This window comes from Clostridium sp. UBA3061 (assembly GCF_002367465.1).
Classification (GTDB): domain Bacteria; phylum Bacillota; class Clostridia; order Clostridiales; family Clostridiaceae; genus Clostridium_J; species Clostridium_J sulfidigenes.
In genome coordinates, this window is sequence record NZ_DFCF01000020.1 from 1 (window position 1) to 57,671 (window position 57,671).

The window sequence follows — 57,671 nt, forward strand, 5'->3', positions numbered from 1 at the left end:
AAATGAAGCTATATAAAATAAATAAAAATTATTTTATATAGCTTCATTTTATATTAATATATACTAACTAATTACTTCATGGATTAGTGGTATGTCATTTTTATAGCCTTCAACTATTTCATAGTTTTTTAAGATACCCTCATTAGCTTTTTCAATAAGGCTTTCATTATTACTATGAATATATGCTATGGTGTCACCCTTTTCTACTTTATCACCACGTTTTTTATTTAAAACTATTCCCACTGCTAAATCTATTTTACTTTCTTTAGTGGCCCTTCCTGCTCCAAGTTCCATTGCAACTATTCCTAAGTTTTCAGCATGGATTTTTTTAACCACTCCACTATTTTCTACAATTACCGGTACTACATACTTAGCTTTAGGTAATAAATTTGTATTATCGATACAGTCTATATCTCCACCTTGAGCTTTAACAAACTCTTTGAGTTTTTCTATAGCTGCTCCTGAAGTTATAGTCTCTTTTAACATAGCTTCAGCTTCCTCCGCAGTACTTGCTTTTCCTGCTAACATTACCATACGACTTCCTAAAACTAAAGAAAGTTGTAATAAGTCCTCGGGACCATTTCCCTTTAATGTATTTATGGCTTCTTCTACTTCTAAAGCATTACCTATAGCTAAACCTAATGGTTGGTCCATATCAGAAATTACTGCCATAGTATTACGCCCAATATGTTTTCCTATAGAAACCATTTCTGTAGCCAATTCCTTAGCAGATTCTGTATTTTTCATGAAAGCTCCATCTCCAACCTTAACATCTAAAACTATAGCATCAGCTCCTGAAGCTATTTTTTTGCTCATAATGCTAGATGCAATTAAAGAAACATTATCAACGGTTGCTGTAACATCTCTTAAGGCATATAACTTCTTATCAGCTGGTGCTAAGTCTCCAGTCTGTCCTCCCACAGCAATTTTAATAGTGTTAACATTATTAATGAATTTTTCTGTTGGCATCTCCACTGAAAAACCTTTGAAAGCTTCTAACTTATCTATGGTTCCTCCAGTATGCCCTAGGCCTCTCCCTGACATCTTAGCTACTGGTATCCCCAATGCTGCTACCATAGGTGTAAGCACTAAAGTCGTAGTATCTCCTACTCCACCTGTACTGTGCTTATCTACCTTAACGCCTTGAATTTCACTTAAATCTAACATATCTCCAGAATGTACCATTGCCATTGTTAAGTCTGAAGTTTCTCTCTTATTCATCTTTTGAAAATATATAGCCATCAAAAGAGCTGATACTTGATAATCTGGAATTTCTCCCTTTGTATAGCTCTCTACAAAATAATTTATTTCCTCTGTAGAAAGCTCTCCACCATTTCTCTTTTTTAGAATCAAATCATACATTCTCATAAATCACACCCCGCTCTATACCTTTATATTTAATTTTGTTTGTAATGGCCCACTATTATAATTCTCTAACTATTCCTTTCACTAAAGAAACAAATTTTGATTTTACTTTAGCAGAAGTTTCTATTACTTCTTCATGATTTAATGGTTGGTCTAAGATTCCAGCTGCCATGTTAGTTATGCATGAAATTCCTAGTATTCTAAGACCACAATGATTAGCTGCAAGAACTTCAGGAACCGTTGACATTCCAACTGCATCAGCACCTAGTATTCTTGCCATTCTTACCTCTGCTGGAGTTTCATATACTGGACCTGTAAACATCATATAAACCCCTTCTTTTAATTCTATATTAAGAGATGCTCCAACTTCTTTTGCTAGTTTTAAATATTCTCTATCATAAGCTGTAGACATATCTGGGAATCTTGCTCCTATTTCTTCTTCATTTTTACCTATAAGTGGATTTGTACCTGCAAAGTTTATATGATCTGTAATCATCATTAAATCACCTGGTACAAAGCTAGTATTAACACCACCACAAGCATTAGTTACTATCAAGGACTTAACACCCAAATATTTCATGATATGGATTGGAAGTGCTAATACGCTCATAGGATGGCCTTCGTAATAATGAAATCTACCTTGCATCATGATAACCTTTTTACCTTCTAAAGTTCCGCATACAAATTGTCCTGCATGACCTTGTACTGTAGATACCGGAAGATTAGGTACTTCTGAATACTTTACTACCACCCTATCTTCAACCTTGTCAGCCATATCACCAAGACCAGAGCCTAAGATAATACCTATTTCTGGTTGGAAGCTTAACTTAGCCTTTATGTATTCTACACTCTCATTAATTAATTTAATATCCATTATAATTTCTCCTCTTCTTCACAGTTATATAATTTTATTTAGTTATACTCTATATTATCAGCTTATTAATTTATCTTAATGTTATTTGTTTGACTAGTTAGTTAAATAAATAATATTAACAACAAATTACAATATATTATTACCTTTAAGGAATTTATATATTGTAATTTGTGTATTAAAATTTTTATTATTCTTATTGTCTTTATATTTTTATACTATCTAAAACTCTTTTAAACCTAGATTACTAGCTATACAATTAAATCTTTGAAGCTTTTTCCTACTAAATCATTTTCAATATCAAGTAAATCTAATACAGTTTTACCTATATCGCAGAATCCATTTCTAGTTCCAAGATTTATATCTTCCTTAAGATTTCTTCCATATACAAGTACAGGCACATATTCTCTGGAATGATCTGTACCTTCTGTAGTTGGATCACATCCATGATCTGCAGTAATGATTAATACATCATTATCTCCTAAAGCTTCTTTAATTTCTGGTAATCTATCATCAAATTCTTCTAAAGCCTTAGCATATCCTTCTACATCATTTCTATGTCCAAATTTCATATCAAAATCTACTAAGTTTGTAAATATGAATCCATTAGAATGAGACTTCATCATTTGTAAAGTTTTATCAACCCCATCCATATTGTCCTTTATAGATACTGATTCTGTAACACCTTTTCCTGTAAATATATCTTTAATCTTACCTACAGCTGCCATAGGTAAGCCAGCTTCACTGACATACTCAAGAGCAGTCTTATTAAAAGGCTCTAGTGCATAATCATGTCTATTAGCTGTTCTTACAAACTCACCTTTTTTCATACCTTTAAATGGTCTGGCAATTACTCTACCTACCATCTTATCTCCAACTAACATTTCTCTTGCAATTTTGCACATATTATATAATTCTTCTAAAGGTATTACATCTTCGTTAGCTGCAATTTGGAATACACTATCTGCAGAAGTGTAGATTATAGGGTATCCAGTTCTTATATGTTCTTCCCCTAATTCCTCAATGATGGCTGTACCAGAAGCAACTACATTTCCTAAAGTCTTTCTTCCTATCTTAGCTTCAAATTCATCCATAATTTCTCTTGGAAAACCATTAGGATAAGTTTGAAGAGGTGTTTCTAAAATTACTCCTGCCATTTCCCAATGTCCTGTAATAGTATCCTTTCCTTTTGAAAGTTCACTACATCTTCCATAAATTCCTTCTGGATTTTCGCACTTAATAAGGTTTTCCACACCTTCTATGGAACCAATTCCTAAAGCTTCTAAGTTTGGAATAGAAAAACCTTTAACATGTTTTGCTATATTACCTAAAGTATTACTACCTTTATCTCCATAAAGCTCTGCATCTGGAAGTTCTCCAATACCAACACTATCAAGCACAACTAAAACTACTTTTCTATCCATGATATACTTCCTTTCTTCTTAGTCACTGATATATTATATTTTACCACAGTTGTTTCAAAATATATAACTAAATAAAATAAATTATGTGTCACTGCTAAACTTCCATCTTTTTTAGCAATGGCACATAATATAATAGTACATTATTATTGAAATATGTCAATTTATTAGTTGAATTTATTTATCTATATTATTCCTTTATCTCAATATGGAATTAAATATATGAATATAATTATATAATATTTCTAAAGGTTTTATTAGTTCATTGCCAACTAAAATACTATTTTCATAAATTCCAGGTTTATAAAAATAATTCAGTACATAATCTAATATATTAGGCAGTACTCCCCCCATGACAAATATAATTATAAAGCACTCTGCGTATATAATTAAGAACTTTTTAATGTCATCTTTCATACTTTTATGCCCCTAACCCCTTTAGTGCAAAATTTATAAGTATAGGCGTTATAAAAGACTCAAATAAAAATCCAATGAACATAACTCCTGTGACAATTAAAAACATCATAGTATAATTTTTTACTGAACCAGTATTAGGTGAATATTTCTTTGTAAATTTTTCTTTTACTATACCTATAGAAAATTCAATAGATAATACTGATAAAAATATTAAACATGGTATATATATAAGGTTTTGTGGTAAAACACCTAAAAGTGATAAGAGTAATCCTTTTTCTTTTAATCCATATATAAAAAAACTAAAAGTAAATCCTAAAGAAAATCCTTTGTAAATATTAATCAAAATAATTATTGGAAGTCCTACCACTGTTAATCCCAAGAACCAAAATCCAATTATAATGGGTATATTATTTTTTAAAGTACCCATTAATATTTCTTTATTAGATAATCCATCTAAGGTCGATGATGATCCAAAAGCAGTTATATAGTTAATTAAGGTACTCTTGTCCACATCCCCCATATATTTAACACAATAGAGACCTAGAATTATCCCAGTGGCAATAAATAATATTGTTAATAAATACATCCAAATATTTTCATAAAAATGTTTATTAAAACTATCTATTATGCTTCTTAATGTCATACATATTCCCCCTTAGTTTATTTAAGAATTAATTTATATTTATGCCTAACCCAAGGGTAATATTCCATTTTGTTTAATTTTTACAAGTATGCTAAAGCTGCAATGGTCTTTCCGTCTATAACTTCTCCACTTTTAACCATTTCTTTAATTTTATCTATACTATATAATTTTACATTTATAAATTCATCATCATCTCTATTAACTTTCCCTTTATATAACTCAGTAGCCTTATATAAATATATATATTCATCTGAAAATCCAGGTGCTGTAGCTATTTTACCTAAGAACTGAAATTTTTTAGCCCTATATCCAGTTTCTTCTTCCAATTCTCTAATGCCACATAGTTTAATATCTTCTCCCTTTTCTATTTTTCCAGCTGGTATTTCTAAAATTGCTCTATCTAATGCTTTTCTAAACTGTTCCACAATAAGTATAGTATCTGAATTCAAATAAGCTACTATACCAACTGCTCCTGGATGTTCTACAAGTTCTCTTTTTCCCACTTTTCCATTAGGAAGTTCCACTTGTTGCACTTTTAAATTTATTACTGTTCCTTTAAACTTATATTCTTCACTAATAGTTTTCTCAAAAAGTTTCATCATCACCACTCCTCACAATATATAATAACCTATCATACATAAAATAGACACCTTCAATTTTTTCAAATTAAAAGATGTCTATAATTTTTAATTATATATTGTTGGTGTAAAAACAATTTGTTGCCTTAGCTTTAATAATTAATCGACTTAAATTTTACTATAAACCTAATAATATTAAACTTCTAGCATACTTTATTTTTAAGTCTTAGCTTGTCTGCTACCATTGCAATGAACTCTGAATTTGTTGGTTTACCCTTTTCATTATGAATAGTGTATCCAAATAACTTATTAATAGTATCAACCTGTCCTCTACCCCATGCAACTTCTATAGCATGTCTTATAGCTCTTTCTACTCTACTTGCAGTAGTATTGTATTTCTTAGCTATTGCTGGATATAGTTCTTTAGTTACTGCTGACAATAATTCTATGTCATTTACCACTAAAGTTATGGCTTCCCTTAAATACATATACCCTTTAATATGAGCTGGTACACCAATTTCATGAATAATATTAGTAATTTCTGATTCTAAATCCATAGATCCACTATTTGATTTGGGTTTAGCATCCATCATTAATGATGAAGAACTAGTTGTATTAGTAACTGGTGTTTTTCTAACTGTATCACTTGAAATTGAATTATTAAACATATCTCTAATTCTATTAGATAATACGTCCATATCAAAAGGCTTAACTACATAATAATCAGCTCCTAAAGATATAGCTCTTTGAGTTATTTTGTCTTGACCTACTGCTGATAATATAATTATTCTAGGCATTGGATTTAAATTCATTGTATTTAATCTCTCAAGAACTCCTAATCCATCTAAATGAGGCATTATAATGTCTAGAACTACTAAATCAGGGTTAGTTTGTTCAATAAGTTCTAAAACCTCTACTCCATCTTTTGCTACACCAACTACGTTGATGTCCTTTTGACTTAAAAAATAATCACTTAAAATATTGCAAAACTCCTTATTATCATCTGCAATTAGCACATTAATGCTTCTTTGCTCCATTCCACAACTCCCCTTTTTGTAATTTTTACCATATCATAGATATATAATTTCGACAAAAGTAATAAAACTCCTTCTACTACCTAAAAAAAAATAAATTTTTTTAAAATTCAACCTTTTCTTATATTATAACATCATTTTGAGTCAAATAAAAACAACCTATTGTAATTTTATATAAATAGATTGTTTTTATTTAATTATTTATGATTATTATATAGCCTTTTGTATTTTTTAAGTGTAATTGATAATATTTATTTATTTCCTAATGTCTGCTTCATTTATCATCCAATCCATATATATTCCATATCCTGTATCAGGCTTATTGACAAGAACATGGGTTACTGCACCTACTATTTTGTTATTTTGAATTATTGGACTTCCACTCATACCTTGAATAATCCCACCTGTTTTCTCTATGCACAATGGATCTGTAACTTTTATTATCATACTTTTACCATTTGGTTCTTGTTGATTTAATAATTTTTCTATTACTATGTCAAATAATTGAGGCTCTTCTCCATCTATAGTTGTAAGAATTTGTGCTTTTCCTACCTTAACTTCATCTTTAAATCCTACCTTCATAGGCTTATTATAATTATTGCATATTAAATTATCATTACCTTCTCCAAATACTCCAACAGGGGTATTTAATCTAATTATTCCTAAGGTCTTATTACTATCTGTAAAAATCCCCCTAAGTTCACCTGGACTACCTTTAGCTCCTTTCCTAACTGACACTATATTAGAATCTACAATTTCACCTTTCCCAACACTCATAATAGTATTGGTATCCATATCTGTTATAGGATGTCCTAGTGCTCCAAACTTCCCACTTTCTTTATGATAAAATGTTAAAGTTCCCACACCTGCCACAGAATCCCTAACCCATAATCCAATTTTATAGTTTTCATCCTTCTTACTGACCACTGGATTAACTACAAAATTCATTTCTTCGCCTTTTCTATTTACTGTAATTTTAACCTGCCCTCCCTTTGCTCTATTTACATAAGTAGCTATATCTTCGGCACTTTTTATTGTTTCATTGTTAATTTTTGTAATACTATCTCCTATAGCTATTCCAGAAATAGCAGCTGGGCTTTGAACCTTATTACCATCTACCTCAATATCTGACAAAGCAATAACAAGGGCTCCTTTTGTATTAATTTTAATTCCTAAAGGTTTTCCTCCTGGGTAAACCATTATGTCGGAGGTTTTAGCATAATTAACCTTTTTTAGACTAGTAGCTTCTGAAAAATTTAATTTATAGTCCATAGCACTTGAATAATTATTTATTGAAGGCACTGCTTCATTAAAATATCTATTAATTATATCAGTATAGCAATTTATAGATATTAGTATGAAGGTTGTAGTAAATATCAAGAATAAAATATTACTAAATTTTTTCATAATGCTTTACCTCCTGTAAAGAATGTTTAACTTTAATTTTCCCCTATGAGAAATTTTTATGTTAGAGTTCTTTTTCTTTTAAACCCAAAAAGATTTCCTAATTGAATTTTTTAGAACATGAAAATAAAACACTATAAACTAAAGTTATACTTAGTTTATAGTGTTAAACATTTTTATAGTATATATTCACATTTTAATTTTTATTTTTTAAAATTTATAATAAAATCTAAGAACTCTGTTTATTGTCTTAAATCACTTTTTATTTCTTTTGCTTTTGAAATCATCTCTCTTGCATTTTCAATAGTTATAGCCGTAACTTCGCTACCACCAATTATTCTAGCTACTTCTTGTTCCACTTCATCATCCTTCAGCTTCTTAACTTTTGTAAACGTATTTACTTCATCGCTGTTTTTTTCAATTAAATAATTCACATCTGCTAGTGCTGCAATTTGAGGTAAATGAGTTATACAAAATACTTGATGAGCTTCAGAAATAAGCACCATTTTTTCTCCTACTCTTTGAGCTATCCTACCACTTATTCCAGTATCTACCTCGTCAAATATTACAGATGGAATTTGGTCTTTATCTACAAACACAGTTTTAAGTGCTAGCATAATCCTTGATAATTCTCCACCCGAAACCACTTCTTCTAAAGGCTGTAATGGCTGTCCAGGGTTAGTGGAAATGTTGAACTGTATCTTGTCTCTACCTTTATAATTAAGATTATCTGTATATGCTACCTCTATTTTAAATCTACTTTTTTCAAGACCTACATAATCTAATTCTTTTTTTATTTCTTTTTCTAGTACTTCACTTATTTCTAATCTTAAATTATGTAATTCCTGTGCTATTCCTTCTAATTTTTCATATAACTTTTTCTTTTGTTTTAATAATTCTTCTATAATCTCTCCACTGTTTATTAATTCGAAATATTGTTCTTCTATATTATTTTTATACACTAGCACATCTTCTAAAGTAGGTCCATATTTCTTTTTACAAGCAGATAATTGATACATTCTAGAATTTATAAATTCCAATTCACCTATATCATAGTCTGTATTATCCTTTAAGTCACTAAGAGTTCTAGTATTATCCTCTAACAAGTAATATGATTCCTCCAGAGAATCTACTATGGATTTAACTTCTTCATGATGAGCTTCAATAGACTTAAGTTCTCTAATAACATACATTAAGGAATCTATAATAGAAATCCTACTTTCATCATTCTCTTTAAGTAGCATATAACTTTTTTCTAACGCCTTTTTGATTTTTTCTCCATTAGATAACATATTAAATTTTTTTGATAACTCTTCATCTTCACCTATTTTAGGTTTTATGCTATTAATTTCATCTATTTGAAACTTTAGAAAATCTATTTTTTTCTCTCTTTCTCCATCGTTTCCTTGAAGTCTATTTATTTTTTCTTCAACTTCACCATATTTTAAATAAAATTTATCGTATTCTTCAAGCTTATTCACCAATAAATCTTGGCCAAATGAGTCTACATAATTTATGTGCTTTGAACTATCTAATAAATTTTGGTTTTCATGTTGACCATGAATATCAATTAAAGTTTCACTAACCTGCTTTATTTTAGATAGCAATAAGGTTTTATTATTTACTTTTGCTATGGTTTTACCTGAGTGAAAGCTTTCCCTACTGAGTATTACTATTCCCTCATCAATAATATCTAATTCTTCTAAAATAGCCTTAGTTCTTTGATTTTCAATAGAAAAAACTGCTTCTACTACAGTTTTATCTTCTCCTACCCTTATTAAATTCTTATTAAATTTACCTCCAAGAACAAAGCTAATAGCATCAATTAATATAGATTTACCTGCTCCTGTTTCTCCTGATAAAACATTAAATCCCTTAGAAAAATCTATGGATAGTTTTTCTATAAGAGCAAAGTTCATAATATTAAGTTGTAAAAGCATTTATACCATTCCTCATTTACTTTATTAATTTTTCTATTTCTAATTTAAGTTCCTCGGCTTTTTCGTCAGTCCTTACCAAGATAAAAATAGTATTATCTCCAGCTATCGTTCCTGCAATTCCTTCTAATTTAAAAGAGTCAATTGCTTCAGCTGCAACTTGAGCTGATGCTGTAATTGTTCTAACAACCAAAATTTTATCTACTTTTTCAACAGATATAGCTGTATTTGAAAATATGTATGCCAATGCACTAATAGTTGAGTTGTTATTTGAATTTACTTGTGCATACTTGTATCTTCCTGTATGAGATAAGGTTTTAATTAAGTTTAATTCCTTTATATCTCTAGATACAGTTGCCTGAGTTACATTTATATTTTTAGCTCTTAATCTATCAGCTAAATCTTCTTGAGTTTCAATATCTTCATTTTTTATTATATCCAATATTATACTATGGCGATTTTCTTTCATATATTTTCTCCTCACAATCCATAGATCTTGAAATTATTTTCGTTCTTAATATTTTAAAATAATCATAATCCTTAAATTGAACAATCTTACACTTATCTTCAATTGTTTCAATTATCATCTCATTGTATTTATCTGATTCTAATTCTAAATGCCCATCACAGGTTAAGAATACGTTATCTTCATTAGTATTTAATATTATTTTTATCTTGTTATGAGGATCTAAAATAATCGTCTTTACTCCATTAGATATAGGACAAATAGGAGTTAAACTTATTAGCTCCATAGTTGGATAGATTATTGGCCCCCCCGCTGATAAAGAATAGGCTGTAGAGCCTGTAGGGGTAGATACTATTAACCCATCAGCTTTATAGCTACTATAAAAGCTTCCATCTACAAATATATTATAAGTCAACATTCTGCTTAGAATCCCTTTGGTTATAACTATATCATTTAAAGCTACATGGACATTTTCACTATCTTTTTTAGGAATAGTAACCTTTATCATCATTCTTTCCATGATTTTAAATTCATTATTTTTAAGTTTTTTAATAGCTTCACTAACTTCTGTTAGTTCTACACTAGTTAAAAAACCTAAATGGCCTATATTAACTCCAAGAATTGGTACTCCATATTTATATATCTTTCTTGCTGCTCTTAAGATAGTTCCATCCCCACCTAAGGTAACGAGTAAATCTAATTTTTTGTTTTCTTCTAGCTCCAATCCCTCAGCATCTTTAAATATGTGTAATTCACTTTCAGGAAATTCTTCCTTTATTAGATCATGAACATAGTTTAGTATTGTATTCTTCTTATCTTTAGATGAATTTATGTTAATACCTATACTCTTCATATATCCTCCACAGTAAGTTTTTCATGAGCATTTTTTACAATGTTTCCTATACTATTGCTGTTAAAATTTCCAATTCTATTAAAATCTTTAGTAAAATTAATCAGATATTCTATATTTCCATTAGGACCCTTAATGCCTGAATAAGTTAAATTTAATATATTAATGTGACTCTCCTTCAAAAAAGTTACTACATTTAAAATAACCTCTTCATGGATTTTACTATCCCTTACTACCCCTTTTTTAGAAACTTTTCCTCTACCAGCTTCAAACTGAGGTTTTATAAGTGCTACCACTTCTCCCGCGTCCTTCAAAAGTGGAATAACATGAGGTATTACTTTATCTAATGAAATAAAAGATACATCTATAGATGCAAAATCACAGGATTCACCAATTTGTTCTATTGTAAGATTTCTTACATTTGTGCTTTCCATAGAAACAACTCTTTTATCCCCTTTAAGTTTGTCTGCCAATTGATCTTTACCTACATCTATTGCATATACCTTAATGACTCCACTAGTAAGCATACATTCTGTAAATCCTCCAGTAGATGCTCCTATATCTAAGCATTTAAGCCCTTTAAGATTTATATTAAAATCTTTAAGGGCTTTTTCTAATTTAAGTCCACCTCTACTTACATAGGGAATTACTTCCCCACACATTTCAACTTCAGCAGTTTCTTCAACTTTTAGCCCGCATTTTCTTTCTTCTTTTCCATTGACATATATTTTTCCAGATAAAATATATTCTCTAGCTTTTTCACGAGAAATTGCTAATTGCTTTTTTACTACTAATAAATCTAATCTAACTCTTTCCTTTAACATGCTTACTCCTTAGTTAAAAATTCCTCTACACTACTACAAATTCCTTCTGGGTCTAATTTGTTAAAAATTCCTCTACACTACTACAAATTCCTTCTGGGTCTAATTTGTTAAGATTATATAATATATTAACATCTCCATGCTGTATAAATTTATCCTTAAATCCTAATGTTAAAATATTATTCTTAAGTAACCCTTCCCTATTTAAATACTCTAATATCTCACTTCCAAGACCACCAGATATCATATTATCTTCTACAGTAACTAAATCATATCCTGACTGTACTAGTTCTTTTATCAATTCAGTGTCTATAGGTTTTACAAAACAGCTATTTACTATTGTACAATCTATATTTTTCTCCTTTAACATTTCTTTAGCAATAATTACATTCTGAACCATTTTACCTACTGCTATTATTGCCACTTTTCCAGATTTATTACCTAAAACTTCCCACTTACCTTTTCTAAAGAAAGTCATAGGTGAAAGTTTAATATTAGATAAGTCTCCACCCCTTGGATATCTTATAGCTATAGGATAGTTTTGTGTAACTGCAAACTGTAGCATATACCTTAACTCTTCAGTACATTTAGGACTCATTATTGTCATATCTGGTATGTGTGTTAAGTAAGATAAATCAAATACCCCTTGGTGAGTTTCTCCATCTTGACCTACAATACCCGCTCTATCTATAGCAATTACCACTGGCAATTTTTGTATTGCTACATCATGAATAACTTGATCATAGGCTCTTTGAAGAAAAGTAGAATACACTGCAAATACAGGCTTTAATCCTTGTGATGCCATACCTGCTGCCATGGTTACCGCATGTTGCTCTGCTATACCTACGTCAAAAAATCTCTTTGGGAATTCCTTAGAAAATCCCTCAAGTCCTGTTCCCTCTGGCATAGCTGCAGTTATAGCTACTAATTTTCTGTTTTTTTCTGCTAACTTTACCATAGTATCACCAAAAATTTCTGAATAGGATTTGCTAGCCTTTGAAGGTTGCTGTCCATTTTCACAATTAAAAGGTCCTACTCCATGAAATTTATCTGGGAACTCCTCTGCATACTCATAACCTTTACCTTTTTTAGTTATTACATGAATAATTACTGGGCCTTCTACCTGTTGAGCTTTTTTTAGTACCTTACTCATCTCTTTAATATCATGGCCATCTATTGGTCCATAATATTTTAAACCCATATTTTCAAAAAGCATTCCAGGAACCATAAGTTGCTTTACAGAATCCTTCATCTTATTTATAGAATTAATCATACTTTTTCCTACCTTTGGTATCTTCTCCAAAGTAGCATTTACATCACTTTTAACTCTATTATAAGCATTTCCCATCCTTAAATCATTTAGATATGTGGATATTCCTCCAACATTTGGTGAAATAGACATTTGATTATCATTTAATACTACTATCATCTTAGTTTTATTATATCCTATATCATTTAAAGCCTCCATAGCCATTCCGCCAGTAAGGGCTCCATCTCCAATTACAGCTACCACATCATGTTTCTCATTTTTTATGTCTCTAGCCCTTGCCATCCCTGCGGCTGCCGATATAGATGTACTACTATGTCCTGTATTGAACATATCATACTTACTTTCTTCTGTTTTAGGAAATCCACTAAGACCTTTATATTGTCTAAGGGTATCAAATTTTTCTTTACGTCCTGTTAATATTTTATGAACATAAGATTGATGTCCTACATCCCAAATTATCTTATCCTTGTTAAAATCAAATACGTTAAATAAACTCATAGTCAATTCAACTACACCTAAATTAGATGATAAGTGTCCTCCCGTCTTGGAGACTTGAGTAATCAGAAATTGACGTATTTCTTCTGCAAATTCTTCCAATTCATTTATTTTCATGTTTCTTATTTCATTAAAATCTTCATATCTATCTAAATACTTTGACATTTGCCTTAACCTCGTTTTATAAAATATATTACTTTTGCAACTGCATATAATATATTATTACTATTTGTAATTGCGAATTTTTTTCCTATTGCTTTTCCACCAACAGTAGCTCCTGCTATCATTGCACTAATACCAGATGCTATTAATATTTCAGAACCATAAGGGTAAAGTTGCAATATTTTTGCTACTATTACTACACCTACAGCTCCACTTATAATACCACACACATCTCCTACCACGTCGTTACAAAAGTTCGAAACCTTACTTGCATTTCTTATCATCTTCACTGCTATCTTTGCTTCTTTTATCTTCTTTGCAGCCATGGCATGAAATGGAATTTCATTTGCTGCCGTAACCGCTGTACCTATCACATCAAAAATTACGCCTAAAAAAATAATCAACACTAATATGGTAAACGCTAAGGAAGCATTAACCCTTGGAAGTGTAGATTCTGATAAAAGTGAAGCAGTTCCACTAATAATTATAGTATAAATTGTAATTTTAGTTATCCATAATGCTTCTTTTGTATTTTTTTTCTTACATTCTTTGTTTTTGGCTTTTTTATTCCGCCTACTACTATCGCTTTCCAATTTTACCCTCCAAAATAGATAAAGGTGGTAGCATACTAAGTAAAATTTGCGGCTTAGGTCTAGCAGGATTTCCCATAGAGTAATCAAGATGTCGCCATCTTGACGGTTTCCCTTTAATGCTCTATCTATAGTGTTTCCAACTACAGGGCTAGATTACCACTTAGTCCACACTGCAATCCTTAATATGCTTCACATGGAACAGTCTAGGAGATTTCCTCGACAGTTAGGTACTCTCTTATCCTCTTTTGCAACATGGGTTTTAGCAAGCAATAGCCCCATTACCCTGGCCGGGGTAACAAGATTTGTTCTCACCTCCACCCACCTCACTCAAGGCAGGCTACTCTGCACATAGCTCGTTTACCACAATGCAGGTTTAATCCAGTGCCGTACCGTGGGTATCTCTCCCAAAGCACAAACATTGGTCTCCACGATTGTAGGGTCGATGTCGCATGCCTTTGCGGTCGCCCCACAACCTTACTCCCAGCACAAGCCCACAACTGGGCGTTACAGGCCAGCACAAGGAACTTCATCGATGTGCCCTTCAACGGATTTTTAGCCCCGTCCTCAAAAGTACTTACCTGACTAGAATACTGCACCACCTCATTAAATTAATTATAGCATAACTATAATTAATTGACATTACTTTTTTTATTAACAGATTTCTTAGCTTCCTTGAAACTTACTAACAGAATTCTAAGTGTCAATTAATTTGATACTTAGAATTCGTTGTCCTTTAGGAGAAATCGTTATCCAGAGACGTACCAGCTCTTAACTCCCGATTTGAAAAAGATGGGAGTATTAGAGCTGGTAGTCATCGGATAAAGTTAAATGTGCTTAGAGTCATTTGTTTTAGTAGATTAGTATTCTCTCTCCAACAAAAACTTAGTTATATCTTCTAGTTCTTTTGTATCTCTTTCTATGCTATTTAAAAGCTCATAACATTCTTGAGTTAAATTGTTACAAAACTCTTTACACTTATTAATTCCATACATGGTAATAAAATTCGCTTTATCATTTTCTCCATCACTTTGAGTTTTACCTAGTAATTTCGAATCTCCTTCAACATCTAAAATATCATCTTTAATTTGGAATGCAAGACCTAGTTTTTCTCCAAAAGATTTAAGAGTTTCCAAATCTTTTTCTGGAGCCTCTCCCATTGTAGCCCCTGCAATAATAGAAGCTGATATTAGCTGACCTGTTTTATTCTTGTGCATCTCTAAAAGAATTTCTTCATTTATTTTTTGACCTTCACTTCTTATATCTATAATTTGACCCTTTATCATACCATCTATACCTGATGACTTTGAAATAATCGCTGCTGCTCTAATTTTTTTCAATTCCCCACTTAGACATTGTGAAAACATAACATTCATAGCCTCATTTAGTAAACTATCTCCAGCTAAAGTAGCCATAGCTTCTCCATACACCTTATGATTTGTTGGTTTACCTCTTCTTAAATCATCATCATCCATACATGGAAGATCATCGTGTATTAATGAATAGGTGTGTATCATCTCCATAGATGCAGCAAAAGGAAGGATTTCATCTATAATATTATTATACATATTATAAGTACAAATCATAAGAATAGGTCTTATTCTTTTACCCCCAACCTTTAAGCTATATATTATAGGTTCTAACATGGAACTATCACCAACATCTTTAGTTTTAAAATAGTTTTCCATCCAACTTTCTATTTTTTCCTTATAGATATTAATATTCATATTTAATCCCTCACAAAATACAATTAATCTTCCTGATGAAAATCTTCTTCACCTTTATCTGTCAATATCTTTATTTTTCCTTCTGCTTCTTGAAGAGTCTTATATAAATCACTATAAAGCTTCATTCCCTCTTCATATTTACAAATAGCCTCATCTAAAGTAACTTCTCTATTTTCCATTTCAAGCAATATTTCCTCTAACTTGAGGACCTTACTCTCATAAGTTTCTTTTTTCTTAGCCATGTTATTCCTCCACCTGTTCTATTTTAAATAGCCCATGACCATCTTTCATGGTAATCCTTACAACTCCATACTTTTTCAATTTTTCTAAAGATTCTATAGGCTGATTCTCTGGACTTTTTATAATGCTATACCCCTTTTCTAATATGTTTAATGGGTTATTTCCAATTAATCTATGGCTTATAACCTTTAATCTATTTCTTTCCTCTTGAAGCCTTAACTCCATAGTAAACACTAGTTTACTTTTTAGATTATCTAACTTATCATATTGATTTACCACATAATTCTCAGGGCTATATAACAATAATCTATTAAGCATATTATTAAGAATATTAAATTTATCATTAATATTTTTACTTATAGCATATTTTATTTCTTCTCTTAATCCATTTAATTTTTCCTTAAAACCCTCTAAGCTGTATACTGCAATTTCAGCAGCATGGGAAGGAGTGGCTGCCCTTAAATCAGCTGTAAAGTCAGCTATTGTAAAATCTGTTTCGTGTCCTACTCCTGTAATAATCGGAATTTTAGAGGCTTTAATAGCCCTCGCTACCTCTTCCTCGTTAAAGGCCCATAACTCTTCGATTGAGCCACCACCTCTAGCTAAAAGTATCACATCTACATCCTCAATATTATTAAGAGCTTTTATACCAGCAGCTATATCTCTACTGGCATTGATCCCTTGAACTAAGGATGGATATATTAAAATATCAATGTTTGGGTTTCGTCTAGTTGCTACTTTAATTATATCCCTTACTGCTGCACCAGTAGGTGAAGTAATTACTCCTATTCTTCTTGGCATGGATGGAATTGCCTTTTTTAAATTATTATCAAAAAGTCCTTCTTTCTCTAACTTTTCTTTTAATAAATTAAATGCAATAAAGAGTTCTCCTTCCCCTTCTACCTCCATAGTGTTACAGTAAAGTTGGTAGGTTCCTTCTTTCTCATAGATAGATATATTCCCAGACACTACTACATTCATTCCATCCTTAGGTATAAATGTTAAATTCATGGCTCTTGTCTTGAACATTACACATTTAAGCTTTGTAAAACTATCCTTTAATGAAAAGTATATATGACCACTGCTATGGATTTTTACATTAGATAGTTCTCCTTTGATATTAGAATTTTTAAGTATAAAATCATTATCTATTACTTTCTTTATATAGCTATTTACTGCTGTCACTGTTAAAATTTTACTGTACATTTTTTAACCATGCCTCACAGGTATTCTTCATAAGCATAGTTGTTGTCATAGCGCCTACCCCACCAGGTACTGGAGTTACTAAACTAGCCACTTCTAATACTTCTTCAAAGTTTACATCGCCTTTGACCTTACCTTCCACCATAGTAGTTCCTACATCTATAACTATGGCTCCCTCTTTAACAAAATCTTTAGTTACAAAGCCAGGTTTTCCTATGGCAGAAACTAAAATATCTGCTTTTTTACAAACACTTTCTATATCTATAGTTTTTGAATGACATATAGTAATAGTAGCATTTTCTTTAAGAAGTAAAAAAGCTGCTGGCTTTCCAACTATGTTGCTTCGTCCAATTATTACTGCTTCTTTTCCCTTTATATCTACTTGAGATTTAATAAGTTCAATAACACTCCTAGCTGTACAGGGCATGAAAGATTTTTTATCTTTATACATCTTTCCTAGATTAAAATCTGTAAGTCCATCTACATCCTTTTCTACATCAATAGCATCTAAAACTCTTTCTTCATTTAATGCTTTTGGAAGAGGTAATTGAATTATTATTCCATCAACATAATTATCTTCATTTAACTCTTTAATTTTATCAATAAGCTTATCTTCCGAAATATTTTCTGAAAACATTTTTGTTTCATACAATATTCCAAGCTCCTCACTTACCTTTTTTTGTCCTCGAGTATATGAAATAGATCCTCCATCTTCACCAACAATTATTGATACTAGCCTTGGAGGTCTTTTCCCTTTTATTACTCTGCTTGCAATTAATTCTTTAATTTCGCTTTTATGTTGAACTGCCAAGTCTTTTCCACTTAATTTTGTTCCCATAAATACACCTACTTTTTAATTAAATTATTTAACACCCCATTTATAAATGATGGTGCATTATCATCTCCATACCTCTTTGCAAGTTCTATAGCTTCATTAATAGTAACTTTGTTTGGAATATCTTCATCAAATAAGATTTCATAAGTTGCCATTTTCAGTATAGCTAAGTTCATCTTTGGTAATCTTTCTAATTTCCATTTTACTAGATACTTAGTAATAGTTTCATTAATTTGAGCTTCATTTTCAGATACTCCCTTTAATACTCTTATTACATATTCAAAGTCTATATCCTCTATTTTTTCCTCTGTATTTTCGCGAAAATTTTCAATAATGTCTACATAACTCTCCTTGTTAATTGACATTTCAAATATTAACCTAGTTGCTATCTCTCTACTTTTTCTTCTATTCATATATATACCTCCATAAAATATCTCTTGTTTGTTATTTATCCTAATAAGTTTTTTGTAACCTTTTATAAATGAATTATCTATATAAAACCACTTAAATGGGAGTTTCTTATGTATAAGCTCCTTATATCTTCTTATTAATATATTATGTTTTTAAAATTGAAATTAAACTCCACATCATGACATGGATAAGTTAATTTTACACATGGAAACACCCTCTTCACTAGAGGGTGTTTAAAATTACTCTATTTCCTCTTCTTTGTTCATCTTAGGAAATATAATATTCTGCACGTTAATATTAACTAATGATACATTTAAACCTGTCATAGTTTCAACAGTGTTCTTAACATTTTTCTGCACCTTTAAACACATATCCGGTATCTTTATACCATACTCCACGGACATATGTAAATCTATTACTGCAGAATCGTTATCCATAGTTACTTTAACGCCCTTTGATATATTCTTTTTACCAGTAAGCTTTTTACTTATATCTTCTACTAATCCAGCACTCATACCTGCAACACCTTCTATTTCTGATGCTGCAAGACTAGCTATTACACCAATAACTTCGTCAGATATTCTTACTATACCAACTTCTTCCTCTGTAGGAACTTCATTTAATATATTTTCTTCCATAATTCACTACCCCCTTACCAGTGTGATTAATAATATTCATATTATATCAGATAACAATTTCTTTTACAAATTTTATAATAGAAATACTCATTATTTTTATATTACCCACTTTTATAAATATTACCCTATAAACATATTAAAAACAGCAGATTTTTACTCTACTGTTTTTAAAACAAAATATGTTTAGTTATTCAGCTACTTTTATTTCTATATCTTTTATATCAGCTTTACTCATAACTACATCTTTAATTTGTCTAACTTGTTGGTCTGAAAGCTCTCCTTCATGTTTAACTACCACTGTAGCCTTTTCCTTATCTAAAGTACAAAGAGCTTCTTCAAATCCTTGAGCTTTAAGTGCTAATTCAATTTTAACTTCTTTATCAGATTGAAGTGCTAAATTCTTATATTCATCAGCAGCCTCTGCCTTTTGATCTTGTGGAGTATTTTCATCATCTAATAAAGCCTTTAAAGTTTGAAGAGTTTTAGTGGCATTGTTATCACGTTGTAATCTTGCTTCTGTAAAATAATTTGCATTAGTTGATGCACTAATTGTAGTTCCATCATTTCCCTTTGTATCATTTACATAAAGTGGTCCATTTACTTGAGTCGCTAAATAACCTGCAAATAAAATTAATACTACTAGTGAAGAAATAATTATAGTTTGTTTTTTATTCATTATAGTTCCCCCCGAATTTTTTATTTATATCACATTTATATGCTACTTTTTCATAGGATATACCTGTACTTTATTATCTGAAAGACCAAATAATTTAATTACTGCTTGGCGTATCCTTAATTCTGTCACTGAATTCCCTGCTCCTTCAGCTACTACACAAATACCTGTAATGGTTGGATTATAAGTTTTTGTTATAAAGGGTTGTTGCTGATTTTCCTTGTTTTCCATAACTACTGTACTCCCATCATTTTCTTGTGTTATCTCCCTTTGTCCCCCACCATTGTCCTTTTCACTAGTAACACTAGTTGAAGTTTCTTCATTAAATACTGGTACCTGTTCTTGTCCACTTTCAAAGTAAATCATAGAGTGGACTTTACCTACACCTTCTATTTTCTCTAATAAACTAATTAATTCTTGTTGCATCTTCTCCTTATAAGCCTTATCTACAGCTGAAGATGTAGTATCTGTATTCTTTTGTATTTCATCACCACCTATTGCCACTACATTAGCAGTTCCACTGTCACTTCCCTTTGGACTATTGTCCTTTGTAAACATACTTCCTACTATTAATAATAAAACTCCAACTAAAAATACTATGGCTAAATTTGTTAATAGATTAGAATTTATCACCTTGGGCTTTTTACCACTTTCTCCTATAGTAGTTTTAGAATCTTTATCTTGCTGTTTGTTCTCACCTCCTTTTCCCTTAAAAATATCTTCAAATATTTTTTTAAGATTATTTGACACTTTTATCCCCCCAAACTTCTATATAAAATTTATGTTTAATTATTATTAAGTTTGTATACATATATATTTTCCTCATCTATATCGTAAGTAGAGCTAATAAAATTTCTAACCTCCATTGATTTTTTATCTGTTGAAGAATCTTGATTGTCTACTTGAACTGACTCATCACCGATTTGTACCTTTTTTACCCTTTCCACTGAACCATCATTAATTCCTATCTCAATTCTTTCAATAAGAAAAATGCTGTTTTCATTGTCATAAGCTGCATTTACCTTTGCACTATACCGATCTCCCTTAAAATTTTTCTCTAAATCAGCTACACATTGTTTTTCTAAATTGTTTTTAAATCTTTCTAATGTACTATTTATGTTAGCCTGTCTATATTCTTCATAATTTCTCTCACCTCTATCATTGAATACTAAGTCTGCAGATTCTTCAATTATTTTGTTCACTTGTAGCTCTTCATTAAATATTTTTAAAATAGGACTTAATATAACTACAAAAACAATTAATCCAAGAACAAAATTACAATACTTTTTTAATGAATTATCTGGTAATATCATTTGTACTGCTGTAGAAAAAAATATTGCCACACATATGGTTATTATCCACTTTCCTAAAGCTTCTATCATTCCATCACCTACTTTTAACATAAATTAATCTAATATCTACATTAGAATAAATCCCTTACCTGTAGCAGCTATTATAGTAATCATTATAAAAAACATTACACTGACACATATAATGCAAGAACCAAGTAGCATCAAAGATCCTCCTGCAGCATCTATAATATTAGTTACCTTATTATCACTTACTGGTTGTAATAATGCAGAAGTTAGTTTATACATGAATCCCATAACAAAAATCTTTATTATAGGAAGTAAAATTATAGATATAAGAATTACCACACCTAATAGACTAACTGAGTTTTTCAAAAGTAAGGTGTAGCTGGCTACTGTTGCAAAGGCATCAGATAAAGTTTTACCTACTACAGGTATAAAACTGTCCATGGCAAATTTAGCTGTTTTTGTGGTCACAACATCAAAACTATTTCCTACAATTCCCCTAATTGTTATAATCCCAACGAAAATTGTTAGAAAAATACCTTGAACCCATAGAGCAAACTTTTTAAGTAAACTAGTTAAATTCTTAACGTTATATTCATTAGATATGTTATTTACAAAGTCTAGGACAAAACTCATACAAATTATAGGTATGATTATAGAAGAATAAAGCTTAGTTCCTAAGGTGCATACACCCATAATAATGGGGTCCATTACCACAGCTTGACTTACACTTCCTACACTTGCCAGTAACATTATAAGCACCGGCATTAGCGCTACCATAAAATCACTTATACTATTTATAACCTGTTGGGTTAATTCCACTCCTATATAAAATCCTCGAGCAATCAGTATAATCATCACAGAGAAGCAAGCAAAATATGCTACATTACACAACTTTTCATTGCTAAAGGCATTTTGAAGATTATTTAATAATGCACAAACTATAGCTATTATGATAAGTTGTCCTATTATTTTAAAAGATACTACTATTTCTTTAAATAAGTATCCCAAAGCCATCTTTAATATTTCTTTTCTTTCTAAGGAGCCTTGTCCATCTTTCATGTAACTTTGCACAAATTCCTTAGGCGACATATCCTTTAGTAATTCAGTTCCAGTATCCAGATTACTTATATAATCATATAGTCCATTTATTTTGCTCATTTGCTCATCATCTATATTTACTTCATCATTACCATAAGCTTTTATAGGAATTAAAAATATGATCATAACTATTAAAACAAATATACTTTTCTTCATATTTACACCTACATTATCTTTAATATTGTTTGCATTACAGCCATTAGTATTGGTATTGCAAGAGTAAGAATTAATATTTTACCAGCAAATTCAACCTTTGATGCAATACTACTCTCACCAGCATCCCTGCAAATTTCACTACAAAAGGATGATAAATATGCAATACCTAAAATTTTAAATACTGTATCCAAGTACACTATGTCTATATTAGCTTTATTAGATAAGGTTTGAAGGAAATTTACTATTATAGTTAGCTTGCTAACTAAAAACATAAATACTATTATGCCTGCTATTAAGCTAATTAAAAGTGCAATATCTGGTCTTTCCCTTTTTACCATTATCACAATAAGAAGAGTTATTAGTGCAAAGGATACTATTTTGATAATATCCATAGTTTCCTCCTAAAAGTAAAATAAAGTTTGTATTGCATTGAATAGCTTTGAAACCAAACTAATCACCAATATTAGTATTATTACTATTCCTGCTAAATTACTAATAACTGCATATTCCTTTTTCCCTCCACTATCTAAAACCTTATCTAAAACTATCATTACAATTCCAACTATACCAATTTTCACTATTATACTTATATCTAACAAAATCCACACGCCTCCTTACATTAAAATAATTCCTATCATGGCACCGAAGGAAAACCCTAGGTACCTATACATTTTCACGTTTTTATCAATGTTATATTCGGCATTCTTAATTGCTTTTCCCAAATTTTCTAGAGTTAGTGCAAACATATCATTATGTCCTTCTATATCCATCTCACCTAGGCTTTTAGTAAAATCTAAAAATATGCCTAGATCATCTTTAGTTAAGGATAATTTGTCCACTCTTTTATCTAGGCTATGAATAAAACAACTATTTACATCACATTCTTCGCTACTAATAATTAATTCTGACGCTTCCTTAAAAATTCCAGCTATGGGTTCTTCACATTTTTCATATACCTTATTAAGAGCCTCTGGAAGTAATGCATGGGTAAAATTTATTTCATTCTTTAATACATATACGCCTCGCTGAAATTCCTTTAACTCCCTAACTCTTTTTTTAAATTTTTCTCCATAAGAAAATCCTAAAATAGTAGATGAAACTACTATAAGAATAAACCCTATTACTTTTATCATTTATTACCACCCCCTTACTTTCTCACCTTTTGTAAAATCATATATATATTCTATGGTTGCAATGCCACACTTATTACTTAAAATTACAGCTCTTTGAAAAACTTTATTTTCTAAAATTTCTTTGAATACTGGTCTATTACAGAGATCCTTTTCACTAAATCCGTGGATAGTCGTTATTACATTTACACCTGAATTTAATGCTGCCACAATACTCTCCATATCTTTATAGGTACCTATTTCGTCACATACTATAAGATGAGGAGCCATACTTCTAATGGCCATGATTATTCCTTGACTTTTCGGGCAGTTATCCAATATATCTGTCCTAATGCCTACATCCATTTGAGGAACCCCTCTATAACATGCTCCAATTTCACTTCTTTCATCAATAATAGCTACATTTTTGCCACTTAACCCATATCTTGATAATCCATTAGATATCTCTCTTGATAAATCTCTTAATATAGTTGTTTTCCCACATTTAGGTGGAGATATTATTATAGTATTTAATATAGAATTATCTTTAATAATAAAAGGTAAGATTCCATCACTACATCCCTTTACCTCTCTAGCAATACGTATATTAATTGAAGATATGTGTTTTATAGTCTTAAGAGAGTTTTCTTCTAAAACACAGGTACCACAAATTCCAACTCTGTGACCACCTTGAATAGTTATATATCCTTGTTTGATTTCTTCCTCAAAGGCGTATATGGAGTAGCTACTTATCTTTTGAATAATTATCTTTATGTCCTCTAGTTTTGTATTATAACTTGTTCTTATCTCCTTATTATTGCTTATAAATATAAGCGGTTTGTTAACTTTCAATCTAATTTCTTGTAGTTTTCCACCATGGTCATAGTTTATAACTTCAGTTCTAATAGAAGGAGATAGTATATCCAAAACATCTTTAGTAATCATGCAACTCACCCTTTCTTACTTAATTGTTATTACCTTTCATAGATAATTATTACTATAATATTTTTATTTTTTTATTTTTTGCAAAAAAATAAGTGCTTCCTATAACGAAATATAATATTTCATTATAGGAAGCACTTATTAAAAACAGTATGTTTTCATATATCTCTGCAACCTATTAAATATGTATTCATAGAGCAAATAAAAACTAGCCTTCAATTATGAAAGCTAGCTCAATATGGACTAAACTCTTTCCATATATTCTCCTGATCTAGTATCAACTCTAATTGTGTCTCCTTCATTTACAAATAGAGGAACTGGAACTATTGCCCCTGTTTCTACTGTAGCTGGTTTTAACACGTTAGTTGCAGTATTTCCTTTAACTGCTGGTTCAGTGTTTGTAATTAATAGTTCAACGAAGTTTGGAGCTTCTACTGAGAAAGCTTCACCCTTGTAGAATTTAATTATTGCAAACATGTTTTCTTTTAAGAACTTTATAGCTTCTTCTACTTTATCGTAGTTTAAAGGAATTTGCTCGAAAGTTTCTTGATCCATGAAGTAGTATAACTCTCCATCAGAATAAAGATACTGCATTTCTTTTCTCTCTATTACTGCTTCTTGGAATTTAGCAGTTGGGTTGAAAGTTGTTTCTGTAACCGCTCCAGTTATAGCATTTTTTAATTTAGTTCTAACGAAGGCAGCACCCTTACCTGGTTTAACATGTAAAAATTCTACAACAGTGTAAACTTGTCCACCATCTTCAAAAGTTGTTCCTTTTCTTAAATCTCCAGCTGATATCATAATGTAACCTCCCAATATATAATAGCCTTTGTTAATAAAATTATTATAACCTATTTAAAGCACTTTAATACCTTATGTAGTTATTAATATGCATACTAAATTTTAGTAATAAATTAATTACCTAATTTAATAATTATAATTACTTACATTTACATTAACAATGATATTTTATCAAAACTATGTATTCTTTGCAAACAAATTATACCTTCATATTAAGAAACTTGCAATAAAAGTTTAAATATATTATTAAAAATACATATTATATCCATATATTCATATCTATTATATACATTTTGATAGATTTAAAACCCTGGAACAATAGCTCCTTTATAATTATCTTCGATGTATTTTTTTACTTCTTCAGAAGTGGCTGCCTTTGTTAAAGCTTTTATTTTATCCTTTTCTTTATCTTCAGTTCTAACAGCAATGATATTAGCATATGGACTATCTGTACCTTCAATTGCTAAAGCATCTTTCAAAGGGTTAAGTCCCCCCTCTAAAGCATAGTTAGTATTTATTACTGCTAATTCTACATCTTTTAGAACCCTTGGTAACTGTTCTGCATCTAGCTCTGTAATCTTAACATTTTTCGGATTTGAAGTAATATCTTTTGCAGTTACTAGATCCCCCTCTGAAATTTCAATTACTCCATTTTTAGCTAAAAGTTTTAAAGCTCTTGCTCCATTAGATGGATCATTAGGAATTGCTATTTCCGCACCATCTTTAATAGCCCCCATACCATCTAATTTTTCTGAATATACTCCCATTGGTTCTAGGTGTACCTTTGTTGTATAAGAAAGTTCATAAGATTTTTCCTTAACTGTAGCTTCTAAAAAAGGTACATGCTGAAAATAGTTTGCATCTATTTCACCTTCTTCAAGGGCAGTATTAGGTAGTACATAATCTGAAAACTCTACTACTTCTACTTTATATCCTTGATTCTCCAATAGTGGCTTTATAGCATTTTCCACTATAGCTTTATGCGGCTCTGGAGATACTCCTATAGCTATAACCTTATCTTCACCCTTAGCCCCTGAGCCTGCTTTCCCCTTAGAACCACAGCCTACTAAAGTCACCCCTAAAGCTAATGTTAACGTTAAACTTAATAATTTCTTTACTGATTTTTTCATGTATATATTCCTCCTTGATTATAAATTTCTAAACTTAAATTTTGAATACTAGCTTAGTTTCTTATATATGTAGTTTCCTAAGCTTTGAATAAGTTGAACAAATATAATTAAAACTACCACTGTAAATATCATAATTGGAGTATTAAATCTATTATATCCATAGGTTATAGCTGCTGCTCCAAGACCTCCTCCACCAATAGATCCAGCCATGGCAGAATAGCCTATAATGCTTATAATAGTTAAAGTAAGACCTGACGCAATAGATGGTAAGGCTTCTTTTATCATTATTTTAAATATTATTTGAGTCTTAGTAGCTCCTAAGGATTGAGCTGCTTCTATAACTCCTTTATCTACTTCCTTTAAAGAAGTTTCAATAATTCTTGCAACAAAAGGAGCTGCAGCTATAGTCAAAGGTACTATGGCCGCTGTAGTTCCTATGGATTTACCTACAATAACTCTAGTAACAGGAACTACTACCACCATCAATATTACGAAAGGTAAACTTCTTAAAGTATTTATAACCCCATCTAATATTTTATATATATATTTATTTTCCATTGGACCTTCTTTGGTTGTTAGTATTAAAGCTATGGCTAAAACCATACCAATAATTACTGCAAAGATCGTAGATATCACTACCATTATTAAAGTTTCTATTAGTGCACTACTAAGGATCCCTATAATTGCTTCTGCTGTCATAACTATAACACCTCCCATTGGAATTTATTCTTTTCTAAGTAACTAGTAACAACTTCCTTCCACTGTTCATCAACTCTTATGACTAATGATCCTAATATATTTTCCCTAAATCTTTCTAACTTGCCCCACACAATAGAAAAATTTACATTCAAATCTCTAGCCATGTTGGTTATAAATGAATTTTCACTTTTATTTGCCGGAAAATATATCTTAATATTGACTCCATCTTGAAATAAAATTTCTTCTTCTTCTCCTAAGAATTTTCTTAGAGAATATCCTGGTCTTAAGAACAGTTCATCTACATTTCCTTCAGCTTTAACTTCTCCTCCTTCTACAAGCACTATTCGCTGGCATATAGACTTTACTACTTCCATCTGATGAGTAACCATTACTATGGTAATCCCCATTTCTTTATTAATTTTAGATAACAGCTCTAATATGTCCTTTGTAGTTTTAGGATCCAGTGCTGAGGTTGCTTCATCACAAAGTAATATTTTAGGTTCTAAAGCTAAAGCTCTTGCAATTGCTACTCTTTGCTTTTCTCCGCCACTTAACTCTTTAGGCATAGACTTTATCTTGTGGAATAATCCAACAATTTTCAACAATTCTTCTACCTTTTTTTCTATATACTCTTTATCATATCCCCATAGTTGTAATGGTAATGCCACATTATTATATACATTAGACCTTTTAAGTAAGTTAAAATTTTGAAATATCATTCCAACATTTTTTCTAAACTCTCTAATATCTCTTTCTGTCATAGAGGAAACTTCTTTTCCCATAACTTTCAAACTGCCTTCATCATAACCTTCTAATCCATTTATACATCTTAACATGGTAGATTTTCCAGCTCCACTGTGACCTATGATTCCATATACTTGTCCCTCTTCTATGGTAAATGATACATTCTTTAGAACTTTTAAACTCTCAAAGCTCTTATTGATATGTGATACCTCTATCATTATCTAGCACCGCCCTTTACTGTAGATATCCTATTTACTTTAAATCTAGATTTAATTATTTGGGGTAAAAAGAAAAGCACTAGAGAATAAATCTCTAGTGCATAAAACTTCATGCATGCCAATTCATTCTCTTATCTTCCAGCTCAAAAAAGCTGCAGGATTTAGCACCATGACGCACATATAAAGATATATGATTCAATATATATACACAGGTTGCTGGGTTTCAAAGGGCCAGTCCCTCCACCGCTCGTGATAAGACAATATTTACTTTTACCTTGGCATTAATTATACATAACAATAAATAAATAGTCAACATAAAAATACCAAATTTTTTAGATTTTTTTGAATACAAGAATAAAGGTGCAAATATCTTCTTCCACCACCAAAGAGTTAATTTCTTTTATTTCATCCATCTTACCTAAATCACTAAGTAAATTTTTAAAAGTAGTAAAATCCCCCTTACACTTGATAGTTACTTCACCCCAAGAGTCATAAACAACAATGTTATTTAAAGAAATATCATTATAACTTCTTAATCTATTTAAAAATTCTCCAAGTTTAAACTCTTCCTTTTTATTTTCTTCTACAAGGTTACTTACAACTAAATTTCTATGATTTTTAGCATTATTTAAATTTATTTGTGTTTTACCATAGGCTATTAAGAGTATTATAGTTGCTATAACTATAGTAATATTAATTAATTTATATTTTCTAGTATCCATTAATCTTTACCCTAGCTGTAAAATATAGCTCTTCCTTCTCTTGAAGAATAGATGAAACTTCAACTATTGAAAACTTTTCTTCTAAAGTTTTAATACACATTGAATAATCTTCCTTATCTTTAATCTTTATATTAAATCCTATATTATTGTCATCTATATTCATAGAATTTATCTCAAGCTCTTCCTTTGAAATTATTTCATAAATATAGTTATATGCAAAGGTTGTAATACTTTTTCTGTCATTATTTAATTCTATGTTTTTGTTATACTGCACTTTACCTACAATATTTAATCTCTTATAATGATTCCCTAATATTCCCATGGAAATAATTATAAATAATATAGAGAAATATATCAAAGTCCTTACTATATTTTTCTTATAGATGTACCTTAAACTCTCTATATACCATTGAGGATAATATCCTTCTTTCATTGTCTCCCTCCCTTTCATAAATTAAGAATTTACAGGAAAACTCCTTTTCATCTCATATAAATTAGCGACCTTAACCTTTTCCTTTTTTTCATTTGTAATGATGTAAATTCCCTTATTATTATTATGTTCTTCTCCATTAATCTCTCTCAAAAATGCTAAGATTTCTATATTTACATTTTCTTTACTTCCATTTATAACTCTATTTGCTCTTATAGTCCCATTTTCTACTTCAATGATATAAACATATTTATTTCTATATATTATTAAAGTGAATTCTCCATTTTTAATCTTTTTGTTGTATTTATTTGTATATAACTGTTGTATAGGTATTATAGAGTTTATATTTGCTCCTAAAAACAATTCTCGATTCATTAAAAGTGAATCCTTTACATTTATGCAGTATATGGCTACCTCTAATTTTCCTCTTTTATTCCTAATAATTTCATAGTTAAATATTATATTTTCTATATCATAAAAAATTTTTATTACTTGATTTTTAACAATTAAATCTAGTTTATTTTTATTTACTTTAGGCACAAAAATATTATGTACAAATATCTCTTCTCCCTCTAAAATTATGTCCAAATTAAGCTTTCTTAAATTTTCCTCAACTGCTACATCAATGTCTTTATAATTTTTCTTACAGCAATATGTGCAGTAAAAATTCTTATCCTTTTTTAAATCTTTAATCTTTTCTTTTACAAACTTTATTTCTTCTTCACTTATTTCAATCGTACACCTTTTCTTCATAACTCTCCCTTCTACTGTACTAAATTCCCCTTAAAAATATATTTAACTTCACTACCACTAATCTCCATAGCGAACCTATAAACTCTGTTTAATCCATTGATTTGAAAATACTTATTACTTAAATCATAGGTTATATAACTATTATCATAGGTTATTAGTTTTTCACCAGCCTTCCTTTCAAAGTATTTCTCTGAAGTCTCTGCATTTATAGTTTCTATATTTTCTAGTACATAACTATTAAAATTAGCTATTAAGTGCTCCTTATAGCTATGGTCCTTATTTTCTTTCAAGTTATATTCCACATAATTTTTAATATAAGAATTTCTATTAATAAAGGACTTCATAGAATAACATATAGTTAGGGAAATAATCATTCCTACAATTACCACATAAGTTAATATCCATCCCCTATGAATTTTTCTATACTTGCTTAACCCTGTTTTATATTTTACCAATTGCTCTCTCTCCACTAATTCCTTTATTCGTAACTATTTTAATGAATAGAACCTCACCATTTTGCCTAACTTTAAATTCTCTCACATCATATAAAAGAGGCTGATTGGTGTGGCCTACTCCATGTTTATTCTTGAAAAAAAACCTAAGTTCATTCCCCTCTAAAGAAACATAACTTTCTCCTACAGATGTAGGTATAATTATATCCCCATCTTTTAAAAAACATCCTTCACCTCTATAATTAACATAATTTTCTATATACATAAGTGCTTCATAAATCCCTGTAATTTCACTAGAATAATATACGTTTTCCTTATAGCTTTTCATCCAAATACTATAACTGCTAATAATAACTGTAATTATTAAGGAGGAAATACTTAAGGCCGCTATTAATTCTAATATGGTAACCCCTTTAGCTTTTCTCATAATTACCCTTGTAAAATACATAATTTATTTCCTTTCCATCTTGAAACTTATATAAAACCTCTATTTTTATAATTTCTTTACCAGTTTCTTCAGTTCCCATTAACATTATAATTGGGTATTGCTTTACTTCATCCTTTATAATATATTTTATATTTATACTACCTAGAGCTTCCTCTGATAAATCACTAGTATTTATAAATCTAGTTTTTTCAACTATCTCTTTTTTAATATCACCATAATCCATATTGCATAAAATAAGCTTTTTAACTGCATCTATCTGAAAAGTGGCCTTCATTTTCTTTTGCTCTTCTTCTTCACACCGTCTCATTACACCATAAAAAGTAAGTGCTCCTATGAGAATAGTAGATATAACTAACATGCTTATTATAGTTTCTAACAGTGTAATTCCTTTATTTTTGCTTACTAACATAATCTGTTCCTACCTTTATGGTTATAACTTCTCTACGTCCATCTGGATCATATATATTTATAGATCTTCCCAAAGATGTATTTCCGTCAATATCTAATGGTATAGTTATACTAGCATCATTAGATATATGTATCCTTAGTGAATCTGGTAATAGATAACTGTGTACTTTTACAGTTCCATGATATAGGTTTAATTCTCTACTTTGGATAACTAATCTAAAGAGTTTCCTATTATCATAATTATTTCTTGCATACATCTTACAGCTATTTATAAATTCAATTGTGCCATTAACCCCATGTTCCATTTCCATGGCTAACTTCTTTTCATCATAGGAGTTTAAATGAGGATATATTATAAATGAACATATAGACAATATACCTAATACCACTATTAATTCTATTAGTGTAAATCCATTTTTCTTCATAGTTTTCTACCTTAATACCTTTTAAAACTTTGTATTGTACATATTAAACAATGGAATCATAATTGCAATAATGATAGATCCTATAAATAGACCTACAAAGACTATTAGTAGTGGCTCTATTAGGGATGTGATCCTATCTAATTTCCCTTCAAGTTCTTCTTCGAAAACTTCATTACAACATTGCAACACCTCTTCAACACTTCCATTAATTTCTCCTATATATATTGTTGATAGAAAATAATTTGAAAAAATATTGCACCTCTTAAGGCCCTCATAAAGGCTATCACCTCTTTCTAATCCTTCTATACATCTATTTAACCGCTCCTTAATGTAAATGGCATTTTCACAATTTCTCAGTAAGATTAAAGAAGATTTTATATCAATACCACTACCTATCATCATTGAAAGGGCCATAGTAAATTTACAACAAAATCTATTTTTCTCTAAATTTCTCGTTAGTGGATTTTTATATTTTAAATTATAGGTTATCCCTTTCCCCTTTAGATAGATATGTATAAAGCTTATGCCTATAAAAATCCCTATGCCTATTGGTACTACAAGTATACCTAGACTATTTATAACTCTAGATAATCCTAAATAAAATCTAGTTATATAAGGAAGTTTCATATTTTCTATATCCATAGAATTAAAAAATGTAGGTACTAACTTGTAAATAGCAATCATGCCCATAATTAATACAAATATAAATAATCCTATAGGATAAGTACTTACGCTAATAATTTTCTTTCGCCTTTTATATTCCTTCATATAGTACTTTTCCATGAAAGTTAGAATCTGCTGCAATCTACCACTTTCTTCTCCAAAATGAATTAATGTTATAAAAAATTCTGGGAATACACTTTTAAACTTCTCTAAGCTTTCTGAAAAAGATAAACCACTTTTTATATTATTTATAACTTTATTTAGAATTTCACATAACCTTTTATCCCCTAAATGCTCTTCTAATAGTTTCAAAGCATTAACTAAAGGAATTCCCGCCTTTAAATTATTCTTTAAATTTCTGCAAAAAGTAGATAAATTCTTTTCTGAAATCCTTCTTTTAAACAAATATGTATTTTCTTTATGCAACTCTTTGTAATTAATACAATATATTTCTTCCTCTTCTAATCTTTCCATTAAACTACAATGATCTTCTACTATAACTTTTCCTGATACAATTTTTCCCTTTACATTTATCCCCTTATACTTATACTCCATAATCCACTCCTAAGGCTTTTTCAATGTTATAAACCTGCATATTTCCATAATACTCTTCCACGGAAGTACTTCCCTCTACAACTAACTCCTTAAAATATTCATTCATAGTAACCATTCCCTCTTCAATCGCTATGTTTCTTAATATATCACTATCCCCACTATCCATAGACTCCTTTAATCTCTTTCCCATAATCATAATCTCATAGGCTACAGTTCTTCCTCTGTATCCAGTGCTATTACATTTAATACATCCAGTTCCTCTATAGCCTTCTTCAATCCTATCCATGGCTAGAAGCTTCTTTTCTTCCTTGGATAATTTATATTTCACCTTACACTTTTCACATATTAATCTTGTTAACCTTTGAGCAATTACAAGAACGAGAGAACTTTTAATTATATCTCCATCTATCCCCATGTTAGTTAGTCTATTTATAGCACTGCTAGCATCGTTAGTATGCAAGGTAGTTAAAACTAAGTGACCTGTTAAAGATGCTCTTATAGCTACTTCAGCAGTTTCCTTATCTATAATTTCACCCACCATTATTACATCAGGATCCTGTCTTAATACTGCCTTTAATATATTTCCATAGGTAGCACTACCATCTCCTATGGAAACTTGATTAATTCCCTCAACTTCACACTCCACCGGCTTTTCTACAGTGACTATATTCCTAGTTTCTTCGTTCAACTCATTTATCATAGAATATAAAGTAGTAGTTTTACCACTTCCTGTAGGACCTGTAATTATGATTAAACCTTGTTTGAACTTTAATATATTTTTTAAGAGTCGATAATCTTTAGGTGTAAAACCTAGCTTATTTATATCTAACAAAGGTGCATTTCTTTGTAATATTCTTATTACAAATTTTTCTCCATGAACAGTAGGCATTGTAGATATTCTTAAATCATAAATATTTTCCTTTACTTCAAGATTTATCTCTCCATCTTCTGGAGTATATTTATTAGTAATATCCATATTTGCCATAACCTTTATTCTTGTGGCTATAACCTCATAAAGATTTTTAGGTAAAGTACTAAAAATATTTAAAACTCCATCTATTCTATATCTTACAGTAATTGTATCCTTCCATGACTCTATATGTATATCACTTGCACCTTTTTCAATACCTTCTCTAAAAATCGAATCCACTAAAGAAATAATGGGTCCTTTTACTTCTTTATCACGCTCCTTTTTAGGATACTCTTCACCTTTAAGTCCCTTAACTATTTGCTTTCTATAAATTTCTTCATAATATTTATCTAAATAAATCTTAAATTGATCTATAGTACATAAGTTAAATACAATTTTTTTCTTTAAAATAAATCTTAATCTATTAATTTCTTCATTGGAATGCTCCGTAAAGGTAGCTAAATAAATCTCATTATTTTTTATGTCATAAGGTAAAATGCTATACTCTTCACACACTTCCTTGGAAAGCATAGACATAGCCTTCGTATTTATTGCTATTGAATCTAAATCTATTTTGTTGATCACCAGTTTATCTCCTTAAACATATTAAAAATATAGATTTCTTTTATCACAACTATAATTGTTACCATTTATTTCAAATATAATTCTATAAATAAATAAAAAAGGGTTTATATTAAAACAAATTTATAAATTGTTTAAATATAAACCCTTAATGTTCACTTATACTGCTATTTCACCCTTAAATACATTCTCCGCTGGCCCCGTCATCATTATTCCATCCTCAGTTATTTCTATAGTTAAAATACCTCCTGGAGCCATAACCTTCACAGATTTATCTACTAAATTTAATTTATTACAAACCACCACCGATGAACAACATCCTGTTCCACAGGCAAGGGTTGGCCCTGCTCCTCTTTCCCAGGTATTAACCTTTATTTCCTCTCTATTCACAACTCTACAAAAGTTAACATTGGTCCCCTGTGGAAATAATTCATGGGTTTCTATGGCTGCACCTTCTTCAACCTTAAACCCGCCCTCTTCAGTTAATAAAACAGTATGGGGAACTCCAAGTAATAATGAAGTTATATTATAGCTTTTTCCATTGGCACATATATCTTTTTTAATAATTTCTTCCTCTCCTAAGGCAGGAATAAACTTTGGATTAAAACTCTCTCTTCCCATATTTATCTTAACAGCTTTTACCTTATTATCTTCTATGAACAGATGACAAACCTTTATACCATCTCCTGTTTCTACGGTAAACTCACTTTTTCTTACCATGTTATTTTCATATACGTATTTTGCAAAGCATCTTATTCCATTTCCACACATACCAGCATAGGAACCATCACTATTTATTATTATCATTTGAATATCAGCAATTTTACTTCTTCTTACTACTAATATTCCATCTCCTCCTATGCCAAAATTTCTATCACATAACTTTTTAGCTAAAGTACCTAAATCATTGTATTTTACTTCCATATCTTCAAAAACCACAAAATTATTTCCTGCTCCCTGCATCTTTGTAAATTTTAAAATTTCCATAATATTCTCCTCTTAAAAGTAATTCTTAAGTATAACAGCTCTTATAGATTCATAATTAATTGTCTTAGGTAACTCTGCCTTTACCTTACTAACCTTATCATAGCCAACTCTTTCACAAACTTCCATGATAATTTTTTCTTCATCTTGGTTAAAAAACTTATTTAAAGGAATAGTAAACTTAGGTCTTCCATACTCCTCTATATACTCTGTAACGTATCCAAGTATAGTTGAAATTGATACCTCAATCTCTTCTGCAATATCCTCAATTGCAAAGTCTTCATTTAGCATGTCTAAAGCTATTTCCTTATTCTTTCTTTCATCTCCATCTATAACTAATCTTTTTTTCTTTTTTTCTTCCCATATAGGAGTTATTCCTTCTTCTTCTATATATGTATTTACTGCTTCTATTAAAGCCACTCCATATTTTTCTATCTTCTTAGGCCCCATACCTCCTATATCCTTTAGCTCTTCTAAGGTTTTAGGATATCTTCCACTTATCTCTTTTAGAGTATTTTTTGCTATGATATTCTGTTCCATGGCACCTTCTATCCTGCTAAATTCCTTTCGCACTAAAACTAACCTTTCAAATAGTTTTTTATCAGTATTTACATAAAAATCCCCTGATTCCTCATTAATACTACTAATTTCTTCTGATTTAGTTACACTAGCTTCTTCATAGCTTTTGTCAGGGTTATTCTTTTCCTTAACAGTTAGATTGTTAGCTTCAACATACTCTATAATAGCACCTTGAAATTCCTTACCATACTTACTATACTTAGTTTCTCCCACTCCAGATATCTCTAAAAACTCCTCCTTATTTGTAGGATGCTTAACACTCATTTCCCTAAGGGTTCCATCACTAAAAATTATATATGGAGGAATTCCAGCAGCCTTTGCCATGTTATATCTAAGTTCTCTTAATATATCAAAGAGTTCATTTCTTACCTCTGCATTTACTTTAACTTTAAATTCTTTAAAGTGAACTACTTCCTTACCTCTAAGTACTTCCATAGACTTATTATTTAATGCAAGGACAGGATAAGTTCCTTCAACTTGATTTATATACCCATGAGAAATTAATGTATTTATAAAAGTTTTTAGGTTTTCACTTGAATAATCCTTCATTATTCCATAGGTAGATAGCTCTTGAAAATTAAACTGTGTAACCTTTTTATTTTTCGATCCTCTTAGTACATCTATAAGCATAGTTGCACCATAGTTTCGTTTCATCCTATATATACAAGATAATACCTTTTGAGCATCTACAGTTTTATCAACTATCTCTCCCTGATTTAAACAATTACTACAATTATTACAGTCATCTTCATAACTTTCTCCAAAGTAATTTAAAATATATTTTCTATAACAATCATTACTATAAACAAAATCCACCATCTGCTGAAGTGCTTTATACTGATTGTTTTTTCTCTCCGGATTTTCTATACTCATCTCTATTAAATACTTTTGAACATGGATATCTCCTGGAGAAAATAATAATATACACTGACTCTTCTCACCATCTCTACCAGCTCTTCCAATCTCTTGGTAATAACCTTCTATATTTTTAGGCATATTATAGTGAACCACATATCTTATATTAGACTTATCTATTCCCATACCAAAGGCATTAGTTGCCACCATAATCTTAACTCTATCATAAATAAAATCTTCTTGATTCTCTTTTCTTTCCTCATCAGATAACCCTGCATGATATCTAGCTATATTATATCCCTTACTAGAAAGCTCTCTATAAATATTATCTACTTCCTTTCTAGTAGCTCCATATATAATACCAGAGTTCTCTTTATTGTCTTCCATAAATTTAAGAAGATATTTCTTCTTATTCTCAGATTTAACTATATTTATAGACAAGTTTTCTCTATCAAAGCCAGTAATAAATATTTTAGGACTTTGAAGCTTTAAAAGTTTTACTATATCTTGTCTTACTTCTTTAGAAGCTGTTGCAGTAAAGGCTGTAACTATAGGTCTCACCATAAGCCTTTCTATAAAACCTGCAATTCTTTTATAACTAGCTCTAAAGTCATGACCCCATTGAGATACACAATGGGCCTCATCTATAGCTATCTGGCTAATAGGTATCCTAGAAATTACATTATAAAATTCTATATTATCTAATCTCTCAGGGGCTATATAAAGTATTTTATATTTTTCTTCCTTTATTCCATCTAATACTTCTTTAAAATCTTTACTGCTTAAGGAGCTATTAATATAGCTGCAAGGTATTCCCATGTCCTTAAGTGCATCTACTTGATCCTTCATAAGGGAAATTAAAGGTGAAATTACTATAGTTAATCCCTGAAGGATTAAAGCAGGCACTTGATAACATATAGACTTACCACTACCTGTAGACATTATAGTTAATGCATCCTCTCCCTTTAAAATAGATTCTATAACTGGCTGTTGACCTGTCCTAAAGCTTTTATATCCATAATATTTTTCCAAAATTTCTTTCATTGCTTCTTTCAAAACTACACATCCCTTAGCTTGTTTAATTTAGTAAATTTATCTCAAGTTTAAATTATATCTTTTGTAAAAAAGTTCTTATCATACGTACATATACATCATGACCTATTATAAGTGATTCTTCATTAAAATCAAAATAGGGATTATGATGTGGTGCCACAATAGAAGATGGAATTATAAAATAGATTCCCTTTCCCCCTTGCTTTTCCACCTCTTCTAACATATAAGTTATATCCTCAGAAGCTCCAAAGGAAAATTCTTCAATAATTTCTATAGGTAAACTTCTAAGATTTTTTATTACTATCTTAGAAAATTCATTATCGGTGCTATTATATGCCCTTGCAGAACCAACTACTCTTATATTATATTCCACATTGTAGGAAATTGCTGCACCCTTAACTACTCGACAAACCATATCCATGATTCTATCATTAATTTCGTTAGTATCGCCCCTTGTTTCCAACTGTAAAACTGCTTTATCTGCTATAACATTTTTTCCAGTTCCTCCATGAAGAGTTCCTACGTTAAGTCTTCCTACTCCTTTTCCAAATTGCACTTGGCTATGAAGATTTAAAATACAGCTTGCTCCTGCTAAAAGAGCATTTCTTCCCTCTTCTGGACAAAGACCTGCATGGGCAGATTTACCTAAGAACTCTACCTCCACTTTATTAGTAGCAAGCAAATTTTTAACTTTAACAGCTATGGCATTATTTTTATTAATAAAGCCGATGTGACCAGAGAATAAATAATCTACATCTTTTAAAACTCCAGCTTCTACCATAGACTTAGCCCCTCTAACCTCTTCCTCTGCTGGTTGAAATATGAGCTTTATTTTTCCTGTTAATTTTTCTTTCATCTCTACAATAGTATTTGCAAGCTGAAGGCCCATAGCTATATGAGCATCGTGACCACAACAATGACATATTCCTGGATTTTTAGAAGAAAATCCCTCTTTAAAAGGTCTATGATTTTCCTTAGCTTCCTCAACCTTAAGACCATCTATATCAAATCTAAAAGCCATGGTAGGACCCTGAACTCCTGTATCTATACTTGCTACTACCCCAGTATAGCCTTGTAGAATTTCATCTACATTATAGGACTTGTTTTTAATTGCTCTACTACACTCTATCCTATGATTAGTAAGTATTTCTTCATCAGCCATACCCATTGGATTACTATGTATTTCCTTACCATATTGTAGATTATATCCAAGTTTTTTCAAGTAATCCATTATTTTTATGGTGGTTTCAAATTCTAACCACCCAGCTTCTGCACATCTATGAAATTCCCTTCTTAAGTTAATGATACTTTTCCTTAACTCCATTTATATCCACCCTGCCTTTATAATTTTTTCTATATATTCAACTCTTATGTAAATTCATTCTTATTACTTCTTAAACAACTACAGTTCCTTTAACTTAAATATTCCTTAAATTCAATATTACTTTTATTATATCATCTTCAATTAAGGAAATTATCCTTGTCCTAACTTATTTTGTATTTTATTTATAAAATAATAGTGATATACTGTAAAATATATGCTTAAATGAAAGGATGATTTATATGGCACTAGATGGATTATATTTGCGCTCTCTAGCCAATGAAATAAAAAACACTCTAATAAGCAGTAGAATAGATAAAATAACCCAACCTGAAAAGGATGAAATAATACTGAGCTTTAAAATAAATAGGAAACCTGTTAGACTACTGCTAAACGCTAACGCTTCTTATCCTAGAATAAACTTTATTGATTACTCTAAGGAAAGTCCACTTAAGGCACCTGTATTTTGTATGGTTTTAAGAAAATATCTAAATACTGCAGTTTTAAAAGATGTTACTCAATTAAATAACGACAGAATCCTACTTTTAGATTTTGAAAGTAGTGATGAATTAGGCTTTAACAGTATATATACCCTGATAATTGAAATCATGGGTAGACACAGTAACATTACTTTGATAAGAAAAAGAGATGGACTCATCATGGATTCCATAAAACATATTACACCAGATATAAATAGCTATAGAGTACTCTATCCTGGTATTGAATATGTATATCCTCCTGAAAGTAATAAACTTGATATATTCAATACTACCTTTGAATCATTTCAAGAAAAAACTTTTAGTCTCTATGAAGATGAAGAGCTAAATGAAAAATTCTTTACTAGAGTTTTAGATGGAGTAAGTAATCCTATAGCTAAAGAGATTTCTTTTAGGCTAAATAAAAGAAATATTCCTTTAAGTAAAAATAACCTAAAGGGAATCTATGAATTCTTGATAGAGTTTTTTGCTAAATCCAAAGATAATAATTATGACCTTTATAGCTATTCCATAAATGATGAACTAAAAGATTTCCACTGTATAAAGCTAGAGTATATTTTAGATGATGGTGGACAATGTGAAGAATATTCTTCTCCTAGTAGTCTTCTAGAAAGCTTCTATCATGCAAAGGATAAAATAAATAGACTTCAAAGTAAAAGTCATGATATGCAAAAGCTAGTTATAAATAACATAGACAGAGTTGAAAAAAAATTAAACATTCTAAAAAAAACTTTAATTGAATGTGAAGAAAAGCAAAAATATAATCTATATGGAGAGCTTATAACTGCAAATATTTATAATATTAAAAAGGGTGATAAAGAGGTTGAAGCATTAAATTATTATAGTGAGGAAGAAGAATATATTAAAATTCCTTTAGATGTAAATAAAACCCCTTCTGAAAATGCTCAAAAGTATTTTAAAAAATACAGTAAATTAAAAGCTGCAGAAGAAAATGCTTATATCCAAATAGAATTAGCCGAAGAAGAGGATGAATATCTTCAATCAGTACTTAGTAATATTGAAAATGCTGATAACTATAAAGATTTAGAGGATATAAAAAATGAGTTAGTGGAAACTGGCTACATTGCTTTCAAAAAGTCTATGAAAAGTAAAAAGACTAAGCCTTCAAAACCACTCCACTTCATATCTAGTGATGGCATTGATATATATGTAGGTAAAAACAATCTAGAAAATGATTATTTAACTCTGAAGTTTGCTCATAACAATGATATTTGGCTTCACATAAAAAATATTCCAGGTTCCCATGTAATCATTAAAAACCTTGGAGAAGTACCTGATTCCACCCTTCTTGAAGCTGCAACCTTAGCCGCCTTCTATAGCAAGGGTAAAAACTCTACAAAGGTACCTATAGACTACACAGAAATTAGAAATGTTAAAAAAATGGCTAAAGGAAAGCCTGGTATGGTAACCTACTCCACAAACAAAACCATCTATGTAGATCCTATAAAACTTGATTTAAAGCAAGCTTAAAACAAAGACTATCTCAAATTTTTTTGAGATAGTCTTTAATTTATTTCTTCGGATTATATTGATAGTAATAACACTGAATTCTTCCATTATAAAGTTTTCTGTTTTTATCAGCCTTTTTTCCAAATACCTTTTGAAAGTCATCATAGGATGTTAGTACATAGCAAGACCAATCCTCTAGTCCTGCATACACATTAGAAAAAGTTTTGTAGAGATACTTAACCTCATCTTCATCTAAAAGTCTCTCTCCATAAGGTGGATTAGTTATTATCATACCACCTTTTTTTCTATTTCTTACATCCTTCATATCAAGTCTTTGGAAGTTAACATACTTCTCTACACCTGCTTTTTTAGCATTATCCATGGCAGTTCTAAGTACTCTTCCATCTATATCAGAGCCTTGAATAACGAAGTCTTTTTTATTAACACTTCTTTTCGCTCCTTCGCGTACCTGCTCCCAAATTTCTTTGTCAAAGGTAGGCCAAGTTTCACTTACAAAGTGTCTATTAACTCCTGGTGCTATATTTTTAGCTATCAGTGCCGCTTCTATAGGTATAGTTCCTGATCCACAAAATGGGTCTATTAAAAGCTCATCTCCATTGAATTTGGCTATCAAAACTAAGGCTGCTGCTAAGGTTTCCTTCAAAGGAGCCATTCCTGCATTTTCCCTATATCCCCTCTTATGAAGTCCTACTCCAGAGGTATCTACTGCAAGGGTTACCTTATCCTTTAGAATTCCAACTTCTATCTTATATACTGGTCCATCTTCACTAAACCAATTAGTATCATATTTTTCTTTCATTTTTTCTACTACAGCTTTTTTTACTATACCTTGACAGTCAGGTACACTATGTAAAGTAGATTTAACAGATTTTCCTATAACATGCATCTTACCATCAATAGGTATTAAGCTACCCCAGTCAACTTTTTTAGTTCCTTGAAATAATTCTTCAAAGGAGGTAGCTTCAAATTCTGCCATCTCTAGAAAAACTCTCTCTGCAGTTCTTAAATGGATATTACAGATAGCAACATCCATTTCATCTCCTTCAAAGGTTATCTTTCCATTTTCTATTTTTAAGTCTTCATATCCTAAATTCTTTAGCTCCTTGCCTGTAATAGCCTCTATACCAAAGGTAGTAGTTACAATTATTTTATACATAAATTTTTTCTCCTAATTATTCTCGTATAGACTTACAGAGTCCACTCCATCTTTTTCTACTAGTTCAACAGATATATCCTCTTTTCTTGAAGTTGGTATGTTTTTCCCCACATAATCAGCTCTTATTGGCAGCTCTCTATGACCTCTATCTACAAGTACAGCTAACTGAATCATTTCAGGTCTTCCTCTATCTATGATTGCATCTATTGCCGCTCTTACACTTCTTCCTGTAAATAAAACATCATCCACTAGAATTATTCTCTTACCAGTTATGTCTACACCTAATTCTATACTATTATGTTCCTTTAAGTTTTCAGGTTTTTTTAGGTCGTCTCTATATTTAGTTATATCTACACTCCCTACTTCTACCTCTTCACCTTCAAACATGTTGATCAGTTCAGCAATTCTATTAGCTAGTGGCACTCCTCTACTTTTAATTCCTAATATAACTAAGTTTTCTGTACCCTTGTTTTTTTCTATAATTTCATGAGAAATTCTCGTCAGAGTTCTCTTAATTGCTTTATCGTCCATAAGTACTGATTTCAGTTCCATAACAATCCCTCCCTAAACTTCTTTTCTTAATTTATCTAATATATCCTGAAAATATTCTGGAAGTTGTGAATCAAATTCCATATACTCTCCTGTGGTAGGATGTATAAAGCCTAAATTTTTCGCATGAAGTGCTTGACCTTGCAATTTAAACTTCTGTTTTTTATATCCATATACTTGATCTCCAATTAGTGGATGATGTAAATGAGCCATATGAACTCTAATTTGATGTGTTCTACCTGTTTCTAATCTACATTCCACCAAGGTATTACTTTTAAATCGGTCCAGCACTTTATAATTAGTAATAGCTTCTTTTCCATCCTTAACTACAGCCATCTTTATTCTCTCTACAGGATGTCTTCCTATATTGTTTCTAACAGTACCCTCTTCCTCCTTTACTATACCTTCTACTATGGCATAGTAAGTTCTCTTCATGGAGTGGTCCTTTAGCTGCATAGCTAATGAATTATGCGATTTATCATTTTTAGCAACTACTAATACCCCAGAAGTATCTTTATCAATTCTATGCACTATACCAGGTCTTATAACTCCGTTTATACCTGATAAGTCCTTACAATGATAAAGAAGACCATTAACAAGAGTTCCAGTATAATTTCCTGGGGCAGGATGGACTACCATGTCCTGTGGTTTATTTATTACTATAACATCACTGTCCTCATAAATTATATCTAAAGGAATATCTTCAGCCTCTACTTGAAGCTCCACTGGCTCAGCTAGTTCTACTCGAACCTGATCCCCTACTCTTAATTTGTAATTACTTTTTTTTATCTGTCCATTGACTTTCACTTGTTGTTTTTCAATAATTCCCTGGACAAAAGATCTAGACATATCTACTTCATTTTCACTTACAAATAAGTCAAGTCTCTTCCCTACATTTTCTTCTTCTATAATATAATTTTTAAAATCCATTAAATCTCATCCTTCAGTATACATATTAATAGAAAAAATGTTCCTATACAAACTAGCATGTCAGCCACATTAAAAGTTGGAAAATAATATACATCCCTATAATGAACCATAATAAAATCTACTACATAATTATAACTTATTCTATCTATAAGATTACCTATTGCTCCCGCAATTATCATAGCAATAGATACATATACTAATTTGAACTTAGGCTTATACTTTAATAAATAGAATATCATTCCTATAACTACAACTATAGTAATAACAATAAATAACCACTGCTTATTTTGAAGCATTCCAAAAGCAGCTCCACGGTTTTCTAGATAATCAAGAGTAAAGAAATCCTTAATTACAGTTAATCCTTCTGAACCCTTTAAGGTACCTATAGCCCACCATTTTGTTCCTCTATCTATTATTAGACCTAATACTACTATTATTATTCCTAAAGTCAAAACCACTCCCCCTTATCTTAACTCGGATAAAATATTTTTAATGGCATTAGACTTATTTATAATTTTTTTTAAATTTTCTACATTAATAGTTTGTCTTGCATCTGATACAGAATTATCAGGATTTACATGACTTTCTATAATTAATCCATCTGCACCAGCTGCCACAGCAGCTAAACTCATAGCTTCAACTAACTCACGCCTTCCAGTTCCATGACTAGGGTCCACAATAACAGGAAGTCTATAATTTTCCTTAATCACTGCTACAGAGTTTAAATCCAAGGTATTTCTAGTGGTAGTCTCAAAGGTTCTTACTCCTCTTTCACAAAGTACTACTTGATTATTACCTTCCTTTAAAACATATTCAGCTGCATAAATCCATTCAGCTACAGTTGCACTTATCCCTCTTTTTAGAAGTACAGGTACTTTAAGCTTTCCTAATTCCTTCAAAAATGTATAGTTATACATATTTCTAGAACCAACCTGTATCATATCTACATAAGGAAGAGAAATTTCTATATCTCTAGCATCCATTACCTCAGATACTACTGGCAAACCAAATTCATTTCCCACTTCTTTAAGTATTTTTAGTCCTTCTATACCGAGACCTTGAAAATCATAGGGAGATGTTCTAGGCTTGAAGGCACCTGCTCTCATCATATGTGCTCCCTGGTCCTTCAAGGCTCTTCCTATCTTTATCATTTTATCATAGTTTTCCACTGCACATGGTCCAGATATAAACACTAAGTCATCTCCACCAATGATTACATCCTTAACCTGTACTGTAATTTTTTCTCCACTATTTTTTTCTGCAAGTATTCTTTTCATATAATATCACCTTATAAAGTTTTTAACATAGAACGTAATATGGTATTTGAATTTTTAACTGATATTTCTTTAAATTTTTCATAGTCCATATGTGCTCCATTATTAGCATTGTCAGAAATTGATCGTATTATAACAAAAGGTTTGTTATTAAGATAAGCTGCATGAGCTATACTTGCTCCTTCCATCTCACAAGATAGCGCATTAAACTCGCTTTTTAACCATCTTATCTTCTCTATATCAGCTATAAATTGATCTCCAGATACTATTCTACCAGTGAAAATATTTATATCTTTTATACCTTCACAAGCACTTTGGGCTTTTTCTACTAATCCCTTATCACATTTAAAGTCAAAGACTTCCATATTAGGAACTTGACCTGGTCTATCTCCAAATTTAGTTGTGTCCATATCATGCTCCACTAAATCTGTTGCAATAACCACATCTCCTGGATATATATCTTCTCCAATACCACCAGCTATACCGACATTTATAACAGCATCCACATTGAAATCATCAACTAAAATTTGTGTACAAACTGCTGCATTTACCTTACCTATTCCACTTCTAACTATTACAACATCCTTATCATAAATAGTTCCATGATTAAATGTCATCATTGCTCTTGTAACTTTTTTCTTTATTTCCATATCAGCTATTAGAGAGCTTACTTCCTCTTCCATAGCTCCTATAATTCCTATCCTCATGCTAAAATCTCCTCTTTTCTTCCTAGGTACAAATAATTCTAGGTACTTTTCTTTAATACAAATTTAGGTCACCAATTATGTTAATACATATCGAAATATAATTTTTCACATTAATTGGGTACAACTACATCTATTATAATATACATGTTCCGGGATATGTCAATAGCTTTCAGCAGATAAAAAAATCTCACCCTAAAGTGAGATTAAAGAGCTGCTACGTCCCTGGATAATAATTTCCCCTAAAGGACAACGAATTATAAGTATGAATAAATTCATACTTATAGTTCTATTAATAACCTTCAGTGGGAGTAAAAACTCTCTCTAAAGCAAAGAATTCTATTTATACATTAATCATATTTACCAAAAATTACACAATATATGTAAATAAAATTTCAATATTACTTATCTACAAAAAAACTTTTTATATCCTCTAATTCAGCTGTATTATATTCAAAGCTTTCTACATCCTTCTCAGAAGCAACTTCTAATACTGGCTCATGTACCTTCTCTTCCATTACAGTTGAAATATTATAATTTTTATCAAAATCTTTTTCTAGCGCTTCAAACATTTCCATTTGTGTAACTATAAAGTTTCTAAACTTGCTCCTAAACTTAGCAAATTCCTGTTTTGTTCTATCGAATTCATCATTGATATTTAAAACATCAGTGTGAGCTTTATCTAAAATTCTTTTAGCACTTTCATTTGCATTTTTAATTATAAGTTCAGCTTCTGATTGAGAACTTTGCTTTGCCTGTTCTGCAGCATTTTGTGCTAATAACAAAGTGCTTTGAATAGTAGTTTCCATCTTTGAATAATGATCTAATTTATCTTGGAAAACATCTAATTTTTCCTTTAAAATAGCATTTTCCTTATACACGGTTTCATAATCCTCAGAAATTTGTTCTAAAAATTCATCCACCTCATCCATGTTATATCCTCTCATGGCTTTTTTAAAATCTTTGTTCATAATGTCCATAGCTGTCATCTTCATATCCTTCACCCCGCATTAAATATATTTACCTATTAATAATTTAATTCGTCCCTTACTAGTTTCTCCTTCAATTGAATTAATTTTATACTTTCCAAATCCCCTTATGGTAATAGTATCCTTCATTTCTATTAATTTATCCTTTCTATTACATTTAAGATAATTTAATAATACAGACCCATTACTTATAAGATCTGTGCCCTTAGCCCTAGACATATTGCAAATACTAGGTACCACATTATCTAGTCTAAGGGATGTAACCATTATAATCTTTTCTTCAAATTCAATCTTTGGGATATCTTCACTATTTATATCTATTCTATCAATAGTACATGGACAATTTCCAATGTTAGTTAAATTATATTGAACATATTGAGAAACTGACCTTGTCATTGGAACAAAGCAAGCATCTCCTTTTACTACTAAGTCTCCAAATAAGCTTCTCTTAACTCCTAAAGCCATTATAGAGCCTAAATAATCTTTATGCTTAAGATCTTTAAACTTTGATTTATTTTTTATCTTTACAATATGAATATCATAGTCCAGAGTTTCATATGTATTAGTAGAAAAACATAACATCTTTCTCTCACAATCCGCAAACACACCAGTACCATGAACAAAAACCCCAAGTTTACTTTGGTTGTTTTTTATATTCATATAGATATCCGGAGTCACAAACTCCTTTGTATATATAGGAATTTCTATGTTCTTACATAGTTCTATGTCCTCATATATACTTGAAATATAATTTTTATCGTGGTCTTTAAATATATCTAAAAATGCCTTCTTCTCCATAGCTTTCCTCTAATTCATTATATATTATTATAATTCCTCTTAATACTGTTCATGTTTTTTAAGCTATATTCTACCACTCAAATATATATAAAATTAACCACGTAATACTTTACTAAGTTCGAGTACTAGACTTATTTGAAGGAACTAAAAATTCCTTTGTTTGTAAGCTCATTTTTTAGTTCATTACTAACTTCAATATTAGATGGAGTTAATATAAATACTCCCTTTTCTACAGGTTGAAGTCCTCCCTCTAATGCGTAAATAGCTCCTATTAGGAAATCAAGTATTCTTTGACCTTCCTTAGGCTCTACTCCATTTAAGTTAACAATAACTATTCTTCTAGACTTTAAATTGTCTACAATAATTTTTCCCTCATCATAATTTGAAGGCTTACTAATTACAACCTTTGAGGATGATGCAGTATGAATATTAACTATTTTATTTTGCTTCTTGCTTACGAAAGGTTCAATTTCAATCTCCTCTTCACCTTCATCATAGTTTTCTTCCCTGTTCTCTAATAATTCTTCATCATCTTCTTCATCAAATCCCATCATTCTACTTATTCCTTTGAAAAATTCCATAATAAACCTTCCTCCTACTTTAATTTGCTATAATCTCTTTTCCCAAAAACCCCTTCACCAATTCGAATCATATTTGATCCTACTTTTAAAGCTTCTTTATAATCTCCACTCATTCCCATAGATAAAATCTCCATGGCAATATTTTTATAGCTTTTAGTTTTCAGGGTATCAAATACTTCTTTAGTCTTAGTAAAATAGTAATTACAACTTTCAGTATCTCCTTTTGGAATAGTAGCCATAATACCTTTCACCTTGACGTTTTTACACTGTTCACAAGCATTTATAAGTTCATCTAAATCCTCCATCATAATCCCAGTTTTAGACTCTTCTCTACCTATATTAATTTGAATTAATACATTTGCAATAAGTTCCTTACTTGAAAATTGTTTTTCAATCTCCTGTAAAAGTCTAACACTATCTAAAGAATGTATTAAATAAACTCGTCCAACTAAATATTTAACCTTATTTCTTTGAAGATGACCTATTAAGTGCCACCTAATATCCTTAGGTAAGATTTCTTGTTTTTCCATTAACTCTTGAACTTTATTCTCTCCAAAATTTCTTTCCCCTAAGTCATATACATTTTGTATTTCAGCTATAGATCTAGTTTTTGATACTGAAATCAATGTCACTTCTTCTGGCAACTCATTCTTCAATTTTATAAAATTTTCTTCAATAGACAATTTTATTCCTCCCGTCTCATATACAAACTCTAGCTTATAATGGAAAATATATGCCCATATAATTTATTCTCGATATAATCTAAAAAACCTTTAATATTATTAATTTTTTCTAGTTTTTTATTTTAATTTTAGATACTCACTTTTTAACTCTCCATTATAGGCTGGCAACTTTTCATCATAAACTGATTCAATATCTACATAACAGCCTCTTGCCTTCAAACTCTTAAGTTGATTTTGTTGATTTTCAAGAAAACTATTTATTACATCCTGATTTCCAATAGCTGTAATGTAAAAAGGAGCTATTACTTTTATCCCATCTAACTCTATGGTTGCTCCAGCACAAAGTCCAGCTGTTGAACCTATTATTCTATATCCATTAATAGCTATTGCCTCTGCTCCTGCAGCTCTTAAATCATTAACAACCATTGTTAAATCCGAATCATGAATTAACATATAAAGGGGTACATCTTGCCCTAAAATTGTAGCTTCCGGTGCATCATTTAAAGTAATCTTTACACCATTTCCCACCACTGGAAGCAAACCTAATGCAAGTTTATTTTTGCTTATCTCTCCAACCATCTCTTTTCTAACTTCATCCTCAGATATACTACTTCTTTCATATTTATTAATTTTATCATTAGTTTCAACATATTGGTCTTCTAAATTACTTATTTCATTTTGTAACTTTGTCCTACTATCATATGCCTTTTGATACTGCTCTACATCTAAAAATTTAGTTTTTCCTCCTAAATTTACATTCATAGCTATTAAAATACCAATTATAATGGTAGCTATAAGTAAAAATATATTAGCTTCATTAACTCGCATTTAATTATCTCCTTAATGATGTGTTTTTATTCTATCCATCAATAACCTTCTTATAACAGCAAAGTTTGTAAATATCCTCTGTCCAAATATTATAATTGCTGCAATATATACAGGTATACCCAGCTTATCCCCTAGATAAACCATTCCTGCTGCTAAAAATGCATTTCCAAAGAATCCTGATATAAATATATCTGGTCTAAAATCCTTATTTAAGGTAGCTCTAATAGCCCCAAAAGTGGAGTCTATACAAGCAAATATTGCAACAGATATATATGGTGATAATTTAAGTGGAAAATTTATGTTGAAAGCTATTCCTAATATAATTCCTATTATAAGTCCTATTAATGCAATCATTTCATCACTCCTACTTTTAGTTTTCTTGTACTTCTTTTATGTGTTCATATTTTACTGGTATACTTGCCTTTTTAATTTTAATATTATCCTTTGTTTCCGATGTAACCTCACAGATTCTTTTCACTCTATTAGGAATGAACCATCCCATAGCCCCTTCTAATATAGTCTTATTTCCTATAGCTTTTATAACTATACGCTCCTGTTGTGAAATTCTTTCACCATTAATTCTAATACTATTTCCTGCTATCCTTATACTGCTGTTTCCAATAAGTCTTATATCATTTATAGATACAGCTTCAGCCCCTGCAGCATATAATTCATTAACGATATACAGTAACTCATAATCTTGTATAGGATCATCTTCTACTTGTGGAGTGAATAAACTAGTTTTAGGATCAATATATATTGTAATACCTGGCCCCTCAACATTAGTTAATCCGGCTCTAAGTCTAGTATTATTTAGCTCTTCAAGGAGCCTTTGATTCTTTGTATCTTCTGTTGCTTCCTTTTCGTATTCAGCCGCCTTCACCTCTAGTTCCTCAACAGCCTTTTCCAATTCTTCCTTTTGTTTTTTTAATTGCTCATTTTCTAATAATATTTCTGGACTTTGTGAACCCTCAACTTTATCTGTACTTTGCTCTCCTATAGTATTAAGTTGAGTGATTATAACAAATCCAAACATTAAAAATATAAGTCCGGTACATAGCTTGGAAATAATACTTTTCACTTACCCTACCTCCCAATAAAATCTTTCTTGAACTATGATGCTTTTACCTTTTAATCTTTTGATCTATTTTTCCTTATAAATAACTGGATTGCCTTCAAAACTTACATCCACATATCCCTTCATCTCTCCAAGGGTCCCACTTTCTATTATGCTAAACCCCCTAGCAACTTTACTATTAACTTTATCAACAGTTCCAAGTTTCATGTGTAAATTATTTACGTATAATTTTAAGTCTACAAAGTCATTAACTTCCAATTTTATTATGTTATATTTTTCAAACAAACTATTTGCTTTTATAAATTTATGAATATTGCAAATTGCCTTTATTTTATCTTCGTCTATATTTTTAATCTGTTCACCTATTTTTAAACATGTTTCATCAATTCCTTCAATCTTTAAAGCTTCTATACCTTCGATAGATTCCTTTTTTTCCAAAACCACACCCTTATCATCAATCACATAGAAACCTCCTGATATTTCTGTGTAGAAAGCAATCTTTCTCTCATTGATAGCAATAGAGAGTTTGTTAGGGTATTTTCTAATAATGGTTGCTTCTAATATGTAAGGGTTTTTCTCTAACTCTTTTTCTATTTTTTTTGTTTTTATTTTGAATATATTGGTACCCTTTTGAAGCTTTGTAGTTGTTTTAACACCGTCTTCAGATAAATTTACCAACCCACTAACTAAAATCTCTGATAAATTAAAAGTAGGTAAAGTTAAAGCCAAAGTTATTAAAATAGAAATCATTACTACAAGTAGTAACATGGTCTTTTTTAATTTAATTATTTTTTTCTTTCGCTTTAATATCTCTTCTTTATTATCTATTATATAATTACCATAACTCTGTTTAGTTTTTTTTGCCACATCTTCACCACCAAATTACAATATATGAACATGAAAGTAAATTAATACACCTTCTATCATACCATTTTTATATTACAAATTCATTACAAAAATATTAAATATTATGGCTCTGTTGAAAATTACAGTGATAGAATATACATGCTATGAGAATATTGGTGGACGTCCCTTAAAGTTCGTGCTGAAACAAGGCTTTGTGCCCCTAAAAAAATATAGGCGTAGCCTCATATTTTGACTCTATGTATTTAAAAAGAAACATATAATTACTAAGATACTTAGTTGAAACACCTTTATAGGGCCTCATAAAACTTTTTACCTTGCTATGAAGGTTATTAATTCTTTGGATATTATATGAACCTACTCTGCGAGAACCCGTAGGGATTGCTATATGTTTTGATTTACTATAGGAAGATAGTGTGCTTGTAACAAAACAGTGAATCTGTTACAAGCACACTATCTTTTTTATTACTCTTCCTAGTACTCTTAAAAGATCACTACTTTCTGGACGTCCCATACAGCTAGGCTCAATATTAAAACATCATTCATTGTTTTACTTATTTCTAAAATTAGTTTTAATCTTTCATTTTCTTTTACTTCTCTAGCTAACGCTAACACTTCGTGATAATTTGGCGAACTCATTATCAAATCTCCATAATTAATGTTCCTATAAATCGTCTCCATGATTTATCACTTTAATCAACAACAGAGCCAAAATAATAGGACTGAAGATGCTTTCTATTCTTCAGTCCTATTATTTCTATGAAGTTTTTTTATTGTTCTGCCGAGTTATATTAAGAAGTATTCCCATAAATAGCATATTAATTACTAAGGAAGACCCTCCATAGCTTATGAATGGTAGAGGAACCCCTGTTACTGGCATAGAGCCTGTAACAACAGCAATATTGATTAAGCTTTGAATAACTACTACAGAAGTTATTCCTGTAGCTAATAGGGAACCGTACATATCCTTTGCCTTAGATGCTGCAATAACTCCCCTCCATAGAAACAGTATAAACAATATAATTATAAAGGCACAGCCTATAAAACCTAGTTCTTCACCTATAACTGACAATATAAAATCATTATGAGGTTCAGGAATATAAAAACACTTTTGTCTTGATTGACCTATTCCAACACCAATAAGTCCTCCAGAACCTAATGCTAAGAGAGATTGTACCAATTGATATCCATCTCCTTGAGAATCACTCCAAGGATTAGTAAAACTTAAAAGTCTTCTAAGTCTATATTCCTCTGTTAAAATAAAAACAGCACCTAAAACTCCTACAGTTCCTATTAGTCCTCCCATATGAATAACTTTAGTTCCAGCTACAAATAACATTATAAGACTAACCACCATGGTGACTGTGGCAATACTAAGATTCTTTTCAAGAAGAATCATTCCTGCTATAAAACCTGCAAATAAAAGGTTAGGCACTACGCCCTTCCAAAACTTTTTTATATTTTGGGGATTGCTTGATATATATTTTGCTACAAAAAGCACTACCACGTACTTTGCAATCTCCGATGGTTGAAAGGATAGAGGTCCAAGTCTAATCCAACGCTGAGCTCCCTTTACTGGTGGAAATAAAAACACTAAGCAAAGGGCTATAAATGTAAAGATTATTAAAATTCTTGTATACTTTTTATACTTATGGTAATCGATATTCAATGTGATCATCATTCCAATAAGTCCAAGTCCAGCCCACTGAAGCTGTTTCCATAAAAAGAATTCTGCATCATCATATTTAAAGGCTGAAAAATATGAACTAGCACTATATACCATGACAACTCCCACTGTAACTAACATAATAATTACAGCAAAAAGTAGAAAGTCCACATCTCCCAATTTCATTTTGGGTTTTTTCATATTAAATTCCTCCTACGCCATTTTAATAAGTTAGTGCAAGGAATCCTATTAAACATAGTATAACTGTTATGATGGAAAATACTGCTACTATCTTACTTTCATGCCATCCCTTTAATTCAAAGTGATGATGTAGAGGTGCCATCTTAAATACTCTCTTTCCAGTAAGTTTAAAGGAAGCAACCTGAATAATTACTGAAAGAGTTTCTAATAAATAAACTCCACCTACAATTATTACTATAAGCTCTAGCTTTAATATCATAGCAATAGCTGCAACAGCTCCTCCAAGAGCTAATGAACCACCATCTCCCATGAAAATTTGTGCTGGATACGAGTTGTACTTTAAGAATCCAAGAATAGCTCCAGCTAGAATTCCACAGAAAATTGCTAAAGTATAATATGCCATGCCAAAACTTACAAGAGCAAAGAAAGTCATAATTAAAAGGGTAATAGAACTACAAAGCCCATCTAATCCATCTGTAAGATTAACCGCATTAGTTACTGCTGCAAAGTATACTACTATAAAAGGTATAAATAGCACTTTTAAATCCCAAGTTACTGTACCTAGGAAAGGTATCATAATATCCGTTCCTATTTTATCCTTAGCATAATATCCAAAGACTATAGATACTATTACCAAAAGCAACATTTTTTGATAACTTTTTAAGCCTTCATTCTTCTTCTTGATTATCTTTAGACCATCATCTAAAAATCCTATAGCTCCAAAGGCAATAAGGGCATAAAGAGCAAGCATTGCTTCATCATGAGGATTTCTAACCATTAATATCATAGTAATACAAGTAGAAATAATAAATATTATTCCTCCCATGGTTGGAGTTCCCTGTTTTTTTAAATGACTTTGTGGTCCATCTTCTCTAATATTTTGGCCAAATTTCAACTTGTGTAATCCTGGTATTATAAATGGTGCTATTGCAAAAGATATTATAAATGCTACTAAAATAGAATATATTAACTTATTCATATTCCATCCCTCCCTATATATTTTTCTTTTGTAATTCTTTAATTATATTTTCAAATTTCATAGATCTAGATGCCTTTATTAATAAAATATCATCACTTTTAATAGTTTTCTTTAATTCTGCTATTAGCTCCTCCATGGAATTAAAATCCATAAAATTTTCACTGCCATAGCCCTTTTTAAAGTTCTCATTAAACTCTCCTAGGGTAAATAATAAATCTATGCCCCTTGCCTTTGCATAAGCTCCTACCTGCTCATGAGCTCTAGCAGAATCCTCACCTAGTTCCTTCATGGTTCCAAGTACAGCAATTTTTCTTCCATTATATTCTTTTAAGACCTCTAGAGCAGCCTCCATAGAATCTGGACTTGCATTATAAGCATCATTTATTATAGTATAGTTATCTAAATTTAAAACATCCAATCTCATAGATGTAGCCTGTAAATTTTCTATTCCTCCTTGGATTTCTTCATAGGTAACCTTAAGCTCTCTAGCTACAGCTATTGCCAATAATGAATTAAGCACATTATGTTTTCCTGGTACTGGTACTTTTATAGTAGCATTTACATCCTCACCATTTTCCTTAACACCAAACTCTATACTGTCCTTATTTATAATTATTCTACAACCTTTAAAATTATAATCACTATCTATACCAATTTTTACAATTTTATATTTATCTGTGTAATAATTGTGAAGCATATCATTATCTCCATTTATAATTAACACATTTTCTTCTGTAAAATTATTTGCTATTTCTAGTTTAGCTTTTAAAATATTTTCTCTAGTCTTTAAGTTTTCTAGGTGAGATGCACCTATGTTAGTTATGACCCCTATATATGGTTTTGCTACTTTTGCCAAGGTATCAATTTCTCCCAAATCACTCATACCCATCTCTAAAATTGCAACCTGGTAAGTTTTATCTAATTTAAATATCATCAAAGGAAGTCCAATATCATTATTAAAATTCCCTTGGGTTTTAAACACCCTATATTTTTTGCTAAGAGCTGCTGCCATTAAATCCTTTGTGGATGTCTTACCAGTAGAACCAGTAATTCCTACCACCTTTATATCTAAAGTACTAATATAGTAGGATGCTAAATCAAGAAGGGCCCTCTTAGTATCCTTAACTAAAATTATAGATAAATCTTTTTCATCTAAATCTTCATATTGTTCTTTTTCATGTACTATACAAAGTTTAGCTCCACTATCTATAGCTCCCTTTACAAATTTATGACCATCAAAGTTTTCTCCCTTGATTGCTATAAAAATATCTCCCAAAGAGACATTTCTACTATCTATGGTTACATTAGAAAACTCTTCTGTAGCTCCACTAATTAATATTTCTCCGGATATAGCCTCAGCTATTTCCTTTAACCTTATAGTTTCCATCTAAAGCTCCAACTCCTCTATCAATTCTAATACAACTTCCTTTTCATCAAAATGAATAGTTTCATTTTTAAGGATTTGGTAAGTTTCATGTCCTTTTCCTGCAATTACTATAATATCATCTTTTTCCCCGAGGAGTAAGGCTGTTTTTATGGCTTCTCTTCTATTTTCAATAAGTTTATAGTTAGATTTCTCAACCCCAGCCTCAATATCTTCTAATATCATATAAGGATCTTCACTTCTTGGATTATCAGAGGTTATTATGGCTATATCACTGAGTTCTGTTCCTATTTCACCCATGATAGGTCTTTTGGTTCTATCTCTATCACCACCACACCCAAAAATGCAAATCAACTTCCCTTTAGTAAGTTCTCTAAGATTTTCTAAGATATTTTTTAAGCTATCTGGAGTATGAGAATAATCTCTAATTACTTGAAAACCTAAGTTCATCCCTAAAGTTAAGTTCTCACATCTTCCAGGCACAGTAACCTTAGAAAGTCCTTCAACAATAGTATCCATATCTATACCTTCATCTAAGGCAGCTCCAATACAACCTAGTGCATTATAAACATTATATCTACCTGGTATAGGCAACTGAACTTTATATGTTTTTTCATTTCCTTTTAAATTAAATATAATTCCCGTAGATTCTAAATTAATGTCTATTCCCCTTAAATCACTTTCTTTTTCAATAGAATAAGTTGTTACCCTTGAATTTATTTTTTCAAGAAGCTTAATTCCATAACTATCATCTACATTTACCACAGAATGTTTACAAATTTTAAACAACTTGCTTTTTGCATTGAAGTAGTTTTCAAAGGTTTTATGGAAATCTAAATGGTCTTGAGTTAGATTTGTAAATATCCCTTGTGAAAATTCAATCCCATAAACTCTATCTAAGTCTAAAGAGTGAGATGAAACTTCCATAACACAATAATCTATATCACTGTCTACCATATCCTTAAAAAGCTTTTGCAATTCCAAAGATTCTGGAGTAGTTTTTTCTGTATGAATCTCCTTATCCCCTATATAGTTAGCTATCGTACCTATTAGCCCAACTTTATACCCCTTTGCCTCTAATATTCCCTTTAACATAAAGGCAGAAGTAGTCTTGCCATTGGTACCAGTTATACCTATTATTTTCATCTTTTTGCTTGGATTATTATAAAAGTTTGAAGCTGCTATAGCTAATGCCCTTCTACCATTTTCAACTTTTATAAACGTTATTCCTTCAACAAGAGTCACATCTTTTTCAACCACTACAGCTTTAGCACCATTTTCTATAGCCTTTGATATAAAATTGTGTCCATCTACATTAAATCCTCCTATTGCAAAAAACATATCTTCACATTTTATCTTTCTACTATCATATTGAGGATCATTAATTTCTATACTCTCATCTCCACTTAATACTGTATAGGTTGATCCCTTTAATATCTCTTCTATTTTCATCTTGCTCACATCCTTAAAATACTTTTCTTTCTAATTAAAACATTGTCCAAAATTTAATTTTTATACCTTATAGCATATAAAATCCGGTAGCACAAGTCAACCTGTAACTACCGGATAATCTAATCTACTAAGGTGCCAAGATGGAAGGTTACCGTGGTTC

At 30.6% G+C, this 57,671-nt stretch carries 65 protein-coding genes and 1 riboswitch (1 of these 66 running past the window's edge); of the genes, 1 reads left to right on the forward strand and 64 read right to left on the reverse strand.

Annotated features, from left to right (window positions below; translation table 11 throughout):
• Positions 1-63 precede the first annotated feature (63 nt).
• The 44 genes from B2P65_RS15890 to B2P65_RS16105 form a co-directional block, all read right to left on the reverse strand.
• Complete coding sequence (locus B2P65_RS15890; RefSeq protein ID WP_346847965.1) at positions 64-1,368, reverse strand: pyrimidine-nucleoside phosphorylase; 1,305 nt, start codon at positions 1,366-1,368, stop codon at positions 64-66.
• 55 nt (positions 1,369-1,423) lie between these two features.
• Positions 1,424-2,239 carry a purine-nucleoside phosphorylase gene (locus B2P65_RS15895; protein ID WP_346877414.1) on the reverse strand — a complete coding sequence of 272 codons (816 nt, stop codon included), beginning with the start codon at positions 2,237-2,239 and terminating at the stop codon, positions 1,424-1,426.
• 248 nt (positions 2,240-2,487) lie between these two features.
• Entirely contained in the window at positions 2,488-3,660 is a 1,173-nt protein-coding gene (locus B2P65_RS15900; RefSeq protein ID WP_346847964.1) for a phosphopentomutase, read from the reverse strand.
• A 195-nt stretch (positions 3,661-3,855) separates the two neighbouring features.
• A complete protein-coding gene (locus tag B2P65_RS15905; protein WP_346847963.1) occupies positions 3,856-4,074 on the reverse strand; it encodes a hypothetical protein in 219 nt (72 codons plus the stop codon).
• Positions 4,075-4,078: 4 nt separating this feature from the next.
• Positions 4,079-4,717, reverse strand: coding sequence for a stage II sporulation protein M (spoIIM, locus tag B2P65_RS15910; RefSeq protein WP_346880498.1), 639 nt, complete (start codon positions 4,715-4,717; stop codon positions 4,079-4,081).
• A gap of 80 nt (positions 4,718-4,797) precedes the next feature.
• Complete coding sequence (locus B2P65_RS15915; protein ID WP_346847961.1) at positions 4,798-5,316, reverse strand: NUDIX hydrolase; 519 nt, start codon at positions 5,314-5,316, stop codon at positions 4,798-4,800.
• A gap of 182 nt (positions 5,317-5,498) precedes the next feature.
• Positions 5,499-6,332 (reverse strand): sporulation transcription factor Spo0A, encoded by an 834-nt coding sequence (gene spo0A, locus B2P65_RS15920; protein ID WP_150844952.1) that lies wholly within the window; start codon positions 6,330-6,332, stop codon positions 5,499-5,501.
• Between the two features lie 252 nt (positions 6,333-6,584).
• The gene (gene spoIVB, locus B2P65_RS15925; RefSeq protein WP_414632284.1) at positions 6,585-7,739 is read right to left on the reverse strand and encodes a SpoIVB peptidase; all 1,155 of its coding nucleotides are present in this window, start codon (positions 7,737-7,739) and stop codon (positions 6,585-6,587) included.
• 236 nt (positions 7,740-7,975) lie between these two features.
• Positions 7,976-9,673 carry a DNA repair protein RecN gene (gene recN / locus B2P65_RS15930; protein WP_346847959.1) on the reverse strand — a complete coding sequence of 566 codons (1,698 nt, stop codon included), beginning with the start codon at positions 9,671-9,673 and terminating at the stop codon, positions 7,976-7,978.
• Between the two features lie 16 nt (positions 9,674-9,689).
• Complete coding sequence (locus B2P65_RS15935) at positions 9,690-10,139, reverse strand: arginine repressor (RefSeq protein WP_346847958.1); 450 nt, start codon at positions 10,137-10,139, stop codon at positions 9,690-9,692.
• Positions 10,120-10,989, reverse strand: coding sequence for an NAD(+)/NADH kinase (locus B2P65_RS15940; RefSeq protein WP_346847957.1), 870 nt, complete (start codon positions 10,987-10,989; stop codon positions 10,120-10,122). Before B2P65_RS15940 ends, B2P65_RS15935 begins: the two co-directional genes overlap by 20 nt.
• Positions 10,986-11,810: a TlyA family RNA methyltransferase gene (locus B2P65_RS15945; RefSeq protein ID WP_346847956.1), complete on the reverse strand. Its 825-nt coding sequence runs from the start codon at positions 11,808-11,810 to the stop codon at positions 10,986-10,988. The genes B2P65_RS15940 and B2P65_RS15945 overlap by 4 nt, the downstream gene beginning before the upstream one ends.
• 52 nt (positions 11,811-11,862) lie before the next feature.
• Positions 11,863-13,737: a 1-deoxy-D-xylulose-5-phosphate synthase gene (gene dxs, locus B2P65_RS15950; protein ID WP_346880499.1), complete on the reverse strand. Its 1,875-nt coding sequence runs from the start codon at positions 13,735-13,737 to the stop codon at positions 11,863-11,865.
• 5 nt (positions 13,738-13,742) lie between these two features.
• On the reverse strand, positions 13,743-14,327 hold the full coding sequence (locus B2P65_RS15955; RefSeq protein WP_346847954.1) for a hypothetical protein: 585 nt from the start codon (positions 14,325-14,327) through the stop codon (positions 13,743-13,745).
• An 857-nt stretch (positions 14,328-15,184) separates the two neighbouring features.
• Positions 15,185-16,051, reverse strand: a complete 867-nt coding sequence (locus B2P65_RS15960) for a polyprenyl synthetase family protein (RefSeq protein ID WP_346878743.1) — start codon at positions 16,049-16,051, stop codon at positions 15,185-15,187.
• Between the two features lie 23 nt (positions 16,052-16,074).
• Positions 16,075-16,293: an exodeoxyribonuclease VII small subunit gene (xseB, locus tag B2P65_RS15965; protein ID WP_035129370.1), complete on the reverse strand. Its 219-nt coding sequence runs from the start codon at positions 16,291-16,293 to the stop codon at positions 16,075-16,077.
• Between the two features lies 1 nt (position 16,294).
• Positions 16,295-17,497 (reverse strand): exodeoxyribonuclease VII large subunit, encoded by a 1,203-nt coding sequence (gene xseA / locus B2P65_RS15970; protein WP_346880500.1) that lies wholly within the window; start codon positions 17,495-17,497, stop codon positions 16,295-16,297.
• Positions 17,487-18,332 carry a bifunctional 5,10-methylenetetrahydrofolate dehydrogenase/5,10-methenyltetrahydrofolate cyclohydrolase gene (locus B2P65_RS15975; protein WP_346880501.1) on the reverse strand — a complete coding sequence of 282 codons (846 nt, stop codon included), beginning with the start codon at positions 18,330-18,332 and terminating at the stop codon, positions 17,487-17,489. Before B2P65_RS15975 ends, xseA begins: the two co-directional genes overlap by 11 nt.
• An 8-nt stretch (positions 18,333-18,340) precedes the next feature.
• Positions 18,341-18,742, reverse strand: coding sequence for a transcription antitermination factor NusB (gene nusB, locus B2P65_RS15980; RefSeq protein ID WP_346847950.1), 402 nt, complete (start codon positions 18,740-18,742; stop codon positions 18,341-18,343).
• A 237-nt stretch (positions 18,743-18,979) separates the two neighbouring features.
• Positions 18,980-19,378: an Asp23/Gls24 family envelope stress response protein gene (locus B2P65_RS15985; RefSeq protein WP_035129363.1), complete on the reverse strand. Its 399-nt coding sequence runs from the start codon at positions 19,376-19,378 to the stop codon at positions 18,980-18,982.
• A 187-nt stretch (positions 19,379-19,565) separates the two neighbouring features.
• Positions 19,566-20,054 carry a SpoIIIAH-like family protein gene (locus tag B2P65_RS15990; RefSeq protein WP_346847949.1) on the reverse strand — a complete coding sequence of 163 codons (489 nt, stop codon included), beginning with the start codon at positions 20,052-20,054 and terminating at the stop codon, positions 19,566-19,568.
• A 42-nt stretch (positions 20,055-20,096) separates the two neighbouring features.
• Positions 20,097-20,801: a stage III sporulation protein AG gene (gene spoIIIAG, locus B2P65_RS15995; RefSeq protein WP_346847948.1), complete on the reverse strand. Its 705-nt coding sequence runs from the start codon at positions 20,799-20,801 to the stop codon at positions 20,097-20,099.
• 35 nt (positions 20,802-20,836) lie between these two features.
• Positions 20,837-21,433, reverse strand: coding sequence for a stage III sporulation protein AF (gene spoIIIAF, locus B2P65_RS16000; RefSeq protein ID WP_346880502.1), 597 nt, complete (start codon positions 21,431-21,433; stop codon positions 20,837-20,839).
• Positions 21,434-21,469: 36 nt separating this feature from the next.
• On the reverse strand, positions 21,470-22,624 hold the full coding sequence (spoIIIAE, locus tag B2P65_RS16005) for a stage III sporulation protein AE (RefSeq protein WP_150844940.1): 1,155 nt from the start codon (positions 22,622-22,624) through the stop codon (positions 21,470-21,472).
• 8 nt (positions 22,625-22,632) lie between these two features.
• Positions 22,633-23,016 carry a stage III sporulation protein AD gene (gene spoIIIAD, locus B2P65_RS16010; RefSeq protein WP_035129356.1) on the reverse strand — a complete coding sequence of 128 codons (384 nt, stop codon included), beginning with the start codon at positions 23,014-23,016 and terminating at the stop codon, positions 22,633-22,635.
• Positions 23,017-23,025: 9 nt separating this feature from the next.
• Positions 23,026-23,223 (reverse strand): stage III sporulation protein AC, encoded by a 198-nt coding sequence (spoIIIAC, locus tag B2P65_RS16015; protein ID WP_035129354.1) that lies wholly within the window; start codon positions 23,221-23,223, stop codon positions 23,026-23,028.
• A 15-nt stretch (positions 23,224-23,238) separates the two neighbouring features.
• Positions 23,239-23,757, reverse strand: coding sequence for a stage III sporulation protein SpoIIIAB (gene spoIIIAB, locus B2P65_RS16020; RefSeq protein ID WP_035129352.1), 519 nt, complete (start codon positions 23,755-23,757; stop codon positions 23,239-23,241).
• Positions 23,758-23,760: 3 nt separating this feature from the next.
• A complete protein-coding gene (spoIIIAA, locus tag B2P65_RS16025; protein ID WP_346880503.1) occupies positions 23,761-24,678 on the reverse strand; it encodes a stage III sporulation protein AA in 918 nt (305 codons plus the stop codon).
• 240 nt (positions 24,679-24,918) lie between these two features.
• Complete coding sequence (gene efp / locus B2P65_RS16030) at positions 24,919-25,476, reverse strand: elongation factor P (RefSeq protein WP_035129348.1); 558 nt, start codon at positions 25,474-25,476, stop codon at positions 24,919-24,921.
• A gap of 302 nt (positions 25,477-25,778) precedes the next feature.
• Positions 25,779-26,606: a MetQ/NlpA family ABC transporter substrate-binding protein gene (locus B2P65_RS16035; protein WP_346847945.1), complete on the reverse strand. Its 828-nt coding sequence runs from the start codon at positions 26,604-26,606 to the stop codon at positions 25,779-25,781.
• 48 nt (positions 26,607-26,654) lie between these two features.
• Positions 26,655-27,305, reverse strand: coding sequence for a methionine ABC transporter permease (locus B2P65_RS16040; RefSeq protein ID WP_414632280.1), 651 nt, complete (start codon positions 27,303-27,305; stop codon positions 26,655-26,657).
• A 2-nt stretch (positions 27,306-27,307) separates the two neighbouring features.
• Positions 27,308-28,267, reverse strand: a complete 960-nt coding sequence (locus B2P65_RS16045) for a methionine ABC transporter ATP-binding protein (protein ID WP_346847944.1) — start codon at positions 28,265-28,267, stop codon at positions 27,308-27,310.
• A gap of 128 nt (positions 28,268-28,395) precedes the next feature.
• Positions 28,396-28,526: riboswitch (SAM riboswitch) on the reverse strand.
• A 73-nt stretch (positions 28,527-28,599) separates the two neighbouring features.
• The gene (locus tag B2P65_RS16050) at positions 28,600-28,989 is read right to left on the reverse strand and encodes a hypothetical protein (RefSeq protein ID WP_035129332.1); all 390 of its coding nucleotides are present in this window, start codon (positions 28,987-28,989) and stop codon (positions 28,600-28,602) included.
• A complete protein-coding gene (locus B2P65_RS16055; protein ID WP_346847943.1) occupies positions 28,979-29,422 on the reverse strand; it encodes a hypothetical protein in 444 nt (147 codons plus the stop codon). Before B2P65_RS16055 ends, B2P65_RS16050 begins: the two co-directional genes overlap by 11 nt.
• Before the next feature lie 21 nt (positions 29,423-29,443).
• Positions 29,444-30,172 (reverse strand): hypothetical protein, encoded by a 729-nt coding sequence (locus B2P65_RS16060; RefSeq protein ID WP_346847942.1) that lies wholly within the window; start codon positions 30,170-30,172, stop codon positions 29,444-29,446.
• Between the two features lie 11 nt (positions 30,173-30,183).
• Positions 30,184-30,627 (reverse strand): hypothetical protein, encoded by a 444-nt coding sequence (locus B2P65_RS16065; protein WP_346847941.1) that lies wholly within the window; start codon positions 30,625-30,627, stop codon positions 30,184-30,186.
• The gene (locus B2P65_RS16070; RefSeq protein WP_346880504.1) at positions 30,614-31,051 is read right to left on the reverse strand and encodes a hypothetical protein; all 438 of its coding nucleotides are present in this window, start codon (positions 31,049-31,051) and stop codon (positions 30,614-30,616) included. The genes B2P65_RS16065 and B2P65_RS16070 overlap by 14 nt, the downstream gene beginning before the upstream one ends.
• Positions 31,038-31,481, reverse strand: a complete 444-nt coding sequence (locus tag B2P65_RS16075) for a hypothetical protein (protein ID WP_346847939.1) — start codon at positions 31,479-31,481, stop codon at positions 31,038-31,040. Before B2P65_RS16075 ends, B2P65_RS16070 begins: the two co-directional genes overlap by 14 nt.
• The gene (locus B2P65_RS16080) at positions 31,462-31,905 is read right to left on the reverse strand and encodes a type II secretion system protein (RefSeq protein ID WP_346847938.1); all 444 of its coding nucleotides are present in this window, start codon (positions 31,903-31,905) and stop codon (positions 31,462-31,464) included. Before B2P65_RS16080 ends, B2P65_RS16075 begins: the two co-directional genes overlap by 20 nt.
• 21 nt (positions 31,906-31,926) lie before the next feature.
• Positions 31,927-33,123 (reverse strand): type II secretion system F family protein, encoded by a 1,197-nt coding sequence (locus B2P65_RS16085; RefSeq protein ID WP_346847937.1) that lies wholly within the window; start codon positions 33,121-33,123, stop codon positions 31,927-31,929.
• Positions 33,113-34,618, reverse strand: a complete 1,506-nt coding sequence (locus B2P65_RS16090; RefSeq protein WP_346877406.1) for a GspE/PulE family protein — start codon at positions 34,616-34,618, stop codon at positions 33,113-33,115. The genes B2P65_RS16085 and B2P65_RS16090 overlap by 11 nt, the downstream gene beginning before the upstream one ends.
• 156 nt (positions 34,619-34,774) lie before the next feature.
• Positions 34,775-35,602, reverse strand: a complete 828-nt coding sequence (dapF, locus tag B2P65_RS16095) for a diaminopimelate epimerase (protein ID WP_346877405.1) — start codon at positions 35,600-35,602, stop codon at positions 34,775-34,777.
• A 12-nt stretch (positions 35,603-35,614) separates the two neighbouring features.
• Complete coding sequence (recQ, locus tag B2P65_RS16100) at positions 35,615-38,089, reverse strand: DNA helicase RecQ (RefSeq protein ID WP_414632456.1); 2,475 nt, start codon at positions 38,087-38,089, stop codon at positions 35,615-35,617.
• Between the two features lie 52 nt (positions 38,090-38,141).
• Entirely contained in the window at positions 38,142-39,410 is a 1,269-nt protein-coding gene (locus tag B2P65_RS16105; RefSeq protein WP_346880505.1) for an amidohydrolase, read from the reverse strand.
• 239 nt (positions 39,411-39,649) lie between these two features.
• Between B2P65_RS16105 and B2P65_RS16110 the strand changes: the two genes are divergently transcribed.
• Complete coding sequence (locus B2P65_RS16110) at positions 39,650-41,395, forward strand: Rqc2 family fibronectin-binding protein (RefSeq protein ID WP_346880506.1); 1,746 nt, start codon at positions 39,650-39,652, stop codon at positions 41,393-41,395.
• A 40-nt stretch (positions 41,396-41,435) separates the two neighbouring features.
• Here the strand turns inward: B2P65_RS16110 and B2P65_RS16115 are convergent, their stop codons facing one another.
• From B2P65_RS16115 to B2P65_RS16215, 20 genes are all read right to left on the reverse strand, one after another.
• Positions 41,436-42,551, reverse strand: a complete 1,116-nt coding sequence (locus tag B2P65_RS16115; RefSeq protein WP_150844846.1) for a THUMP domain-containing protein — start codon at positions 42,549-42,551, stop codon at positions 41,436-41,438.
• A 12-nt stretch (positions 42,552-42,563) separates the two neighbouring features.
• Entirely contained in the window at positions 42,564-43,103 is a 540-nt protein-coding gene (gene pyrR, locus B2P65_RS16120; RefSeq protein WP_035129314.1) for a bifunctional pyr operon transcriptional regulator/uracil phosphoribosyltransferase PyrR, read from the reverse strand.
• A 12-nt stretch (positions 43,104-43,115) separates the two neighbouring features.
• The gene (locus B2P65_RS16125) at positions 43,116-44,030 is read right to left on the reverse strand and encodes an RluA family pseudouridine synthase (protein ID WP_346880507.1); all 915 of its coding nucleotides are present in this window, start codon (positions 44,028-44,030) and stop codon (positions 43,116-43,118) included.
• Entirely contained in the window at positions 44,030-44,482 is a 453-nt protein-coding gene (gene lspA / locus B2P65_RS16130) for a signal peptidase II (RefSeq protein ID WP_346847929.1), read from the reverse strand. The genes B2P65_RS16125 and lspA overlap by 1 nt, the downstream gene beginning before the upstream one ends.
• A gap of 12 nt (positions 44,483-44,494) precedes the next feature.
• A complete protein-coding gene (gene aroF, locus B2P65_RS16135; protein ID WP_346847928.1) occupies positions 44,495-45,307 on the reverse strand; it encodes a 3-deoxy-7-phosphoheptulonate synthase in 813 nt (270 codons plus the stop codon).
• A gap of 11 nt (positions 45,308-45,318) precedes the next feature.
• Positions 45,319-46,011: a 5'-methylthioadenosine/adenosylhomocysteine nucleosidase gene (locus B2P65_RS16140; RefSeq protein ID WP_346877402.1), complete on the reverse strand. Its 693-nt coding sequence runs from the start codon at positions 46,009-46,011 to the stop codon at positions 45,319-45,321.
• Positions 46,012-46,409: 398 nt separating this feature from the next.
• Positions 46,410-47,003 (reverse strand): DivIVA domain-containing protein, encoded by a 594-nt coding sequence (locus tag B2P65_RS16145; protein ID WP_346847926.1) that lies wholly within the window; start codon positions 47,001-47,003, stop codon positions 46,410-46,412.
• A gap of 15 nt (positions 47,004-47,018) precedes the next feature.
• Positions 47,019-47,795: an RNA-binding protein gene (locus B2P65_RS16150; protein WP_346877401.1), complete on the reverse strand. Its 777-nt coding sequence runs from the start codon at positions 47,793-47,795 to the stop codon at positions 47,019-47,021.
• Positions 47,796-47,926: 131 nt separating this feature from the next.
• Positions 47,927-48,376, reverse strand: coding sequence for a cell division protein SepF (locus B2P65_RS16155; RefSeq protein WP_035129307.1), 450 nt, complete (start codon positions 48,374-48,376; stop codon positions 47,927-47,929).
• 14 nt (positions 48,377-48,390) lie between these two features.
• The gene (locus B2P65_RS16160) at positions 48,391-49,059 is read right to left on the reverse strand and encodes a YggS family pyridoxal phosphate-dependent enzyme (protein WP_346880508.1); all 669 of its coding nucleotides are present in this window, start codon (positions 49,057-49,059) and stop codon (positions 48,391-48,393) included.
• Between the two features lie 117 nt (positions 49,060-49,176).
• Positions 49,177-49,887 (reverse strand): DUF881 domain-containing protein, encoded by a 711-nt coding sequence (locus tag B2P65_RS16165; RefSeq protein WP_346847923.1) that lies wholly within the window; start codon positions 49,885-49,887, stop codon positions 49,177-49,179.
• A 12-nt stretch (positions 49,888-49,899) separates the two neighbouring features.
• Positions 49,900-50,241, reverse strand: coding sequence for a small basic family protein (locus B2P65_RS16170; protein ID WP_035129303.1), 342 nt, complete (start codon positions 50,239-50,241; stop codon positions 49,900-49,902).
• A gap of 16 nt (positions 50,242-50,257) precedes the next feature.
• On the reverse strand, positions 50,258-50,968 hold the full coding sequence (locus B2P65_RS16175; protein WP_346847922.1) for a DUF881 domain-containing protein: 711 nt from the start codon (positions 50,966-50,968) through the stop codon (positions 50,258-50,260).
• 63 nt (positions 50,969-51,031) lie between these two features.
• The gene (locus B2P65_RS16180) at positions 51,032-51,832 is read right to left on the reverse strand and encodes a cell division protein FtsQ/DivIB (protein ID WP_346847921.1); all 801 of its coding nucleotides are present in this window, start codon (positions 51,830-51,832) and stop codon (positions 51,032-51,034) included.
• Positions 51,833-52,312: 480 nt separating this feature from the next.
• Positions 52,313-52,468: a hypothetical protein gene (locus tag B2P65_RS16190; RefSeq protein ID WP_346877397.1), complete on the reverse strand. Its 156-nt coding sequence runs from the start codon at positions 52,466-52,468 to the stop codon at positions 52,313-52,315.
• A 118-nt stretch (positions 52,469-52,586) separates the two neighbouring features.
• Positions 52,587-53,696 (reverse strand): stage V sporulation protein E, encoded by a 1,110-nt coding sequence (gene spoVE / locus B2P65_RS16195; RefSeq protein WP_035129299.1) that lies wholly within the window; start codon positions 53,694-53,696, stop codon positions 52,587-52,589.
• A gap of 22 nt (positions 53,697-53,718) precedes the next feature.
• Complete coding sequence (gene mraY / locus B2P65_RS16200) at positions 53,719-54,675, reverse strand: phospho-N-acetylmuramoyl-pentapeptide-transferase (protein ID WP_035129292.1); 957 nt, start codon at positions 54,673-54,675, stop codon at positions 53,719-53,721.
• Between the two features lie 13 nt (positions 54,676-54,688).
• Positions 54,689-56,062 carry a UDP-N-acetylmuramoyl-tripeptide--D-alanyl-D-alanine ligase gene (locus tag B2P65_RS16205; protein WP_346880509.1) on the reverse strand — a complete coding sequence of 458 codons (1,374 nt, stop codon included), beginning with the start codon at positions 56,060-56,062 and terminating at the stop codon, positions 54,689-54,691.
• Positions 56,063-57,511 carry a UDP-N-acetylmuramoyl-L-alanyl-D-glutamate--2,6-diaminopimelate ligase gene (locus tag B2P65_RS16210; protein WP_346880510.1) on the reverse strand — a complete coding sequence of 483 codons (1,449 nt, stop codon included), beginning with the start codon at positions 57,509-57,511 and terminating at the stop codon, positions 56,063-56,065.
• Between the two features lie 119 nt (positions 57,512-57,630).
• Positions 57,631-57,671, reverse strand: partial view of a stage V sporulation protein D gene (locus tag B2P65_RS16215; RefSeq protein ID WP_346847918.1) — the 3' end only. Its footprint extends 2,155 nt past the window's final position; the window shows 41 of its 2,196 coding nt (coding positions 2,156-2,196); its start codon lies beyond the right edge, outside the window; its stop codon occupies positions 57,631-57,633.

Bases quoted from the DNA above. Each gene is read 5' to 3' on its own strand.
- dxs (WP_346880499.1), bottom strand. From the start codon at position 13,737: ATGTCAAAGTATTTAGATAGATATGAAGATTTTAATGAAATAAGAAAC.
- spoVE (WP_035129299.1), bottom strand. From the start codon at position 53,696: ATGAAAAAACCCAAAATGAAATTGGGAGATGTGGACTTTCTACTTTTT.
- xseB (WP_035129370.1), bottom strand. From the start codon at position 16,293: ATGGCTAAGAAAAAAGAAACTTATGAGAGTAAGGTCCTCAAGTTAGAG.
- B2P65_RS16105 (WP_346880505.1), bottom strand. From the start codon at position 39,410: ATGGAGTTAAGGAAAAGTATCATTAACTTAAGAAGGGAATTTCATAGA.
- B2P65_RS16055 (WP_346847943.1), bottom strand. From the start codon at position 29,422: ATGAAAGAAGGATATTATCCTCAATGGTATATAGAGAGTTTAAGGTAC.
- B2P65_RS15890 (WP_346847965.1), bottom strand. From the start codon at position 1,368: ATGAGAATGTATGATTTGATTCTAAAAAAGAGAAATGGTGGAGAGCTT.
- B2P65_RS15960 (WP_346878743.1), bottom strand. From the start codon at position 16,051: ATGAATATTAATATCTATAAGGAAAAAATAGAAAGTTGGATGGAAAAC.
- B2P65_RS15905 (WP_346847963.1), bottom strand. From the start codon at position 4,074: ATGAAAGATGACATTAAAAAGTTCTTAATTATATACGCAGAGTGCTTT.
- spo0A (WP_150844952.1), bottom strand. From the start codon at position 6,332: ATGGAGCAAAGAAGCATTAATGTGCTAATTGCAGATGATAATAAGGAG.
- B2P65_RS15940 (WP_346847957.1), bottom strand. From the start codon at position 10,989: ATGAAGAGTATAGGTATTAACATAAATTCATCTAAAGATAAGAAGAAT.
- spoIIIAA (WP_346880503.1), bottom strand. From the start codon at position 24,678: ATGATTACTAAAGATGTTTTGGATATACTATCTCCTTCTATTAGAACT.
- B2P65_RS16205 (WP_346880509.1), bottom strand. From the start codon at position 56,062: ATGGAAACTATAAGGTTAAAGGAAATAGCTGAGGCTATATCCGGAGAA.
- B2P65_RS16035 (WP_346847945.1), bottom strand. From the start codon at position 26,606: ATGAAAAAATCAGTAAAGAAATTATTAAGTTTAACGTTAACATTAGCT.
- spoIIIAB (WP_035129352.1), bottom strand. From the start codon at position 23,757: ATGATAAAAGTAATAGGGTTTATTCTTATAGTAGTTTCATCTACTATT.
- B2P65_RS16060 (WP_346847942.1), bottom strand. From the start codon at position 30,172: ATGAAGAAAAGGTGTACGATTGAAATAAGTGAAGAAGAAATAAAGTTT.
- dapF (WP_346877405.1), bottom strand. From the start codon at position 35,602: ATGGAAATTTTAAAATTTACAAAGATGCAGGGAGCAGGAAATAATTTT.
- B2P65_RS16075 (WP_346847939.1), bottom strand. From the start codon at position 31,481: ATGTTAGTAAGCAAAAATAAAGGAATTACACTGTTAGAAACTATAATA.
- B2P65_RS15975 (WP_346880501.1), bottom strand. From the start codon at position 18,332: ATGGGAACAAAATTAAGTGGAAAAGACTTGGCAGTTCAACATAAAAGC.
- spoIIIAE (WP_150844940.1), bottom strand. From the start codon at position 22,624: ATGAAGAAAAGTATATTTGTTTTAATAGTTATGATCATATTTTTAATT.
- B2P65_RS15895 (WP_346877414.1), bottom strand. From the start codon at position 2,239: ATGGATATTAAATTAATTAATGAGAGTGTAGAATACATAAAGGCTAAG.
- B2P65_RS15900 (WP_346847964.1), bottom strand. From the start codon at position 3,660: ATGGATAGAAAAGTAGTTTTAGTTGTGCTTGATAGTGTTGGTATTGGA.
- nusB (WP_346847950.1), bottom strand. From the start codon at position 18,742: ATGAATAGAAGAAAAAGTAGAGAGATAGCAACTAGGTTAATATTTGAA.
- B2P65_RS15945 (WP_346847956.1), bottom strand. From the start codon at position 11,810: ATGTTAAAGGAAAGAGTTAGATTAGATTTATTAGTAGTAAAAAAGCAA.
- B2P65_RS16115 (WP_150844846.1), bottom strand. From the start codon at position 42,551: ATGTATAAAATAATTGTAACTACTACCTTTGGTATAGAGGCTATTACA.
- spoIIIAF (WP_346880502.1), bottom strand. From the start codon at position 21,433: ATGATAGAAGCTTTAGGAAAGTGGATAATAACCATATGTGTGGCAATA.
- B2P65_RS16210 (WP_346880510.1), bottom strand. From the start codon at position 57,511: ATGAAAATAGAAGAGATATTAAAGGGATCAACCTATACAGTATTAAGT.
- B2P65_RS16190 (WP_346877397.1), bottom strand. From the start codon at position 52,468: ATGAGTTCGCCAAATTATCACGAAGTGTTAGCGTTAGCTAGAGAAGTA.
- B2P65_RS16070 (WP_346880504.1), bottom strand. From the start codon at position 31,051: ATGAGAAAAGCTAAAGGGGTTACCATATTAGAATTAATAGCGGCCTTA.
- spoIIM (WP_346880498.1), bottom strand. From the start codon at position 4,717: ATGACATTAAGAAGCATAATAGATAGTTTTAATAAACATTTTTATGAA.
- B2P65_RS16045 (WP_346847944.1), bottom strand. From the start codon at position 28,267: ATGATAGAGGTATCACATATCAATAAGAGCTTTGAGAGTTTAAAAGTT.
- B2P65_RS16165 (WP_346847923.1), bottom strand. From the start codon at position 49,887: ATGCGAGTTAATGAAGCTAATATATTTTTACTTATAGCTACCATTATA.
- B2P65_RS16085 (WP_346847937.1), bottom strand. From the start codon at position 33,123: ATGGAGTATAAGTATAAGGGGATAAATGTAAAGGGAAAAATTGTATCA.
- B2P65_RS16125 (WP_346880507.1), bottom strand. From the start codon at position 44,030: ATGGATTTTAAAAATTATATTATAGAAGAAGAAAATGTAGGGAAGAGA.
- B2P65_RS16140 (WP_346877402.1), bottom strand. From the start codon at position 46,011: ATGAGGATAGGAATTATAGGAGCTATGGAAGAGGAAGTAAGCTCTCTA.
- B2P65_RS16080 (WP_346847938.1), bottom strand. From the start codon at position 31,905: ATGAAGAAAAATGGATTTACACTAATAGAATTAATAGTGGTATTAGGT.
- B2P65_RS16110 (WP_346880506.1), top strand. From the start codon at position 39,650: ATGGCACTAGATGGATTATATTTGCGCTCTCTAGCCAATGAAATAAAA.
- spoIIIAD (WP_035129356.1), bottom strand. From the start codon at position 23,016: ATGGATATTATCAAAATAGTATCCTTTGCACTAATAACTCTTCTTATT.
- B2P65_RS15985 (WP_035129363.1), bottom strand. From the start codon at position 19,378: ATGGAAGAAAATATATTAAATGAAGTTCCTACAGAGGAAGAAGTTGGT.
- B2P65_RS15915 (WP_346847961.1), bottom strand. From the start codon at position 5,316: ATGAAACTTTTTGAGAAAACTATTAGTGAAGAATATAAGTTTAAAGGA.
- B2P65_RS16170 (WP_035129303.1), bottom strand. From the start codon at position 50,241: ATGATTGCATTAATAGGACTTATAATAGGAATTATATTAGGAATAGCT.
- mraY (WP_035129292.1), bottom strand. From the start codon at position 54,675: ATGAATAAGTTAATATATTCTATTTTAGTAGCATTTATAATATCTTTT.
- B2P65_RS16145 (WP_346847926.1), bottom strand. From the start codon at position 47,003: ATGAAGATGACAGCTATGGACATTATGAACAAAGATTTTAAAAAAGCC.
- xseA (WP_346880500.1), bottom strand. From the start codon at position 17,497: ATGTACAGTAAAATTTTAACAGTGACAGCAGTAAATAGCTATATAAAG.
- pyrR (WP_035129314.1), bottom strand. From the start codon at position 43,103: ATGGAACTGAAATCAGTACTTATGGACGATAAAGCAATTAAGAGAACT.
- B2P65_RS16050 (WP_035129332.1), bottom strand. From the start codon at position 28,989: ATGGATACTAGAAAATATAAATTAATTAATATTACTATAGTTATAGCA.
- aroF (WP_346847928.1), bottom strand. From the start codon at position 45,307: ATGAAAAGAATACTTGCAGAAAAAAATAGTGGAGAAAAAATTACAGTA.
- B2P65_RS15935 (WP_346847958.1), bottom strand. From the start codon at position 10,139: ATGAAAGAAAATCGCCATAGTATAATATTGGATATAATAAAAAATGAA.
- B2P65_RS16150 (WP_346877401.1), bottom strand. From the start codon at position 47,795: ATGGAGAAGAAGGCATTTTTAGATATATTTAAAGACCACGATAAAAAT.
- B2P65_RS16155 (WP_035129307.1), bottom strand. From the start codon at position 48,376: ATGGAATTTTTCAAAGGAATAAGTAGAATGATGGGATTTGATGAAGAA.
- recN (WP_346847959.1), bottom strand. From the start codon at position 9,673: ATGCTTTTACAACTTAATATTATGAACTTTGCTCTTATAGAAAAACTA.
- B2P65_RS16040 (WP_414632280.1), bottom strand. From the start codon at position 27,305: ATGACAGCAGAAGCAATTATAGGGATCCTTAGTAGTGCACTAATAGAA.
- B2P65_RS15990 (WP_346847949.1), bottom strand. From the start codon at position 20,054: ATGAATAAAAAACAAACTATAATTATTTCTTCACTAGTAGTATTAATT.
- efp (WP_035129348.1), bottom strand. From the start codon at position 25,476: ATGATATCAGCTGGAGATTTAAGAAAAGGAACAACTTTTGAAGATGGT.